Here is a 57,671-nt window from a genome sequence, read left to right on the forward strand (position 1 = left end):
CGCAGTCCCTAGGAGAATCGAACTCCTGTTTCAAGGATGAAAACCTTGCGTCCTAACCACTAGACGAAGGGACCTTAGTGCCTTGTAAGGCAATAAAGTTGTATGTGCAGTCCCTAGGAGAATCGAACTCCTGTTTCAAGGATGAAAACCTTGCGTCCTAACCACTAGACGAAGGGACCTTAGTGCTGCCTATTAAAGCGTGTTAACCTTTTTGGTTAATTTAGACTTTAAGTTAGCGGCTTTATTCTTGTGAATAATATTATTCTTAGCCAGCTTGTCAAGCATCGAAGTTACTTTTGGAAGTAATTCCATCGCTGCTTCTTTTTCAGATGTTTCTCTCAATGCTTTCACAGCATTACGCGCAGTTTTTGCATAGTAACGGTTGTGAAGTCTTCTCTTCTGTATCTGACGAATTCGCTTTTTTGCTGATTGATGATTTGCCATCGTTCTACAATTAAAAATTGTTAATCTTCTTATCTTTGCAGTCCCTAGGAGAATCGAACTCCTGTTTCAAGGATGAAAACCTTGCGTCCTAACCACTAGACGAAGGGACCTTATTTGCTATTGGACTTGTGTATTTGTCTCAAATGCGGATGCAAAGATATAGCAAATTCATACCCTTCCAAATTTTTTCACAAAAAAACATTCAAAAAAAATGCGCATTTTCGCCGTATCTGGCTTCTAGTATTTGTATGATAGTGATTTAAGCGATTCAAAAAAATTAAACAAGACATTTAGCTCTTATTTAATTTGCACAGCTTTCTATAAATGTTTTATATTTGCAGCAGTGAAAAGTGGAAGGATTTGGCTGATTGCAACCACGTAAAAAAAGTGCTAAAACGCGTATTTCGTTCGTACCTCCTCTTTTCACATATCATTATAGTATTAACACGGGCCTGTAAAATGAGCTTTACAGACTTTTATTTTTAAGGATATGGGATATTTATTTACATCAGAATCAGTTTCTGAAGGACACCCCGATAAGGTGGCCGACCAAATCTCCGACGCTTTACTGGATAACTTCTTGGCCTTCGATCCGGATTCAAAGGTGGCATGTGAGACTTTAGTTACCACAGGTCAGGTGGTGCTGGCCGGCGAGGTGCACTCCAAACACTATGTGGATGTGCAGGAGGTAGCACGCCGTGTTATTAATCGTATTGGTTACACCAAGAGTGAGTATCGTTTCGATGGCGATTCATGTGGTGTTTTCTCAGCCATTCATGAGCAGTCGTCTGATATTAATCAGGGCGTTGATCGTGCTGATAAGATGGATCAGGGAGCCGGCGACCAGGGCATGATGTTTGGTTATGCTTCTAAGGAAACTGATGATTACATGCCTATCTCACTCGAGTTGTCGCATCGTTTGCTCATCGAAATGGCCAATATTCGTCGTGAGGGCAAGGTGATGACCTATCTGCGACCTGATTCCAAGAGTCAGGTGACCATTGAGTATGGCGAAGATAAGCAACCCAAGCGAGTGCATACCATTGTGGTATCAACACAGCACGATGAGTTTGATGCCGATGAGCCTATGCTTGCCAAAATTAAGGAAGATGTGCGAAAGGTATTGATTCCTCGTACTATTGCGCAGTTGCCACAACGTGTTCAGGATTTATTTGATGACGACTATATATTACATGTTAACCCAACGGGTAAGTTTGTGATTGGTGGTCCGCATGGTGATACGGGCTTAACGGGTCGTAAAATTATTGTGGATACCTATGGTGGTAAGGGAGCCCATGGTGGCGGTGCTTTTTCGGGTAAAGACCCCAGTAAAGTGGATCGATCGGCTGCTTATGCTGCCCGACATATTGCGAAGAATATGGTGGCCGCCGGACTGGCCGATGAGGTGCTTGTGCAGTTATCGTATGCCATAGGGGTGGCAAAACCCGTGGGTGTGTTTGTGGATACTTATGGTACTGCCAAGGTAAAGTTAAGTGATGGTGAAATTGCTGCTAAAATTGCCGAAGTTTTCGATCTGCGACCCGCAGCCATTGAGGCGCGCCTGAAGCTGCGTTACCCCATGTATGAAGAAACAGCGGCATACGGACACATGGGACGCACGCCGCGTACGGTTACTAAAACATTCGAATCGCCATATTTTGGTGCTAAAGAATTGGAAGTTGAGCTTTTTACGTGGGAAAAACTGGATTATGTAGACGTAATTAAAGAAGCCTTTGGACTATAATCGTCGTACACAATATTAAAAAAGCCTTAGCGTATGAGTTTTTATAACTTATCGCTAAGGTTTTTTCTTTACATGCTAACTTGTCTCTTTACCTTAATGGTCTCTGTTTTATAGATGACTACTGTTTGAAATAGGCAATAGTAGATTTTAGTCGCTCTGCTAACTGCATAAGATGTTCGGAGTTGTTGGTGAAGATGGAGGCAGAGCCTGAGTTCTGTTGCGTCACCTCGTTCAGCTCCTGAATCGCACGGTTAACCTGCTCGGCTCCGCTTTGCTGCTCCAGGCTCGAAGCGGTTATCTCTTGCACCAGGCGGGCTGTTTTTTCTATTTCCGGTAAGGTATTGGCCAGTTGCTGACCTGCCTTTTCTGCAGTGCTTACGCCTTGCTGTGTCAAACCGATAATTTCGTTAGCGGCCAGTTGCGATCGCTCAGCTAATTTTTTCACCTCGGCAGCAACCACCGCAAAACCCCGTCCTTGCTCACCGGCCCGCGCTGCCTCTACCGCTGCGTTGAGCGCCAGTATGTTAGTTTGCTTTGCTATCTCTTCTATAATGTTAATTTTTGCCGATATCTCCTGTATTGAAGTAGTGGTGTCCTTCGAGCTCTCAAAGTTATCGCGTATGTCCTTGGCTGACGAAAGGGCAATCTCCTCTGTTAGCCTTGCGTTCTGACTGTTTTGCTGGATAGTGGCCACCATTTCTTCCATTGAGGAGGAGATTTCTTCTGATGAGGCAGCCTGGTTGGCCGCTCCGCTTGATAACTGATTGGATGAAGCGGCCAGTTCGCGACTGGCTCCATCAATGGCTTCAGCCCCTTGTCTTATATCATGTATAATCTGCTTTAGTTTGTTGCTCATATCCTTCAGGGCGCGCCCCAGGTCACCCGTTTCGTCTTGCTGATCTGTATCGGTATTAATTAATGTGTTTAGGTTTCCGTCGGCTATGTCACGGGCTATTTCAGCACTACGCACAATGGGATGAACAATTTTGCCGGCTGTTATATATACTATGACATAGAGTATGGTAAGGCCGATAATGCCAATGATCAGACTCTGATAAAATATAGTGTTCGCCTTTTTCAGAATGACTTGTTTGGGCACTTCAATACCCAGCGTCCATTTTTTTTCAATGCCTGTAAACTGAACAGGTGCATAGGAGGCATAGTAATTTGTGTTATTGGACGTGTTATAATATTCGAAGCCATGGTTGTTGCCAGTGAAACTAGATCGCAGGGCAGCTTTGAACTTACCCTTCTCTCCATTAATTACTTCTCCAAGTTTCTTCGAAACCAGGTTGCCGTTACTATGGGCCACGATGCTTGTGTCGCGCGATAGTAAATAGGATACTGCGCCTTTGTAAGGATGGATGTTAGCAATGATTTTAGACATGTTGCTAAGGCTTATATCGACACCCACTACGCCCAGAAATTGTCCTTTTTCACCTTGTAAAGGAGCGGTGATGGAGGTCATCAGTATGCCCTTGAGTTCTTTCGTTACCTCATCATAGTAGGGGTTCCATATATCCGCTTTGTTATAAGCACGTGCCTGATAATATAAACCGGTCAGATTTTCGTTGTTCATCTCCACCTTCTCCGAGCTTTGTTTTAGCTGTCCGTTTAGGCGAAACACAACATTGCGTTGTCGTCCGTTGCGGAAGCCATAATTGGCATCAAGGGCCTTTAACTCCCATATTTGCCAGGTTGAGAGTAGCTCCGGGCTATTGTTGCACCATTGGTAAAGCAGTTCGTTGTATACATCATCGCGGTAGGCGGCATCCATCGACAAATAGCTATTATAATTATCACGCATGGTGTTGGTAGCCGTAATTACCTGGTTGATTTCATCCTGAATTAAATTGCAGGATGCCCGCAGGTTGGCATCAATGATGTTTTTGGAGTCTTGGAGGGCACTTGTCTTAAGCTGAAAACTTATAAAAGTGAGCGTGATGCCATAGATAAGGGTAAAAGATGCTAGTGTATAAAGTAGTAGTTTACTTTTAAGGCGTAGGTTGAATGATTTTTTCACAGTGCATTAGTTTAGGTCCTTGTATCTTAATACAATCTTACGCATAATGCTGTGAAAAGTTTAATAAATCCCAATCTATTTTAACATATGTAAACAAAAAAATGCCCGATTGAAGGTCGGACATTTATCTGATCGTAAAGTGTTGTAGTTATTTTGTAACGTGCACTTTAAAGTTTAGTTCAAAGTCATCGTATATCATTTTATCTCCCAGGTTTTCAAAAAACTTACCCGAGCCGTAGCGAACATCATATTTGGTACGATCCACTACCAGTTTTCCGGTAAAGCTGTGGCCTTCTTTTATTACATCAAACGCAATGGGGTGAGTTTTCCCTTTGATGCTTAATTCACCCTTAACATTGTATTTCGAGTCTTTGCCGCTTACTTTCGTAATTTTAAGATGGCTTGTGGGGTGTTTATCAACACCAAAAAAATCATCGGACTTTAGGTGACCCACTAATTTCGCATTGTAGTCTTTGTTTTCAATATCAGTGCAAGTAATACTAGTCATATCGACTGTAAATTCACCTCCTACCAGTTGGTTGTTTTTCATTTTGAGGGAGCCCGACTTAAAGGAGATGTAACCTGTATGCTCGCCGGTTACTTTTTTGCCCAGCCAGGTAATTGTACTCGATTTTGTATCTAACTGTTTAACCTGAGCCTTTGAAAAGGGCACAATCAAAAAGAAGGTGGCGATAAGTAATGATACTTTTCTCATGGTGATTGTTTTTATACGTTATAATTCTGTTTGAAAGAAAACGTTAGGTGTTCAACAAAGGTTCATTGGGCCTTGTTAAAACTTTGTTAACAGGCAGTCAAAAGTGTAATACAGATGTTCAGGTAAGCCATAAAAGTGATGCGTATTACTTATTTTTAGCCTTTGTAAAGCAAAATAAAATCAATACAATGAACAAGTTTCGAACGATTATCTACGGCGTACTGGCAAGTGTATTTTTTAGTTGTGCGGCCGACGGAGATAAGGCTGATCCGCTGCTCGATTATGTCGATCCTTTTATCGGTACCGGTTTTCACGGGCACACTTTTCCGGGCGCCACGCTGCCTTTCGGTATGGTGCAGCTCAGCCCCGATACGCACCTCTATGGGTGGGATGCCAGCAGTGGTTATCACTACGAGGACTCACTGATCTATGCCTTTAGCCATACGCACTTGAGTGGAACTGGCATTGGCGACCTGGGTGATGTGGCATTGATGCCTTATTCAGGTGACTTGGGGCAGACCCCTGTTGCCACTTTTGATAAGGCCAGCGAGGAGGCTTCACCGGGATATTATACCGTTCATCTGCGTAACTACGATGTGGCGGTGGAGTTAACCACCACCTTACGGGTGGGCATGCACCGTTATCAGTTTGGTAAGAGTGATGAACGCAATGTGATGTTGAACCTAAGTCATGTGCTGCAATCCAACTGGGGCAATGCTATTACCGCCAATCGCTGCACAATTATTGATGCACAAACCATTGAGGGCGTGCAGCGTTCAACGGGTTGGGCGCATGATCATCTGGTGGCCTATCGCATTGAGTTTTCTGAGCCTGTTGTGAAGCGCAAAGTGCTGGTTGATGGTAAAGAAACTGAGCAGTCCATAATTGACTCTAAAGACGCACAACTACACTTCTCATTCGCACAGAGTGATGAGCCGCTGGTGGTGAAAGTGGCTATTTCGGCGGTTGATCCTGAAGGAGCTGAGAAGAATATGAAGCAGGAACTGCCGGGCTGGGATTTCGATGGAACGCTAAGTTCAGCACAGAATGAGTGGCGCAATCAGCTTCGTCAGATGACCATTGAGACGAATGATGAAACGATAAAAACGAATTTTTATACGGCACTTTACCATTCTATGATGGCGCCCTTTATCTGGCAAGATGTGGATGGTCGATACCGTGGCATGGATAAGCAAATTCATCAGGCGGCCGAAGGAGAGGTTAACTACACTGTATTCTCCTTGTGGGATACTTTCCGTGCTTTTCACCCCCTCATGACCATTATTAATCCTGAGAAAGCTAGTATCTGGAGTGAGGCGCTAGTGCAAAAATACCGCGAGGGAGGCGTATTGCCCAAATGGCCTTTAGTAAGTAACTACACCGGTACCATGGTAGGGTATCCCGCTGTGTCGGTGCTGGCTGATGCTGTAGCCAAGGGGCTTGCCCCAAACGACCTTGATGCATGGCTGGAAGCAGCTGTTCAGTCGGCCACCTGGCGGCCTGATATTGTGGAGCGTTTCAAAGGTACGCGTGAGGCTGCTGTAATGCCCCGCCATATTTATTTTAAGGAAACCCTGGGTTGGGTGCCCAGCGATTCGGTAGCTGAAGCTGTTTCCTATGGTTTGGAGATGGCCTACTACGACTGGTGTGTGGCACAAATCGCTACGGCGGCTGGTAATACGGCAGTGGCCAATGAGTTCAAGAACAAGGCGGCTTACTTCAAGCACTATTTCGATGCCAAATCGGGATTAATGCGGGGTAAGAATTACGATGGCAGCTGGGTAACACCTTTCCGCCCTCGCTATTCGAGTCATGAGAAGAGTGATTACGTGGAGGGGAATGCCTGGCAGTGGAGCTTCTTCACACCCCATGCCAATGATGAGCTGATTGAGTTGTATGGCTCAGCCGATCGCTTCGAGGCCATGCTCGATACCCTCTTTACTACCGACTCTACCATCGAAGGTGAAGATGCCTCGGGCGATATTACTGGTCTCATTGGTCAGTATGCCCATGGAAACGAGCCAAGCCACCACATGGCCTATCTGTATAATTGGACAGGAGCGCCGCATAAAGTCAATGAGCGCCTGGATCAGATCATGCGTCAGTTTTATCTGCCTGAGCCTGCCGGTATCATCGGTAACGAGGATTGTGGACAGATGTCGGCCTGGTATGTGATGAGTGCATTGGGCTTCTATCAGGTGTGTCCGGGGGATCCTACTTATACTACCGGGCGCCCAATGGTTGATAAGGCTACCATACGCGTTGGGGAGGGGCAGTTGCAAATTATCGCCCATAATAACAGCGCTGAAAATATGTATGTTGAAAAGATATTACTGAATGGCAGGCAGCTTGAAAAACCCTTCTTTACCCACGAGCAGTTGATGGACGGAGGTACGCTGGAGTTTTTTATGAGCAATAAAAAATAGGTAAAATAAGATTTCGTGCATCTTTGTGCGATAAAAAATACGGATGAGCCGGTGCTACCGCAGTATGACAACTGTGCAGCTTCGGCTCATCTTTGTTTATGCCTTCGGTATATTTTTTTGAGTAATGCCGAATGGGAGTATGTAAGTTATCCTAATTGCCTGATTATATTGTTGTTTTTAAGGATTATAGGAAGAGGTGTAATTTGATTACGTGGGTGCTATTAACTATTTTCGGTGCAGTCAAACCTAAGTCTATGAAACACCTGTTCACTCTTTTCGTACTGTTAATTTGTTTTTTCACAACCCTACAGGCACAGGAGGTGCCCCATCACATTAGTAATGGCGCTATCTACGAATTTATTGATGAGCTGGCCAATAAAGGCCTGGTTACGCTTAATACAACCATCAAGCCCTACTCGCGCCGCACCATTGCTCTTGCTCTAAAGCAGGCCGATGGTCACCCGGAGTTAAGCAAACGGCAGCAGCAGGAAGTGACTTTTTACCGGAAGGATTTTAATAAGGAACTTTTGGTGGGGAAGGACTTTGATAAGCGTTTTGATGTTTTCTATCACAGCGATTCCTTATTTAAGATCACCATTAATCCCATTCTTGGGGGGCAGTTTTTTAATAATGGCGATAAAACGGTGTATCATCGATGGGGTGGTGCTGAGTTTTATGGTTCGGTGGGTAAGCATCTGGCTATTTATGGTAGCCTGCGCGATAATCATGAGTCGCGTTATCTAGGTGGGCCTGAATACATCAGCAAACGTCCCGGTGCCGTTTATAAGGGCGATGACCTTAACAAAGACTATTCCGAGGCGAGGGGCGGCATTGTCTATTCGTGGAAATGGGGCAGTCTTGGCCTGCATAAGGATAATCCGGTATGGGGGAGTGGTTACAGCGATGCGGTAATACTTAGCGGGCGGGCACCGTCTTACGGCTACCTGTCATTTAAAATGCAACCGGTGGAGTGGTTTGAGTTTAACTATATGCATGGATGGCTGGTGAGTGAGGTGGTAGACTCATCGCGTACCTACAGGGTATATAATGGCGATCGTGAGGTGTATGCCAATAAGTTTATTGCGGCCAATATGTTTACGGTAAAGCCCTGGAAGAAGCTGAATATCTCTTTTGGCAACTCTATTATCTATGGCGATACAGACTTTAACCCAGCTTATCTGGTGCCTTTCCTGTTCTTTAAGTCGGTAGATCATACCTATAACTCATGGGATAACTGGGTGGGGCACAATGCGCAAATGTTTATCGACATTAGCAGCCGGCAAATTAAGGGATTGCATCTCTACACTTCTTTTTTTATAGATGAAATAGCCATTTCCGATATGTTTAATCCGGCTACTCACTCCAACGATTTTGCTTTTAAGGTAGGAGCCAAGTCCAATGATTTGCTGCCCAATCTAATGCTTAATGCCGAATATACCTTAGTACGTCCGCTCACCTACGAGCATTTCATTCCCACGGTGGATTTCGAGAGTAACTTGTACGGATTGGGGACTTACATGGGCGGTAATGCTGCCGAGCTGTTTTTGTCCTGTGCTTATGCGCCCATTCGCGGCTTGCGCCTTCAACTCGATTATACACATTTGAAAAAAGGGAAGGATTATCAGCAAATATTCGATGACGGAGAGGTGGCCTTACATCCTGAAATTAATCCGGATCAGGAGGAGATTCGTCGCGGTCTTCCCTTTATGAATGAAGTGCGCTATAAGAATGCAAGCATTACTTTTAAGGCGGCTTATCAAATTATTAATGACGGATTTATCTTTGTGGAGGCTACCCGTAATAGCTTTGATGGGCCCGACAAAGAGATTTATTCCAATCCTTACTACCTGAGCGGCGATAATATATTATCCTTCGGTATGAACTTTGGATTCTGATATTTTTGTTAATTTAACAGGCTTGAAAATGGTAATATGGAACAAATAAGAATGGTGGATCTTAAGGCTCAGTATAATCGACTTAAGCCTGCGATCGATACGGCCATGGAGGAGGTGCTGGAGCAAACTGCATTTATTAACGGGCCTGCGGTAAAAACATTTCAGTCTAACCTGGAAAGTTATCTGGGTGTAAGGCATGTAATACCCTGCGGAAATGGTACCGATGCTTTGCAGGTGGCGCTGATGGCCATGGATTTGCAGGAAGGAGATGAGGTGATCACCTCCACCTTTACCTTTATTGCCACGGTAGAAGTAATTGCCCTTCTCAAGCTAAAGCCTGTACTGGTAGATGTTGACCCAAATACTTTTACGCTGCTGCCCGAGGCTGTGGAGGCTGCTATTACTAAGCGGACAAAAGTAATTTTACCGGTGCATTTGTTTGGTCAGGGGGCCGATATGAACCGCTTGATGGATATTGCGCAACAGCATGGAATTAAGGTAGTGGAAGACACCGCGCAGGCCATAGGAAGTAACTATCGCCTTGGTGACAAATCACTGCGCCTGGGTACGATAGGCGATGTGGGATGCACTTCTTTTTTTCCCTCTAAAAATCTGGGTTGTTTTGGCGATGGCGGTGCCTGTTTTACCAATAATGATGCCTTGGCAGCTCGTATGCGCATGATTGTGAATCATGGATCAGAAAAAAAATACTATCATAAAGTAATCGGAGTCAATTCGCGTCTTGACACTCTGCAGGCCGCCGTCCTGAACGAGAAACTCAAACATTTGGATGATTTTAATGCCCGTCGATGCAAGGCTGCTGACTTCTATGATGGTATCCTTCGTGGACACGCTGAGTTGCAAGTGCCCTGTCGTATTGCCGAATCCGAGCATACCTTTCATCAGTACACGCTGCGGATAAAGGATGGCCGACGCGATGCTTTGCAGGCCTACCTTAAGGATAAAGGAATTCCTTCAATGATTTATTATCCTGTGCCTTTGCATCGTCAGGAAGCCTTTATACCGTATATGGAAAATACAACTATGCTGCCCAATGCTGATTTATTAAGTACAGAGGTGTTATCTTTGCCCATGCACACAGAGCTGAGCCACGAACAATTAAGTTATATAACCGATGCCATCCTGGCATTTTTTGAATAGATTATGAGTGAAATCGATTATTATGCTCACGAAACAGCGGTGATAGATGATGATTGTGTCATCCATAAAGGGGTGAAGATCTGGCATTTTTCACATATTATGACAGGTTCTGTTATTGGCGAAAACTGCAATCTCGGACAAAACGTGGTGGTGTCGCCAGGGGTTACCTTGGGTAAAAATGTAAAGGTGCAAAACAATGTTTCTATTTATACAGGTGTTATCTGTGAAGACGATGTGTTTCTTGGGCCATCCATGGTTTTTACTAACGTGGTGAACCCGCGAAGCGCCGTTAACCGCCGCAATGAGTACCTGAAAACGATAGTGGAAAAAGGTGCTACCATTGGAGCCAATGCTACAATTGTTTGTGGACACAATATTGGTAGATATGCTTTTATTGGTGCCGGAGCGGTCGTTACAAAAACCGTTGTGCCTTATGCGCTGGTGGTGGGTAATCCCTCACGTCAGATAGGTTGGATTAGCGAGTTGGGTCATCGTTTGGAATTTGATTCAGCCGGTATTGCGGTGTGCCCTGAAGGAAACGACAAATATAGATTAGAGAACAACAAGGTAGAGAAGATAAGGGATTAATGATTTCAAAAGCAACAATACAATTTGCCATAATTGGTATGGGGCACATTGGTAAGCGCCATGCCGAGATGATAAAGCGAAATGAAGCGGCCGAACTGGTGGCCGTATGCGATATATTAACGGCTGATGAGGTGGGCTGGCAGGGAACGGTTCCTTTTTACAAGGATATGGAGACCCTGCTTGAGCAGCATCCCGAGGTGGATGTGATTAATATTTGCACGCCCAATGGTTTGCACGCCCAACAGGCTATTCAGGCGCTGGAGGCGCGTAAGCACATTGTGGTGGAAAAGCCCATGGCACTTAATAAGGCTGATGCCGAAAAGGTGATCTTCAAAGCGCTTCAGGTATCGCGACAGGTATTTGCTGTGATGCAAAACCGTTATTCGCCACCTAGTGTATGGTTGAAGCAGATTGTGGATGAAAAACGTTTGGGTGACATATTTATGGTGCAGCTAAACTGTTACTGGAACCGCGATGACCGCTACTACAAAAAAGGGAATTGGCATGGCGATAAAGAGCTGGATGGCGGTACTTTATTTACCCAGTTTTCGCATTTTGTGGATATTATGTATTGGCTTTTTGGCGATATTGCCAATATTAAAGGACAGTTCAAGGATTTTAGTCACCAGCATTCCACCGATTTTGAAGACAGTGGCTTTGTTTCCTTTGACTTTGTTAACGGTGGCATGGGTAGTCTTAATTATAGTACTTCTGTTTGGAATCAGAACCTGGAAAGCAGCATCACCATTATTGGTAGTAAGGGCACTGTTAAGGTGTCGGGTCAGTATATGAACGAGGTGGTGGAGTGCCATATCGAAAATTATGAAATGCCAACACTCGAAGCTTCCAATCCGCCCAACGATTATGGACCCTACAAGGGATCGGCAGCTAATCATCACTATGTAATTGACAATGTGGTAAGCGTGCTCAAAGGCGATGGAAGTATTACCACCAATGCCCTGGAAGGGCTGAAGGTGGTTGAGATGATTGAACGTATATACAAACACAAACCCTCCGGATTATAAATTCACACCAACTATGTTAGAACAGTTATTAGCAAAAGAAAAGAAGCTTTCTGTGATTGGCCTGGGCTATGTGGGCCTGCCTATTGCATTGGAGTTTGCACGTAAGATGTCAGTCATTGGCTTTGATATTAAAGATGAGCGCGTTGAGCAGATGCGCAATGGTATTGATCCAAGTAAAGAGTTGGATGCTTCGGCCTTCGAGGGCTGCGATATTACCTTCACCAGCAAGGCTGAAGATTTAAAAGCGGCCAACTTTCATGTGGTGGCGGTTCCTACGCCCATCAATGAGCATAATCTGCCTGACTTGCGTCCGCTGTTGAGTGCGACACGGGCTGTGGGTAAGATTCTGAAGAAGGGCGATTATGTGGTGTTTGAATCAACTGTTTATCCGGGTTGCACCGAAGACGACTGTGTGCCCATCTTGGAAGCCGAATCGGGTTTGAAGTTCAATATTGATTTTAAAGTGGGTTTTAGCCCCGAGCGCATCAACCCCGGCGATAAAGAACACACACTGACCAAGATATTGAAGATCGTATCCGGTAGCGATGCGGAATCCGCGCAAGTGATTGAAGCAGTGTATGCAAGTATCATAACGGCAGGAATCCACAAGGCGAGCTCCATTAAAGTGGCCGAAGCGGCTAAGATTATTGAGAATACGCAGCGTGACGTGAACATCGCTCTGATGAATGAGTTATCGCTTATTTTCGATCGTATGGACATCAATACTTTTGAAGTGCTTGAGGCGGCCGGTACCAAGTGGAACTTTCTGCGTTTCTTCCCCGGCCTGGTAGGAGGACATTGTATTGGTGTTGATCCTTATTACCTCACTTATAAGGCCAATGAGTTGGGTTATCATTCTAAGATTATTACGGGCGGGCGTTTTATCAATGACTCCATGGGTGGTTACATTGCGAAAACGACCGTAAAGAAAATGATTTCCAATGGTAATAAAATAAACGGAGCCCGGGTGCTTATTATGGGTGCCACCTTTAAAGAAAATGTGAGTGATATTCGCAACTCCAAAGTGGCTGATGTGGTTAAGGAATTAAAGTCCTTTAGTGTGGATGTGGATGTGATTGATCCGCATGCTTCATCGGAAGAGGTGATGCATGAATATGGTTACGGTTTAATTGATACCGTAAATGATAAATATAATGCCGTAATTGTTGCGGTTAATCACGATGAGTATGTGAAGCTTGATGAGGCCTACTTTAAATCCATTATGGTTGATGAGGGAGTTTTTGTTGATGTGAAAGGCATCTATCGTAATAAGATAAAGGATCTTACTTATTGGAGTCTCTAGTGATTTTGTAAGTATAAGGCATAAAAAACGGTGTATCGAAAATTTTTGATACACCGTTTTTGGGTTTTGTAGCCAGCATTCCAACGGTAGGCTGTGCGTTTTGTTTAGCGGTTAATTTCATAATAGTATTCTTTAGTTCCGGAAACCAATGATACAAAATAATTACCTCTGGGTAGGTCTTTTAGGTCGAACATACCTGAGTAAGTAGTTTCTGATGATAAATTCGCATTGTATAGTTCAGCTCCTATTTTATCAGTGATGCTAATGGATAAGTCTTTGTTGTCAAAGTTATTGTGGCTTACGTAAAGCTTATCTTCTGCAACCCTGAAAAAGATCAGATCTGATTGCTCCATCACTTTCGTATTGGCCGATTGGATTAGTTCTTTGTTGGCAATGGTGAAAACATCGGAAGAGGTCCCGTTTTTGCCCGTCAGTTCAATGGTGTAATCGCCATCGTCCAAAGAGGTGAGGTCAAAAACTTTCTGAAATGGGGTGGCTGCTTTAATCTGCGAACTTGAATATAGGAGTTGGCCTTCTTCATCGAAAATTTTCACACGATAGGCTTCTGATAAGTCGTAGCGTGCTGTAATAATTGCATAGTTGGTTTTTAAATAAGAATCGATAACAATGGTACCTTTTCCAAATACTCCGGTACTCAATAGGGTCAATGCTGCAATTGGCAAAATCCTCCTTAATACATTTGCTTTTGTCATAGTAAAATTTGTTTAATTGTTAATAATTTTATGCTGCACCCTTTTGTTTGTGGGGTACGCTACAAAAATAGCTTGTTTTACTACAACTATATGTTAATATAAGGAGGTTGTATTGTTAATTATTCGAAATGTAATTTTTTACTTACCAGCAGGAGAGGTGTTGTCGCTTTTGTTACTAAAAAATTGATTTTTTAGTTTGGATTAGAAGGAGGGTCTTGGTTCAAGACCTTGATTCTTAAGGGGTGAAAAGCGTGTCTTTCGATATGTTTCATACCTGAAAGTCGTTTTTAGTTAGGAGGAAGATAACGGAAAAGAGAGGGGGAGAAGCCTAAATTGGGCAGTGTTCAGTAAAACTGTGTTAAAAAGGTGTAATTAATCCATTAGGAAATTTCAGATTGTTACCTTGTGGTTAATTTCAATAACAGATTATAATTTGCATTTCGGAGGAATCGCAACCCTGTACTTGCATTCGTCAATCAATTTTGTTCAAATATTTATCGGATGACTGAATTATTGAGCTTTTATTCAGTCACCCGATAAGTTACACTTTTACAAGGATCCGCCTGGTTAGGCTTCTGCTATAGTCGTACGTGATAATTTAAGCACGGTTGGGTGCACAAGGCGCTGATAGTCCTTATAGGTCATTTGAATTAACTCGGCATGGTTACAGGCATTGAAAGCGATGGTGGTGTCCTTGCTTAGTTTTTCGGCAACAAATACATCCATGTTGTACAAATTACCAAAGGGTGGTTGGGCACCTACCTCGCAGTCCACAAAGGCGTTTTTAAATTCTGATTCAGTGGCCAGTCGCACTTGGTCAGTGCCTGTGGCCCGCTTCAGTTCATTCAGGTCAACCTGGTACGAGGCCGGTAGAACTACCATGCACAAGCGGCCGTTTACTTTTACCATTACGGTTTTAGCAATTTCTTTGCCCGAAATGTGTGCATAAGCTGCTGTTTTCTGGGCAGTGTAGGCTCTGGAGTGAACAATGCGTTTATAATTGATATGCTCCAGATCTAAAAATTTCTCTAATCGTGTCAGTGGCATAATTTTCCCTCCAATTTATCGGTTTATAAGTATTGCCTTTACAAAATAGCGCTTACATAAGTTACTACAAAAGGACTGTGCTGTAAAGGGGATTGGCGTATTAAAATTTCGCTTACAGTAAGCTGCCTGGTTTTTAATGAGGCATCTTTGTTTTCAACTTATTTTATGCCAATTTTGTGGCACAAAACACTGTACGAATGGGAAAAGGAAAAGAGCTAAGCACCGAGGAACTGCATTTTTTAGGCATCAAGGTGGTTTATAAGGATATGGTTGATAAAGGCTATAAGGTATTGAATGTGCGTAAGGAGTTGGACGTAAATCCACAGATACTTGCTACGAAGGATGGCAAGCGTTACTTTGTTGTTGTGCGTACCGACCGCTTCCCCGAAATGGGACTGATGCTGCCTCACATTGCCGCCGAGGTGATGAAACATGGGCATAAGCATCAGGCAATATGTTATTTTGCCAGTGTGGGTATTGCCAATGCTAATGGGCAAACCGATGAGGAAATGGCAAAGCCCGAGAAAGATGGCGAATATTATATTAACTACAAGGGGCTTGAGTTATTTCCTGGATATTAATGGTTTATGCTTAATAAGATAAAAGGCTTTTACCAAAAGAATCGGTCAATGATATTAATGGGGCTGTTCTTTTTGGTGCTTATGCAGATATGCAGTCGGGGAGGACAAGTGGAACGAAGCCTTCCGGTGCACGATAATAACCAGTCTGATGTGGTAGCTGAGGATACTTTGCTGCGTCCTTTGGATGAGTTGTATTATGAAGAGTTGGCCAAAGAAGGAAAAAAACGTAATCCGGAAACGATCAACCTGCTGATATTAATTATGCTGGTTCTGCTGGTTTTTGTTGCTACCAAGCGAGGATGGCTCAATAAGCTAAGCCCATCTTTTGTATGGTTAGGCTTAAGTGTTAAACGCAACAAAACAAGCAAGGCGCGCATAGCCACCATTTTAATTCGCAACCACACCAAGGAGAGTCTTACCTTTTTGCCACCCGTTATGGTTTTTAGTGCTCCTTTCAAAAAGGTTCGTAAATTTCGGATAAAGGGCGGTGATGGCTCTCATGTCTTTCCACTAACACTGATGCCGGGAACCGAGCATCGTTTGCGTATCGACATAGATGGTTTACGGCAGAAGGCTAACATTCATAAATCATGTCGATGGATGCGTGTAGAGGTAAACGCTGGCTTAAAAGATTATGCTTCCCTATGGCGTTATTTGTTTTAAAGCAGTGTTAATTGTGGTAAAACTGTACTGTTTGAATAGCGGGATATAAGAAATGAGATTAAATTAGCATTCATGAAATATTTACTATTGATTATTTTGCCCTTGGCTATACTGAGCTGTTCAAAGCCGCAAAAAGCTGCCTATCTCACGCTAAAGCCGGATGGCCCTGTTTCCGGGGTGCTCCATTTATACAGGCTAAATAATCACTACGACTTGTTCGACAGTGCTGTGGCTGTATCCAATGCCGGTCATTATCAATTTGTGAAAGACTCAGTGCCTTTTGGTATTTACGAGTTACGACTTGATAATAAGGCCTTGGCTACCTTAATTATCGAAGATGGTATGCCCTTTAGTATCAGCGGTCGTTTCGTGGGGGAGAATCCTGATTTGACGGTAAGTGGCAATGCTCATACGAATGCTTTATGGCAATGTGAACAGGTGGCCGATGAACTGGGGTACGCAATAAGTAGTATTGTCAAAGATGTGCCGGATTCTGTCAAAATAGCTGATTTCTACAGTGTGCGCGATTCAGTTTACACGAGCATTAATGCAGCTGTGTCTCAGCATGCCAAAGAAATAAAGCAAATTCATAAAAATCACCAGAATAGTTTAATGTCGCTGGCTCTTGTTCAGCTAAAAGCTGGCAATCATTATGTGTTTAACCCCGATGCAGAGATGGAATTCATTGATGAAGTGCGTAATCAATTGATGGCTGCTTATGGGGCTTATGCTCCCGTGCGCGCCTTCAGTCAAAGGGTGGATTCACTGATGAACCGGCAGCTGTTTAACGCCATCAGTAAAGAGGGGCGTACCTTACCAACCATGGTGGTACCCGATGCCTGGCAGAAAAATGTACAGCTTGATAGCTTAATTGATAAACCAACTCTATTGGTATTATGGGATTCAGGGCAGGCAGCCTCAAGGGCTATCACAAGTCGACTGATGCGTTGGAGCTGGCGCTATCGCCAACAGGGGCTTCAGATCATAATGATTTCTTTTGATACAGATCGGGCAGCCTGGCTGAAGGCCATTAAGGAAGATCAGTTAGCACTTTTGCACCTTTCAGACCTACAAGGGGTCGGGTCGTCGGTGCTGAAACAGCTGGGACTTACTTCAGTGCCCACCTTGCTGCTGCTTGATGAAAATAAGGTGGTTGTTAAGCGCTGTGGCGACCTGGAGGAGTTAACTGTCGGAATGCAAAAGTTATTGAAGTAAAGCTCGTGCGGGCTGTGTTGTATGGCATTTTTTGCAAGTAAGCGGCATAAAAAAATTAATCCTATATTTGAACTCTCTGGAAGGGTATGGTGCGAAAAGTCAAAGAACGGGCGAGTCGCATTTGACTCCATAAACTTGTAGCTTTTTTGGCAGTCGTAGGCCAGATGGGATGCAGCGGATAAGAACTAACTAATCAATTGATACGAAAATATGAAACAGGGATTGTTTTTAATACTTATTATCCTATTGACCACCGCGTGCAACAACACGGATAAATACAAAATATCAGGACATATCGAAGGCGGCAAAGGTAAGACGCTTTATCTTCAACAGCGGGGGCTAAGTAGTACAGTAACCATAGATTCAGTAAAACTTAAGAGTGGTGATTTTGAATTTAAGCAAGAAAGATTGAGCGAACCCGGCTTTCTGGTGCTTGCGCTGAGTGAGAACAATTTTATAACCTTACTGGCCGATACTACCGAGCATATTATTGTAGAGGCAGATGCGAAAAACCTTGAAACAAGTTATCAGATCAGAAATTCAATTGGCTCGGTTTATATTCAAATGTTTAATAAGCGTGTGAGGGCTTTGAATAAAGAACTTAATGCGCTGGTGGCACAGTATAAGGCTACTGAAGATAAGGCCGAAAGGATCGCCCTGGAGAGGGAATATCAGGAGCGCTTGAACGAACACAAAGATTTTGTGGGGGAATTTATTATGAAGAATCCGCGTTCTTTCGCCGGATATTATGCCTTGTTTCAAACACTGGATGATAATTCGGCTGTAATGGATGTGTATGATAAAAAAGACCAGGTTTATTTCTCTACTTTGGCGACCAGTCTTAATCTTTATTATCCAGAATCGGATAGGGCCAGCCATCTTTATAACTATGTACTGGGAGCTAAAGCCCGGCAGCAGCGGCAGAAGTTCACCGAAGAGTTACTGGCATCGCATACCGCCGAAAGTGGCTATGTTGATATCATGGCCCCTAACCTGGAGGGTGACACCATAAAGCTATCTTCGCTGGAGGGTAAAACGATTATTCTAAATTTCTGGGCCTCGTGGGATGAAAAATCCATTGCAGCAAACCGTCACCTGAAAAAGATGTATGCCAAGTATAAAAACCAGGGATTGGCCGTTTATGCCGTTTCACTCGATAAGAGCAAGGTGCTTTGGGAGAATGCCATTGAAAAAGAGGGTTATGAGTGGGTGAATGTAAGCGATTTGCAATATACCAATTCTTATCCTGCGCGAATGTATAATATTCGTCAGGTGCCCGCCAATTATATCATTAGCCCCAAAGGCGAAATTATTGGGAAAGATTTATTTGGCAATCGTTTGAGCGATAAGTTAAAAGAGCTGTTTTAATGTTATAAAATTGTAGCAGAGACCGCAATCATTGCCTTGATTGCGGTTTTTTGTTGTTCATATATTGCGATAACTATCAAGGTGATAATAGGTGGCTCGAAGGTTTCGACTGTTCTATTTGATTGTTCAACAGTGATTTGCTGTATATGAATTGTTAGGAGTTACTTCATTTTTCTAATATATTTGTCCGTTGATTAAAAAAAACTCGTACTTGGAAACGACCAAAAAAATTTATTTCGCATCCGATGTTCACTTGGGAGCACCGGGCATTAAAGATCATCGCGTTCATGAAAAACGCTTTGTTCAGTGGCTGGATTCGATACGCCACGATGCTGCCGAAATTTATCTAATGGGAGATATCTTTGATTTTTGGTTTGAGTACAAGCGTGCTGTTCCCAGGGGTTTTACAAGGTTTCTGGGTATGCTATCATCCATTACCGATAGTGGTATACCCGTGCATTTTTTTACCGGCAATCACGATATTTGGGTCTTTGATTACCTCGAACGCGAGTGTGGCGTTTTGGTTTATCGTAAGCCCTGTGTTAAAATGCTTAATGGGAAAAAAGTGTTTTTGGCGCATGGTGATGGTCTGGGATCTTACGATCGTCGCTATAACTTGTTAAAGAAGGTTTTTACCAATCCTTTGGCGCAGTGGCTATTTGGCTGGGTGCACCCCAATCTTGGTATCGGATTGGCTGACTTTTGGTCGGGTAAAAGTAGGGCTAAGAACAATAAGGTATATGGCAACCGCTACCTTGGCGATGACAAGGAGTATGCGGTACTATATGCCAAGGAGTATTTAAAGAAAGAAAATATCGATTACTTTATTTTCGGACATCGCCATCTGGCGCGAACGGTCAGTGTGGGGCCGCAGTGTCAGCTTGTTTTCCTGGGTGACTGGATTCATCAGTTTACCTACGGGGTGTTTGATGGTGATGCCCTGGAGCTGAAGTACTTCGAAACGGATCAATAGTTTGATATTAGAAAAACCATTACAATGAATTCAAAGGCTGAGATTTATGCGGTGGCTACCGGCACGGGAAGCTACGTGCCTCCTGTGGTTAAAGCCAATGCTGATTTTATCAAGAATACCTTTTATAATGAGGATGGTACGGTGATAGCGGCAGAAGGGCAGGATATTGTTGAAAAATTTGAACAGATAACCGACATCGCCGAACGGCGTTGTGCCGATAAAAATCATGTAACCTCCGATCTGGCTACCTTCGCAGCCCGTGAAGCACTCGATGATGCCGGCTTCGATAAGGAAAAGCTTGATTATATTATCGTAGCACATAATCTTGGCGATATGCGCCATGGTTCTATCTATCCGGATATATTGCCAACGCTGGCATCGAGGGTGAAGAAAAAGCTGGATATTAAAAATCCAAAATGTATAGCTTACGACATTACCTTTGGTTGCCCCGGATGGACGCAGGCCATGATACAGGCAAATTACTACATCAAATCGGGTGATGCCAAGAGTGCACTGGTGATCGGTGCCGACACTTTAAGTCGTGCCATGGAGCCTCACGATCGTGATTCTATGATTTTTGCCGATGGAGCTGGTGCGGCCTTGCTAGAAGCCCGCGAGAGTGAAGTGCCGGTAGGTATACTTAAGCACGCCGTGCAGACCGATACCGATGAGCACATTGATTTACTGCGCATGGATGATCCATATAATGCTGCTGTTAAAGGTGAAAATCTATTTCTGAAGATGTATGGGCGCCGCTTGTATAATTATGCTTTAACCAATGTGCCTCAGGTGGCCAAAGAGTGTCTTGATAGAAACAGGATGGTGCTTGGCGATGTGAAAAAGGTGCTGATTCACCAGGCTAATGCCAAAATGGATGAGGCCATTCTAAAACGAATCTTTCGCTTATATGGCGAAAAAAAGGTGGATTTGAGTGTGATGCCTATGACCATACGTGAATTGGGTAATAGTAGTGTGGCAACTGTACCTACATTGTTCGATCTTATTCGCAAGGGTAAATTATCCGATCATGTACTTGAAAGTAGAGATAATGTGATGATGACTTCCGTGGGTGCCGGCATGAATATCAATGCCTTTATGTACAAGATGCCTTAATTAGATATAGAATAAGTACTTGAAAATAAAACGGGCAGTCCACAGTGGACTGCCCGTTTCTATTATTATTAATCTTCTTGAATTAGAAGAATTCCTCCGTTATTGGCATTTCTTCTTCTTCGGTCTCAATTTCGCCTTCGCCAGGATTAGTGGTCGACTCGCCACAGTCGATATTAATATTGAAGTTAAGTGGCTCTTCAAATTCATCCTCAAGGGTGATGTCGAGCTCCTCATCGGCATAAACATCTTGCATATAGAGGGCAAAGATTGGCAATGCCATGTTGGCACCCTGTCCAAGGCCAATTCCATCAAAGTGGATATCGCGGTCTTCGCCACCAACCCATACTCCGGTAACCAGTTGTGGTGTAACGCCCATAAACCAGCCGTCGGAGTGATTCTGTGTGGTGCCTGTTTTACCACCAATCTGGCCAAATAATTGATACCTGAAGCGCAGTCGGCGTCCAGTTCCCTGGTTTACAACTCCCTGCAGCAGGTTGAGCATCAGAAAGGCGGTTGTCTCGCTGATGGCCTCTCTTTTTTGTGGGTGAAAATCGCTGATTACATTGCCGTAACGATCCTCAATGCGGGTTACAATCATGGGGTCGATGTGTACCCCTTTGTTGGCGAAGGTACAATAGCTGCTGGTCATCTCCATCAGTCCAAAATCTGGCGTGCCCAAACACAAAGCCGGTACGGCATCCATGGGGCTTTTGATCCCCAGCTCGTGAATGGTGTTGGCCACGGCTTGCGGGTTAAACTGTTTCATCACCCAGGCAGTAATATTATTGTTGGAGTTGGCAAGTCCCCACTTCAGCGTTACCATCTCGCCTGCCCGTTTGCTGCCGCTGTTGCGCGGTGTCCATGTTTTTCCGCTACCCAAATAGAAGGTTTGTGCGATGTTGGGTACTAAGTCGCAAGGTGTAAAACCCTCCTGCATGGCCAGGGTGTATACAAAGGGCTTGATGGTGGAGCCCACCTGTCGCTTGCCTTTTCCTGCCATGTCGTACATAAAATGCTTGAAATTAGGGCCGCCCACGTAGGCTTTCACATGTCCCGACAGGGGATCAATAGAGATCATGCCGGCACGCAGGAAAAATTTATAGTGGTGAATGGAGTCCAGTGGGGTCATCATAGTGTCGCGTTCGCCCTTCCAGGTAAAAACCTTCATGTCGTAGGGTGTATTAAAAACACGCATAATGCTGTCCATGTCGGCACCATTGCGTCGCAAGTCGCGGTATCGATCCGTGTTTTTAATGGAGCGTTCAATAATGCTTTCGTAGTCTTCCTGCGACAAATCCTTGGTAAACGGAGCCCGCGGGCGTCCCTTCTTCTCGGTGAAGAATTTGGGCTGTAGGTCTTCCTTTAAGTGCGTTTTAACAGCTTTTTCAGCATATTGCTGCAGGCGGGCATCCAGGGTTGTGTATATCTTCAGGCCGTCTTTGTAGATGTCGTAGCGGCTTCCATCAGGGCGATAGTTTTTATGAATCCATCCGTACAGGGGATCATCTTCCCAGCGGGCACTGTCTTCCAGAAATCGTTGCTCCATCCACGAGGGGTAGTTTGAGCGCTGGGGCTCATCAGCGGTGAGTGTTAAGCGCAGGTATTCTCGGAAGTATGGCGCTGGACCTTCTTTGTGGTCAGCACGATTAAATTCCAACTGAAGGGGAATGCTGGAAATGGAGTCGTACTCAGCTTTTGTGAGATATTGTGCCTTGTACATCTGTTTGAGAACCACATTGCGCCGCTCTTGTGTTAACTCGGGCCGACGCACCGGATTGTACAGCGCCGGATTTTTCAGCATACCAATAATAACAGCTGCTTGTTCCACTTTAATGGAGTCGGTTCCGGTATTGAAAAAGGTTTGAGCAGCACTTTTAATACCATAGGCATCATAAATAAATTCAGCCTTGTTAAGGTACATGGTTAATATCTCTTCCTTGGTGTAGCTGCGTTCAAGCTTAACCGCAATAACCCACTCTTTCAGTTTCTGAAATGCACGTTCCAGGGTGCTTGAGGCACGGCCGTGGAAAAGTAACTTGGCCAGCTGCTGGGTAATGGTACTACCACCGCCCGAACTCTGATCCTGCATAATGATGGTGCGGAAGATAACGCGTGCCAAGCCCCGGGCATCGATGCCCGAGTGATCGTGAAAACGAACATCCTCGGTAGCAATCAGGGCGTTAATGATGTTGGGTGATAACTCTTCGTAAAGGCTGTAGCTGCGGTTTTCGCGAAAGTAGTTGCCCAGCAGCTGATGGTCGCTGGATAGTACTTCGGTAGCCAGATTGCTTTTGGGATTTTCAAGCTCTTCAAAAGAGGGCATAAAGCCCAACATGCCACTGGAGATGAGCGCAAACAGTGTAAATACCGCGGCGATGCCCCCAATCACAAGCATCCAAAACACACGGATTCTTTTTTTGTATTTCGATTTTGTATCGTTCATATTATTTCCGAAGTTTAATGTTTATGAAGATGGCGCTAAATAAGTTCTTGTATTTTAATTTATTCATATTGGCGCTGCTGTGTAATAAGAATTTGCTAAGCAGTAATTAAAAAAGTATGGTTCGAATGCAAGGACAGCGTCCTTGGGGTTTCTTTTAACGATTAATAATTTGGCGTAAAAATAGTAAAATTTGACGGATGGAAGGTGGCTAAGGTTTGCGTAAAGCATTTTCATTTTTTAACATTGTGCCGATTTTAACTACTTTTGCGAGCTCAAACATAAAGAGGCGTTTGTAAGACAATTGAGAGATGGGTAAAAAAACAACGGTTACAGAAGAGAATCTGGTGATTGTGGAGTCACCGGCAAAAGCAAAAACAATTGAAAAGTTTTTGGGAAAAGACTTTTTGGTGAAGTCCAGCTATGGGCATATTCGCGACTTATCCAAAAGTGATTTTGGGGTCGATATAAATAATAACTATCAGCCGGATTATATTATCTCATCTGATAAAAAAGACGTTGTTAAGGAATTAAAGCAGCTGGCAAAGAAAGCCAAGATGGTATGGCTCGCCTCCGATGAGGACCGCGAGGGAGAGGCCATTGCCTGGCATTTGTATGAGACGCTTGAGTTGAAGGAAGAAAATACCCGAAGAATTGTCTTTCATGAGATTACAAAGGATGCCATTCAGCGCGCTGTGGAGAATCCCCGTAAGATTGATGTGAACCTTGTAAATGCCCAACAGGCCCGCCGTGTACTCGATCGCCTTGTGGGTTTTGAGCTTTCTCCTGTGCTGTGGCGTAAAGTAAAGCCTTCCTTGTCGGCCGGGCGTGTCCAGTCAGTGGCTGTGCGCTTGATTGTGGAGCGCGAGCGGGAAGTGTTCGCGTTTAAGCCGGTATCATCTTATCGTGTAACTGCGGTATTTGAGGTAACCGACGAAAAGGGACGTGTAAAAGAGCTCAAAGCCGAATTGGGACGTCGTTTTAAAACACTGGATGAGACAAAAGCTTTTGTAGAGCAGTGCGCCGACGCTCGTTTCCTGGTGTCTCAGGTTGAAAAGAAGCCAACCAAGAAAACACCGGCCGCTCCCTTTACCACTTCTACTCTGCAGCAAGAGGCATCGCGTAAGCTGGGATACTCCGTATCTCAAACCATGTCCATTGCGCAAAAGCTGTATGAGGCAGGTAAAATCACCTATATGCGTACCGACTCGGTGAACCTTTCTGACCTGGCTTTAAATATGGCTTCGGCACAGATTACCGAAAAGATGGGTGCCGAATATGTTAAGATTAGAAAGTACAAGACCAAGGCCAAAGGTGCACAAGAGGCGCACGAGGCCATTCGTCCAACTTATTTAGATAAAGAAACAGTGGCCGGCTCGGCGCAGGAAAAACGTCTGTATGAATTAATATGGAAGCGAACCATTGCCTCGCAAATGAGCGATGCCCAGTTGGAAAAAACCATTATACATATCGATGCCGGCGATACCGGGGAGAAGTTCAATGCCACCGGTGAAATCATCAAGTTCGATGGTTTCTTAAAAGTATACATCGAGTCGACCGATAATGATAACGAGCAGGATGATCGCGAGAGCGTTCTATTACCGCCCATCAGCAAGGGCGAGGAGTTGAGTATGCTGAATGTGGAAGCCCGGCAGCGTTGGAGTCAGAAGCCTGCCCGTTATACGGAAGCAAGCCTTGTGCGTAAGCTCGAAGAGCTGGGTATTGGTCGTCCATCTACCTATGCACCTACCATTTCAACCATTCAGAACCGAGGCTATGTTGAGAAGGAAGATCGTGATGGTACCGAACGCGTTTATCAACATCTGTGGCTGGAAAAAGGTAAGCCACTTGTTGCGGGTGAAAAGACGGAAATAACAGGTGCCGAACGTAGTAAACTCTTCCCAACGGACATCGGTATGGTGGTTAACGATTTCCTGGTGAAGTATTTTGAAAATATTGTGTCTTACGATTTTACGGCCAAGGTAGAGAAGGAATTTGATGATGTGGCTATGGGTAACACAGAGTGGACACAATCCATCGATGAGTTTTATAAACCTTTTCATGTAAGGGTGGAAGAGACCCTGGAGCAATCCGAGAAGAGTACCGGTGAACGTATTCTGGGTAATGATCCGACAACAGGCAAGCCGGTATCGGTGCGCATTGGTCGTTTTGGTCCCCTGGCACAAATTGGTGTTTCCTCCGATGAAGAGGATGCTGAGAAGCCTCGTTTTGCCTCATTACGCAAGGGACAGCATCTGGAAACAATAACCCTTGAGGAAGCCCTTGATTTATTTAAATTGCCCCGTACACTGGGTGAGTTCGAAGATAAAGTGGTGGTGATTGGCATTGGTCGTTTTGGTCCTTATATTCGCCACGATGGTAAGTTTGTGTCCTTAAAAAAAGGCGAGGATGATCCGCTGGAGATCGATTTGGAAACTGCTATTGAACGCATTAAAACAAAGCGCGAAGAGGATCTGAAAAAGATTATTAAGTGCTTTGATGAAGAACCCGAGTTGCAAATATTAAACGGGCGTTGGGGGCCGTTTATCAAATATCAGAAAAAGAATTTCAAAATTCCGAAGGATAAAAATGCGGAAGAATTATCTTTGGATGATTGTAAGGCGCTGATTGCTGCTGATAGCAAGTCATCAGCGAAGAAATCAACAAAAAAAGCGCCCGCAAAAAAGGCAGCGGCGAAGAAGACAACAGCAACAACAAAAACCAAAAAAACAACGGCAAGCAAAAAGACGACCACCACTAAGAAACCCAAATAATCTAACCTGTGACTGAAGACCTGATACACTATTTTGATCGACCTAATTATACACTTTTATCAGCATTTGAAGGACTTGATGAGGAGCGTTTAGTGCATCAGCTCATTTGCTACCAGGATCAAAAGGTGGTGGATTGGAGTAATGTGGATGTGGCCGTAATTGGTATTGCCGATGCACGTAACTCTTTGAACAAGGGGTGTGCACAAGCTCCCGATGCGGTACGGAGGCATCTCTACGGTCTTCGCGCACTTTCCAAGTTGCTTTCAATCATTGATTTGGGCAATATCCGTGGTAAAACCATCGATGATCGTTATGCAGCCCTGCAGGGCGTGGTGACTGAACTGCTTGAAAAAGATATCGCCATCATTGTGTTGGGCGGCAGTCAGGATTATACCTTGCCCGTGGCAAAGGCTGTTCGAAAGGCTCAAAAGGCATACAATTTAGCTTTAGTTGATAGTAAAATTGATTGGCTGGCTCCCGATGTTGATTATTCGGCGGCCAGCTTTTTGGGTTATTTGTGTACCAATCCCGAATCAGCACCGGCCGATCTATATGCCATCGGTCTTCAAAATTATTTGTGCAGTGCCAGCCAGGAATCGCACCTGCGTAAGCTGGCATATGAAACCATACGCCTTGGGCAGATACGGCAACATGGGCATCGCTATGTTGAGCCGTTTATGCGCGATGCCGATGTAATAAGCGTGGATATGACCGTGGTGCGTCAGTGCGATCAACCGGCACGGCCTACGCCCATGCCTAACGGTCTTACCGGTGAGGAGTTGTGTCAATTGTTGTGGTATGCCGGGCAGAGTGATCGTATGAAGGTATTTGGTGTTTTTGAGTTGGATAAAGTATTGGATATCAATGATCAAGGTGTTGTTTTAGAGGCGCAGGCTATTTGGCATATACTAGAAGGAGTTGCTTTACGTTATAAAGATTACCCGGTGAAAGATTTGGAGCAGTACAGGCAATTTATTGTCTATCTGGATGATTATGAACTGGAGATTAAGTTTTATAATAATATAGATAATGATCGATGGTGGGTAGAAATACCCCGCGGAGAGGGTGACAAAGACGTTATAGCATGCGGACGCAGCGATTTTGAAACGGCATCGGCCAATGAAATACCGGAAAAATGGTTCCGTTATTTTCAAAAAAAGCACTTGTAAATCAGCATAAAAACCGGCTTTTAGAATTTATAAGTTTTAAAATTGAAACCTTTATTGTGAAATAAGAGTATATATCCCCAGCATTTGGTCAGCTGGAAAAAACGAAAAAGAAAGGACTAAGGTTCATAATGTTATACCAGCTTTTTAGATGCATGGCTAGGAGAATAGTATTTTTTCTGTTACTTTGCGTTGCTTCTCAGGCATGGGGGCAGCAGTATCCGCAGTTTAGTCAGAATATGTTTAATCAACTGACTGTCAATCCGGGATACGCAGGAGCCAATGAGATGGTTAATCTTACGCTTGGTAACAGACAGCAGTGGATGGGCGGTTTTAAAGCCAATGATGGTTCATCCATGGCACCAAGTACAACGGTATTTGGGGCAGATACAGAAGTTAACTTACTGGGATGGGAAAGCGGAGTTGGTTTATCCCTTATGAACGACGAGATTGGTGCATTTACCACCTTGTATATGTCGGCTATATATGCCAAACGCTGGGAGACAGATTATGGTAAGCTCGGTGTCGGACTCTCCTTCGGTCTCATTAATCAAAGTATTAATGGGGGTATTTTATCGACCATGCCCGGCGGGGGAGATTTGATGGGTGTTGATTGGGACAAGGAAGAAGGGCCATTTCCCGATGATGCAGGTACTGCTTTTGATATGGGGCTGGGTGCCTTTCTGGAACACAAAGATTATTATCTGGGTATTTCCGTGGCGCACCTTAACCGGCCCAAGCCGAAATTTAAGGAGACATATACCATTTATCTCGATCGAACGGTGTTTATCACAGGTGGCTATCATATCCCTTTAAAGAAACCACCAATCGTGCTGATTCCTTCTGTGTTTTTGAAAACAAATATGTCAAGTGTACAGGTTGATTTTAATATCAACGGGGTGCTAAAAGATAAATATTGGGGCGGATTAACCTACCGGTTACAGGACGCAATTGTGTTGCTCGGTGGTGTAGAACTCAACAATGGATTGCGCATCGGCTATAGTTACGATGTTAGTGTTTCCAGGTTGAACGATGCAAAAAGTGGTTCCCATGAAATAATGCTTGGCTACCGTTTCGATTTGAGTCTTGAAAAAAGAAAGAAACAGTATAAAAGCGTAAGATATTTATAAGCGAATAAGAACGAATAAGTAAAAGAGTAATTCAGATATTAAGGCTATTATGAAGAAAATACTTGCCATCAGTGTCATTTTTATCACCATCTTAACTGGATGCGGACAATCCAGTGGTGGAGAATTAGTGGGCGTTCATCGCCAGGCCTCATTCTACGAACCCGATCCCTACGGTATGCTTTTTATTCCGCAGGGTAGCTTCAATATGGGCCCCAATGATATGGACATTGCCAACACAATGACCTCTCAGTCAAAGACTGTTTCGGTTCGTTCGTTCTGGATGGACGAAACGGAAATAACCAATGGCGAATATCGCCAGTTTGTATATTGGGTGAGAGACTCCATTGCGCGTCGTCTGCTGGGTGATCAGTTTGAAGAGTTTTTGATTACCGAAGATTACCTGGGTAACGAAATAGATCCGCCATTTATCCAATGGGATGAGCCAATCGAATGGGATAATGAGGAGTTTGCCGAAATTCTGGATGAAATGTTCTTACCGGAAAACGAGCGTTTTTTCCGCCGTAAAGAGATTGATACCCGCAAGTTAACCTACGAATACGAATGGGTAGACCTTTTGCAAGCTGCCAAACGTAGCAATCGTTATAACTTCGAAACCAAGCAATACGAAGGTGTTGTGTATGATCAGAATGGTGAGGAAAGAGAAATTAAAGACCGTTCGGCTTTCATCATGAAAGATGCAGTGAATGTTTACCCTGATACCTTATGCTGGATTGCCGATTTTACCTATTCGTTTAACGAGCCTTGGACAGAAAAATATTTTTGGCACCCTGGTTTCGACGAGTATCCGGTAGTGGGCGTTAACTGGAAGCAGGCAAGTGCTTTCTGTATCTGGCGTACACAACTGTTGAATAACTATCTGAACTCAAAAGGCGAACCCGTAGTAAACAACTATCGTCTGCCCACCGAGGCTGAATGGGAATATGCAGCGCGTGGTGGTCTGGAACATGCAATGTACCCATGGGGTGGTATGTATACCCGCAACGATAAGGGTTGTTTCCTGGCCAACTTTAAGCCTTTACGCGGTCGTTACGGCGATGATGGTGGTATGACAACAATGTCCGTAGGGTCATACGCGCCAAACGACTACGGTTTATTCGATATGTCGGGTAACGTGGCCGAATGGACCTCGAGCGCCTATGATGAGTCGGCTTACACTTTTACGCATGATTTTAACCCAACCTATAAATACAATGCCCTGCCGGATGATCCGCACGTAATGAAGCGAAAAGTATTACGGGGTGGTTCCTGGAAAGACGTTGGTTACTTCCTGCAAAACGGAACACGTACCTACGAATATCAGGATTCATCGAAATCGTTTATCGGATTCCGTTGTGTAAGGGATGTGATTGGCGACTAACAAAGAGAATTGGGAATTAGGGATGTAATTGGGGGATTGAGCCTAATCAATTTTTGGACGGTTAATTGAAAAAAAGAAGTCATTATGAGTATTTCGGAATTTGTTGAAAGCCCTGCCTATAAAAACGTAATGGGCAAAGTATATGGTTTGGGTGCTGCGGTGGTTATCCTGGGTGCGCTCTGGAAAATTCTTCACCTGCCCGGTGCTTCTATTATGCTGATCGCTGGTTTGGGTACTGAGGCCATTATTTTTGCGCTTTCTGCTTTTGAAAAACCCCACGAGATGCCCGATTGGGGGCTTGTATTTCCCGAGTTACACGGTCTTGAACCACGTGAGCAAAGCAACCATGGTGGAGGCGGTGGAGGAGGAAGCGAACTGGCAGCCCTGGTACAGGCTGGTAGTCTCGATGCCAAAGACCTTGAGAAACTAACCGACGGTATTAAGAAATTATCGAATACGTCGTCACAGCTATCCGATCTGAGTGATGCTTCTCTGGCTACCAACGCTTATGTTGAAAGCATGAAGTCGGCCGGTAATGCCGTGGGGCAGTTTGCCAGTCAACAGGCCTCTATGGCACAAAGCAGCCAAGCCTTAGCCGATGTGTACGCCAGCTCAGGACAGAATCTGAAATCACACTTTGAAGCGCTGTCAGCTAATAATAGCAATTATAGCGATAAGTTAAGTGAGGTAACCAAAAATCTGTCTGCCATCAATTCGGCTTATGAGTTGCAGTTACAAGGGGTCAATAGTCAAGTGCAGGCCTCACAGGCACTAACACAAGGTTTATCTGAAATATCTAATCAGTTTCAGCAGTCCGCAGGCGATGCCAAGGTGTATCGCGATCAGGTGGCGCAGCTGAGTAAATCGGTATCAGAGCTAAATGCCATCTATGGTAATATGCTTAGTGCTATGAATATGGGAAGTAAATAATCAGGAAGATCATTAATAACTGCTAAAAGAAGAAGAATATGAGTGGCGGAAATTGTCCCGAAACCCCCAGGCAGAAAATGATTGGAATGATGTATCTGTTCCTTACGGCGATGCTTGCATTGAACGTTTCGGGAGAGTTACTTCTGGCCTTTCAACTGGTTGATGAAAGTATTCAGGAAAGTATTAAAACAACAGATATTAAGAATCAGCAGCTCTTGAATCATTTCGAGACCGCTGAATTGGCTAACGCGGCAAAGGTGAAACCTGTAAGAAAGCAGGTGAATGATATTTATGCCAATGCCGATGCCTTGTACAATCATATTGATTCGCTAAAGCGCATGATGGTGGCCATAGTAGATCCGGAAGGATCGCTGGAAGAAGGATATAAGGGCTCTGATAACCAGGATGTAGCAGCACAGGTTATGATTGCCGAGCAGGGGGGGGCAAGAAGTACGGAACTTAAAACAAAGATCGGCGAGTACAAAGAGGCCTTACTCCAATACGTGGATGCAGAAGATACTGTATTGGTAGATGCAATTACCGATGCGCTTTCTACTGAAGCCAAGAAACCAAGTAAAAAAGGCCAGGTGCAGCCTTCGTGGGAGAGTCAGAAATTTGAGAGTTTGCCCTTGTCGGCTTCCTTTGCACTGTTGAGCAGTATACAAAGCAATGTGCGTAATACACAGGCTGATGTGACCAATTATCTGCTCAATAGTATTGACGAAGGATCCTTCAAGTTCAATAAAGTAGAATCTCTTGTTATACCCCGTTCCGATGTGGTGATTCAAGGGGGTGAGTATCGTGCCGAATTATTGTTGGCAGCAACGGATACTCTTCAGCTACCCGATTATGACATTCAAGGACATAAGGTTGTACGTCAGAGTAATGGACGGGGTGTGTTAACCATAGCCGCCAATTCACTGGGTCAGAAGGAGTGGAAAGGTATAATTACGATGAAAGGACCTGATGGTCAGCCACGGAGATATCCGGTAACGCATCAATACGAGGTGATACAACCTAATGTGGTAATATCGCCTACCAAGATGAATGTGTTCTATGAAGCACTAGAAAATCCGGTGGAGATATCGGTTCCCGGTATCTCCAGCAGTCAGCTTAAGGTGACATTTGGTAACTGTACTTATCGCAAGCAGGGCGACGTTTATTGGGTGAAGCCCAAGGCCGGATTTGCCGGCGGTAAAGCACTTGTAACGGTGTCTGCACAAATTAATGGTAATACACGCCGCCTGGGAAGTCAGGAGTTCCGTATTAAGCCACTACCTCTTCCTTATGCAACCTTTGCCGGTAAGCGTGATGGAAAAGTGCGAAAGAGTTTATTGATTAACCAAAGCGGTATTTTTGCCGAGATGGGACCCGACTTCGATTTTGAGTTGGAATATACCGTTACACAGTTTAGTATTGCCACTGTGAAGGGTGGATTCTTCCAAAGTGCGCTGTCGAAAAGTAATCTGCTTACAAAGGAACAGATTGAGCTGATTAAAGGAACCAGTCGTGGTTCTAAAATAAACATAGAAGAAATAAAAGCGATTGGCCCCGATGGCCGTAACCGTAAGTTATCGCCAATCGTGCTAACTGTTGACTAGGAAAATAAATAAAAGACGATGAAAAGATTATTCTTTATCCTGATTGTATTGGTAGGTTTTTGCGCAGCGGATATGCAAGCACAAGAATTAAATACCGAGCTGTACACTAAAGATCATGTGCCCAATCGACGCCCAATACCTTATGTGCACGTGAGGGAGGCCGATGTGTTGTGGGCCAAAAAGATATGGCGTGTTATCGATCTTCGCGAGAAGATGAACCTGCCAATGTATTACCCAACCACACAGATGGATGGCCGTTACTCGCTGATCGACCTATTGGTGTATGGAATTAAATACGAGGGGCTTACTGCCTATTCAGCTAAGAATCAGGACGAGTTTCAGGTGCCTTTATCAGTTGATCAGGTGATGCGCGAGTTAGGTGCTGTATCCGATACACAGCAGGTGCGTAATGCCGAAACCGGTTTGTATGAAGATAAGGTAATCGCGGCTGAGGTGCGATCAACGGAGATTAAGCAAATCATGTTGAAAGAAATTTGGTTCTTCGATCGTAAATACTCTCGCATGGATGTCCGCATCATTGGCATGTGCCCCATTCGCGAATATGTAGCTAGTGAAAATGGAGAAGGAGAGGTAAGAAAATCGCAAACCTTTTGGATTTACTTCCCCGAAGTGCGCAATCTGTTAGCCCGTCATGAGGTTTTCAACCCGCTTAATGACTCGCAGCGTCGTACCTTCGACGACATCTTTATAAAGCGTTATTTTGGTAGCTATATCTACAAAGAGGCCAATGTATATAACAACCGCCGTATTGAGGATTATACCGCCGGTATGGAGGCCATGATGGAGTCAGAGCGTATCAAACAGGAAATTTTCGAGATGGAACACGATATGTGGGAATTCTAATGAAAGGATAAAGTCTAGTCTAAATTTAATATAGAAAGGGAACCGCAAGGTTCCCTTTTTTGTTGCAGTTTATTTCGGATCTTAGGTATTTGCGGATCAAGCGCCAAGGCTGTTTCTAAGCAAGAATCATGCATAATCCGGGCAAGAGGACCTGACATATTTCGTAGCTTCGGATAGCCTTCCATTCTCCCTAATCTATTGTATTAATTGGGCTGAACGTGTATAGGAACCCTAAGTTTCACCGGGGGCCGCAGATGCCTTTATTAGGTATAAAAAAAGGATCGCAGCAAAGCCCGCGATCCCCAATATGATTCGTCGGATTATTGACTAGTTTTTTACCAGTGTGCCTATATTTTCACCCTTCAATACCTTTAGCAGGTTTCCTTTTGTGTCCATATCAAAAACTACAATATCCAGGTTATTTTCTTTACACATCGTAGTGGCCGTTAAATCCATAATTTTCAAGCCTCGCTCATACACTTCGTCAAAGGTGATCTCGTCAAATTTGGTAGCCCTTGGATCCTTCTCTGGGTCGGCAGTATAAATGCCATCCACGCGTGTGCCTTTTAGCATTACATCTGCCTCTATTTCAATGCCACGCAGCGATGAACCCGTATCCGTGGTGAAGTAAGGGTTACCGGTGCCACCTGATAGTATTACTACTTCGCCGGCCTCAAGGGCGGCCACAGCCTTTGGTTTGTCGTAGTATTCGCCCACAGGCTCCATGCGTATGGCCGTTAATACACGCGTTTTAACCGACATGGCCTGTAATGCCGACTGAAGTGCCAAACCATTAATTACGGTGGCCAACATGCCCATCTGGTCGCCTTTATAGCGATCAAAACCTTTAGACGCACCACTTAACCCTCTGAAGATATTACCGCCGCCAATAACAATGCCCACTTGCACTCCCAATTCCACAGCTTCTTTAATTTGGGTAGCGTAATCATTTAGGCGCTCCGGGTCGATGCCGTAGCCTTGCTCGCCCATAAGTGACTCGCCACTGAGCTTTAATAGTATTCTTTTATATTTCATTACCTACTGATATTTTATAGCAACCAAAGATAAGAAATGATTTATAGTCATGCTGAAACGATGGTGCATTTATCAGAACCGATTTCCGCCGCACTATTGCAGCATATCATCGATCAGTTCCTTCACATTGCTACCATCCCAGCGCGCGGCACCTTGTTTTTTCATTATCATTTGCCCTTCGGCCGATATTAAAAAGGAGGCGGGTATGCTGCGTGAGGTAAACACTTCGGGCTGTCGACTGCGCAATACGTAAATAGGAAATGTATAACCCTTTTTGTCGATAAAATCGCGCAGTATAGTCTTGGATTCCTGACTCACCAACACAAAAGCCATCGAATCTTTGTAGTCATCATACAAACGCTGGATAGAGGGCATTTCAGCTATGCAGGGTGGGCACCAGGTAGCCCAGAAGTTTAAGAAAATCACCTGGCCTTTTAAGGTGGAGAAGTCAAGTAGGTTGCCATCTAAATCCTCCAGCTGCCAATGATAGTCATTATTGCTTAAATAGGTAAGTTCTTTACTTTCACGGGGCTGAAACATGCTATAGCGTATGATAGTTGATGACACGATTTTGCGTGATGTGGGAATCAACATGGCAATGACTAAAAGCGTAAACAATAAGTCGAAGACAATGCCCATCACCGTCTTTTTTCTACGATATTTATACCACTGTTCTGCCCAAAATCCTTTTTTCATACCTATCTGTATTGATTTTTCATTAAAAACAAAGCACGGCTTCACTTGTTTAGAACGTGGCCGCGGCTGCAAAAGTACGAAAAAGAAGTGGTCTGCTTATTGTGTTTTATAACAGGCTATTGATGCATTTTATTAAGCATGTATGTCCCTTTATTACCGGGGCTATTTTGTTGTTGTATTGTTCATTAAATGAGTCTAATAATGAATACTTTTCGTCAAATTCAGAAAATTGAATATTTTTGGACGAATTTTTGACTGTTGAAAGCGATTTTATGGAGTTTCGTAATTAGGCAGGCAAGTTTAAAAAACCATTATGAAGAAGAATGGATATTTAAGTTATGTAGAAGAAGCACTCGTTCAGCACCAGAGCCTTAAGGCTTTTAGTGATTTTAAGGGCGAGACCATTTCTTATGCTCAGGTGGGTGAGCGCATTGTGGGCTTGCACCAATTGTATCGGGAATTGGGTATTCAGAAAGGAGACAAGGTAGCTGTGATAGGTCGCAATATGACTAGCTGGGCCGTTGTTTACCTGGGCACTATCACCTATGGTGCCGTTATTGTTCCAATATTGCCCGATTTTAATTCCAGCGATATACATCACATTGTTAATCATTCGGAGTCAAAACTATTATTTGCCACCGATCTGTTATTTGATAAGCTGGATGAGACCAAGATGTCAGATCTGCTAGGTATTGTATCCATCAATCAGTTCATAACATTGGTAGATAATACCAAGGGACGTCTCGCCAAAGCAGTGGAAAAGTATCAGCCCATGTTTAAGGGTGATGGAACAAAGTTTAATGTTGACGACCTTCAGTTTCCTGCCATTGGCGCTGAAGAAGTGATGGTACTATCCTATACATCAGGCACATCGGGTTTTTCAAAGGGTGTGCTTTTGCCACACCGCAGCATTTGGTCGAACATCAAGTATGCACGTGAGCATCTGACCCTGAATCCCGAAGAACGGGTTGTATCCTTTTTACCCCTGGCACATGCCTATGGCTGTTTGTTTGAGTTTTTATGGCCCTTTACGCGGGGTTGCCATATTACCTTCTTAACACGCACGCCATCGCCGCAGATTATAACGGAGGCTTTTCGTCATGTGAAGCCCCACCTTATTCTCTCGGTGCCGCTCATTCTTGAGAAGATATTCAAAAAGCGTGTACAGCCTCAACTGGAAGAGCCTAAAGTTAAGGCTTTGTTGAAAATACCCGGACTGAATAAAGTAATATATAACAAAATAAGGAAGAAGCTGACCGATGTATTCGGGGGTGAGTTCCGGGAGATAATTATTGGAGGCGCTGCTCTCAATAAGGAGGTGGAGGTGTTTTTGCGCAAGATTAATTTTCCCTTTACCATTGGTTACGGCATGACAGAGTGTGGACCCTTAATAAGCTATGCATCATGGACTGAATCGAGACCGTTCTCTGCCGGCACACTGGTGGATCGCATGGCTGTTAAAATCGACTCATCAGATCCGTTTAACGAAGTGGGTGAGATACTGGTAAAGGGCGATAATACGCTGCTGGGCTATTATAAAAACCAAGAGGCCAGCGATGAGATTATCGACAAGGATGGTTGGCTCCACACCGGCGACCTGGGTGTTATTGACACCGACAATTTTATTTACATCAAAGGGCGCAGTAAAAATATGCTCCTGGGACCATCCGGACAGAACATTTACCCTGAGGAGATCGAAGCGACCATTAATTCATTAAACTACGTTCAGGAATGCCTGGTACGTGACAATGATGGTAAGCTCGAAGCCTTGATCTATCCTGATTATGAGGCTACTGATGCCGAGAAGCTCAATCGTTCGCAAATTGAAAAGAAGGTTCAGGAGGTAAAGGCGCAAGCTAATAAAGTCCTTCCTGCATATATGAACATTCAAAAAGTAACAATATTTCCCGAAGAGTTTGAAAAGACGCCTAAGAAGAGTATTAAACGTTATAAGTACACAAAGTAGTTGTTTTACTATCCAAGTGCATTTAAGCCATCTGTTAGCAGGTGGCTTTTTTAATTTCCAATATTGACAAAAAAGACAAAAAGGTCTATTATGCATGAACTTTAACACCACCATAATGTTTAAAGAATAGGTAATTTAATTAAACACTAATCCTTCCTGTTTTGAAAGCAAAAAAGAAAATTATCATTTTAGGTGCCGGCTTCTCATCCCTGGCCGCTGCCAGTTATCTGGCCAAAGCGGGATATGCCGTTACGGTGCTGGAGAAAAATAATAGTATTGGTGGGCGGGCACAGCAGCTTAAACGCGACGGTTTTACTTTCGACATGGGACCTACTTTTTATTGGATGCCCGATGTGTTTGAAAAATTTTTTGCTGATTTTGAGTGTAATGTAAATGACTACTATCGGCTCTTGCGTCTCGATCCATCTTATAGTGTATGTTTTGGCGCAGATGATTTTTTTACACTCAATGCCGATAAAAATGCCATATTAAATGCTTTCGAAGCCGAAGAGTCGGGTAGTGGCGAAAGGCTTAAGCGCTTTCTGGATAAGGCTAAAAATAACTACGATATTGCGGTGAAAGATCTGGTTTATCGCCCCGGTGAATGCATCAGCGAAATCATTACTCCCGCCACCATCAAACGTTTGGGTGCCTTTGCAAAAAGTATAAAACAGGATGTGGCCAAGTACGTGAAGTCGCCGCGCTTGCAGAAAATACTTGAGTTTCCGGTGCTTTTTCTGGGCGCCAAACCATCAACTACGCCTTCCTTCTATAATTTTATGAATTATGCCGATTTAATATTGGGCACCTGGCATCCCGAAGGGGGTATGTATGAGGTGGCGGCAGGCATGGAGCGTTTGGCACTAAGCCTGGGTGTTACCATAAAAACGGGTAGCGCGGCCAGTGAGATATGTATTGAGAAAGGTGTCGTTAGGGCCGTGCGTTGTGGCGACACCAGTTATCCCTGTGATATATTGTTGAGTGGTGCGGATTATCATCACACTGAACAGTTGATGCCGGCGCAATACAGGCAGTATTCCGAAGCTTACTGGCAGAAGAAAACTTTCGCACCGTCGGCTCTGCTTTTTTATGTGGGCTTTGATAAACAACTGGAAGGCCTGGCGCACCACACCTTATTTTTTGATGTGGATTTTGAAACGCACGCTTCGGCCATATACGATGCACCTGAATATCCGGATGAGCCTCTATTCTATGCCAGTTTTCCATCTAAATCGGATACCGGCGTAGCCCCCGAAGGTATGGAGGCCGGTATTTTTCTCATTCCATTGGCACCGGGGCTCGAGGATAATGAAGACATCCGTGAGCGATATTTCGAAATAATATTGGAGCGATTGGAGAAAACCACCAAACAAAATGTGCGGCCTCATGTTCTGTTTAAAGAGTCCTTTAGTGTAAATAATTTTGTATCAACTTATAACTCATACAAAGGAAACGCCTATGGACTGGCCAATACCTTACTGCAAACGCATGTATTGAGACCTAAGTTAAGAAGCCGAAAGGTGAGTAATATGTTTTTCACCGGACAGTTGACCGTGCCGGGTCCGGGAGTGCCGCCCTCACTCATTTCAGGTAAGATAGTGAGTGAACTAATTGTAAAACACCATGCACCATGAAACATCTATTTGATTCATCCAGTTATAGCTGCAGCCGTTTAGTAACACGGGCCTATAGTACCTCTTTTTCCAAGGCCATAACCTTGTTGGCACCGCCGGTGCGCCCGGCCATCTATGCCATATATGGTTTTGTACGCTACGCCGATGAAATTGTGGATACTTTTGATGGTTTTAATCAACGGGAATTGCTACTCGAATTTGAAGAGAATTACGAGAAGGCATTGAAGCGTCGCATTAGTATGAATCCCATCTTGAATGCTTTTCAGGAAGTGGTACATCGTTATTGTTTGTACGAGCTGGTAGAATCTTTTATGAAGAGTATGAAGATGGATCTGTATAAAACCGAGTATAATACGGCAAAAGAATATGCCGATTATATTTATGGATCGGCCGATGTGGTGGGGCTTATGTGTCTAAAGGTGTTCGTTAAAGGGGATGAGAAGCGATACGAGGAGCTCCGGCCTGCAGCTATGCGATTAGGCTCTGCCTTTCAGAAGGTTAATTTCCTGCGCGACTATAAAGATGACATGCAGGGACTTGGACGTTCCTATTTCCCCAACCTGAAGAATCATTACCTTGATAATGATACCAAGCAGGAGATCATTAAGGATATTGAGGCGGATTTTGAAGCCGCATATAAAGGCGTTGTGCGCTTACCCATGGAAGGTCGACTGGGTGTTTACCTGGCTTATCGTTATTACAAACGCCTTTTACAAGAGCTGAAAGCAGCAGATAGTAAGCGGATCAGGCAGGAGCGGATTCGTATTAATAACTTCTTAAAGCTAGAGATATTGGTGGAGTCGTACTTGCGCTATAAACTTAATGCCATCTGATGCGTGTCTTAAGCCTCATAATGTGCCTTATACCTGTCTTATCAGTGGCTGGTAATATCGATACTGTGCGGGAACAATTTCATGGTCTTCGCGATGCAGAAAGTCTGGATCGTTTCCTGAGCATGGTTAAGGATGTGGATGATGAAAGAGTGGTGCCCTACCGTGAGGCAGCCAATATGAAAAGGGCACGCTTTACTGCAAACCCTTTGCGTAAGATGAAGTATTTTAATGATGGTAAGGAAAAACTTGATCGTTACATTAGCGAACATCCTAAAAACATAGAAGGCTATTATGTGCGTTTCCTGGTGCAGTGCGAGGTGCCTGCCTTTTTGGGTTATAACAACCATAAAGCTAGCGATCGGGCTTTTGTTGAATCGCAACTGGACGCTTCCCTGCTACCTGATGACTACAAAGTTAAAATCAGACAAAATATACGTGAACTGTCACAAAAATAAACACTTATGATACTGATTTATATTTTCATTACCCTGGCTACCTTTGTTTTTATGGAAGGGGTTACCTGGTTTACCCATAAATACGTCATGCATGGTTTTTTATGGGTGCTGCACGAGGATCACCATCATCCTAAAAAAGGACAAGTGTTTCAGAAGAATGATAGCTTCTTCTTCATATTTGCCACGCCCAGTATTCTGCTGTTTTACTTTGGTATTCATCCAACCCTCAATTTGCTCTTTTTTGTGGGCTTAGGTATTTTGTTTTATGGCATGGCCTATTTTTTGGTTCATGATGTATTTATTCATCAACGCTTCACATGGTTATCCGATGTTTCAAATGCTTATTTTCGTGGATTGCGACGTGCGCATGGAAGTCATCACACCGGAGGTAAATGCTTTGGTATGTTGTGGGTGCCCTGGCGCTATATTCGTGAAGCCAGAGAGAACAGTTTAGATTTTAACTAGGCTTATGCAAGCATATACCTACCTATTTATTAACCTGGCGTGCATTAGCATTCCCTTCGTGGCCAGCTTTTATCCTAAACATGCTTTTGCAAAGGAATGGCCTTATTTTTTACCGGCCAACATTTTTGTGGCTTTGCTTTTTCTTGTCTGGGATTATCTGTTTACTAAAATGGGCATTTGGGGTTTCAACCCTGACTATCTTACAGGCCTGTACATTACCAATTTGCCATTGGAGGAGGTGTTGTTTTTTATCGCCATCCCTTATGCCTGTGTGTTTACCTATTTTGCACTTCTTTATTTAGTAAAGAAAAACCCGCTGAAACGCTTTCAGGCTGCCATCACCCTATCGCTTGCCTTACTGTTTTTGCTATCGGGCATCGGTTTTTTGGGGAAATGGTACACTTCTCTCACCTTTTTGCTTACAGGGGTCTATCTGCTTGTTGCCTTTTATCGTCGTAGCGATTTATCCTACGTTTACCTGGCATACCTACTCATTATGCCCTTTTTCTTTATTAGCAATGGACTACTCACCGGCACCTTTTTACAAGACCCTGTGGTGTGGTACAACGATGCTGAGAATTTAGGCATTCGCATGGGTACTATCCCTGTTGAAGACAGTGTGTACGGCTTCCTGCTGATAATGATGAATATTGATGTGTATGAGGGCTTGAAGAAGAAATTGAGTTTGAGAATTAATTATTAATCCAACTAGTTTTCTGATTCTATAAGTTGACTGTTGATGTATCTATTGTGCGGTTTGAGCCTTTTTCTCATTTGTGCATTTTGTTTTTTTAACTAAATTGAAAACAAATTCACGCAACCATTGCATTGTATACATTAAATCAAACCTAAGATGCCTAATTTTAATGTTTCTGTTATTGTAAGTACCTATAATCAGCCTCATTGGCTTGAGAAGGTTTTAAGAGGGTTGGCTTGTCAATCAATAAAGAAGTTTGAAATAGTTATTGCCGATGACGGCTCGGGGCCTGAAACCAAGGGTGTTATTGAGCGTTGTAGGAAAATCTTATCTCTCGACATTAAACATGTGTGGCATGATGATGATGGTTTTCGTAAGACGAAAATCTTAAATGAAGCGGTGAAGGTGTCTGGGGGAGACTACTTAATTTTTCTGGACGGAGATTGTATTCCTCGCCGTGATTTTGTAGAAACCCATTTGCGTAATTCCGCCAAGGGTTTTTTTCTTTCAGGTGGGGCATTTCGTTTGCCGATGTCTGTCAGTAAGGTAATTAGCGGAGATGATATTCAATCGGGTCGTATTTTTAAGATAAAATGGTTACTTAAAGCAGGTGTGCCTTTAAGTGTTAAGGCTTCTAAGTTGGTAGAATCTAGTTGGTTTACGCGATTTATGAATAAAGTCACCCCGGCCGGTGCAACTTGGAACGGTGGCAATTCATCTACCTGGCGTGAGTATATTTTTGCCTTAAATGGTTTTAATGAAGATATGCACTATGGGGCTGAAGATCGCGAATTTGGTTCGCGTCTGGGTAATTATGGAATAAGGGGAAAGCAGATTCGTTATTCGGCTATATGTCTGCATTTGGATCATGGACGTAGCTATATAAATAATTCACATCTCAAAGAAAATAAGGCTATTTGGAGGAAGAGCATAAAGGATAAGGTGCTGAAGACAGAGCGTGGTATTATTAAGGTGTAAATTATTTTATTCTTCTTCTTGTATTTAATGGCCACCTTAGATAAGCAGAATTTATAAGTGTCTGATGGTATACTAAGAAATCTCATTTTGATGGTTTTATTATCTTTGATGCATTATTAAATGTGATTATATGAGAGTCTGCTTTTGCAATACAAATAGGAGTTGGGGTGGTGGAGAAAAATGGCATATGGAGATGGCTATTGCTTTGGCTGATAAGCCTGATGTTCAGGTGTACTTTTTAATGTCAAGGCGTAGCGAAATTAATAAGCGACTTAAGAAGGGTAAGGTTCAAAAGTTATTTCTTGAAGTTAGCAAGTTCAGTTTTTTGAATCCGTTCAGATACCTTCAGCTGCAGGGTATATTCAAGAAGGATGATTTAGATGTAATAATCTTTAATGGCCCCAATGAGTTGAAGCTGCTAGCCCGACCGGCAAAGAAATGTGGAGTACGTAAAATTATTTATCGCAGGGGAAGTGATAAGAATATTAAGAATTCGTTTCTAAATAGATATTTACTTGAAAAGGTTGTTACTCACATTATTGCCAATTCCGAGGCTACGAAACGATCGCTACTGTTTACCGGTATTAACATTGCTAACAAAATTCAGGTTGTTAACAATGGCATTCAACCACCTTCTTCAGCACTAAAAGCACCTAACGCTTGTAGGACTATTATTGGGGCTATTGGAAGATTAGAGAAGGAGAAAGGTTTTGATTTATTAATTCAGGCTGCTAGAGTATTGAAAGACAGGGGAGTTGATTTTGAAATAAGAATTGCAGGAGAAGGTCGAGAACAATCCAGGTTAACCAATTTAATTGAGATAAGCGGTTTGCAAAAATATGTGATACTCACTGGCTTTCAAAGTGACATCTATCAATTTCTGTCTACTTGTCATATATTTGCTCTTTCATCGCGGTACGAGGGATTTGGTTATGTAACGGTGGAAGCAATGTTTACCGGTTTACCTGTGGTAGCTTTTATGACTAGTGCCGCTGTAGAAATTGTACAACCTGAAAAAACCGGAATATTGGCACAATCGTATGATATCGATGAATTTGCAGATGGGCTTCAAAAACTCATTGCTGACAATAACTATCGTATCAGATTGGGCAAGAACGGGCGAGAGCGGGCGTATCAATTTTACAGTTTTGAAAAATCTGTTGAAAGGATAACTAATATTATAAACTCATAATGCTGGTTCGCTGTTTTGTAAATAGTGTAGTATCTTCTAAATAAACTGGTTGCGAAAGAAAAATTTAACATCTTTAAGAATAAACTCTAATTGTTGTTTAAAACTTAATTTAGGACGAGTCTCCTTGGGAATAATTTTATGTATCCTGTGCCCAAGTATTCTAATCCAAGTGCGAGTAGGATTATCTCCCAGAGCATCAATAATAGAACCAATATCAATTACGTGCGCATTAACATTATGATCCCACATTCGCTTAGCAATTACATTGGAAGAACTTCCAACGGAAGGTATTACTACTTCAACGTTATGCATGTCCTTTTCAACTAATGGCCACCATTGGTCTATTTCTTCGTATGCATGTTTAAACGGTGTACGAATATAGTAATCGATTTTACCATATAATATTTCCGCTTGTTTCTTAGATACGCCACCGATAAACATCTTCTTTTTAGGGCGAACATTTTCTTCAAGAAAACGATTAATCAACTTTGGTTTATGCAGTGCTAGTACTTGGAAGACACAAGGGTTTTCATATATGGTTTTATGATGCAGACCTTCTGACAATAAAGTGTCTTCCATTTCTTTATCCCACGAAAATGACTTGTAAATACCTTTAGACCAATATCTGTCGTATGGGTAATTGATTGGTGCTGCAATGAGGTATTGTGAATTGGAAATTGTAAAAGATTCCTTTAGTTCATTAGTTAGTTTAGGATTAAATCTGTAATTGCGGTGATCCTTTTTCATTATTGCTAATATTTCCCCATCTCCAAATCTTGTAAAGTATAATTTTTTATTTCTTTTAAGGGCTAATGAAATATCGTTAAATGATTGATCAATTGACTTGGTTTCGATAGTATATTTTTTATTAGATAATTTTAGTAGATTATTAGTAAAATACTTTATTGTGTACATTGAAAGGGATATATTTTAGAAAATGATTTTAAAAAAAATTAAAGTATCTATTACAGAGATATAGACACCTTTGATAGTGTTCTATTCTATCTTATAGGTTACCTATTTAACTTGATTATTCCGTGGTTCGTCCAAGATATTTTGTTTTTAATATGAGTGTCTAATATTGCCATGTGCTTATTGTCTCTAGGCAATGTCTTATGGAATAAATGGTATTGGATGGCTAGGTGTTTTACGGATTTTATATTCATACCATGATTACGCCACCTGACTTCTAAATCAGTATCTTCACCAATAGCGGGTAAATCATAACGCTCGTCAAATCCGTTAATTTCAATTAGGTTTCTCTTTGGTAAAGAAAAATTTGAGCCAAGCACTCCTTTATCCTTCTTATTTATAAATCTTCGAATCAAATTATTTTTAAAATAAATCCCATTTTCTGCATGTTTTTCATTGCTTATAAGGGTTCTTATTAGACCCCAGCTTTCAAGATATCCTTTAACAATCATTGATGAAGTTAATTTGTGTGTTAGATCTTTTGATAAATTAACTCTTCTGCCTGCTAATATTGTATTGGATTCTCTATTTTCGTAGTGTTCTTTAACAAAGTGTTTATGTGGGATGCAATCTCCATCGTTAAATACCAAATAATGAGTCTTTGATATTGTGACTGCTTTATTGAGAATAATATTTTTTTGCCACCCCTCATCTGGATGCCATATATGTGTAATTGGGAATGGGTATTGAGACTTAAGCTTACTAATTTCGGCAATGACTTCTTCTTTTGATCCGTCATCTGCAATTATAACTTCAAAATCTTTCAAACTTTGTCTACAATATCCTGCTAATACTAGTTTTAGCCATTCAATTTTATTATAAAATGATAAGATAACAGATACTTTCATATATACCAGAATTAACGGACTATAGTATAATTTTTAAAGTTAAAAACTCCTTTAGGAAAGAACAGACGCTCAAGACACGTGAGGAATCGGTACTTAAAGAGTTCATGTTTATGGATGGCAGTGCGGTTTAAATGTTTGGAGTAATTTAATTCATTGCTCCAGTCAAATAAAGAGATGCGATCTTTCATTACAAAAGGATGTTTTTCATTAAATTCGGGTATGCGTTCCATGGCACCAAAATCAACTGATGAGATAAGTTCCATTTGCTCTTCTCTAAGGTTTTTGTCTTTGTAGCAACTCTGAAAATGGGATGTTTTTTTTGCCATCAGTTTGGGAGGGCGAACCCAACCGTAATGATAAACATCGGCATCCACTTGCATCACCTTAAGTTTGCGAGTGCCTTTTTTATCTAGGTATTTCTCTTTGGAAAAATCATTAATCACCCGGAAGCTTTGAGCATCGCGCCACGAATGGATATCGCGTTGATTGCGTACGATCCTAATTTCGTTTCGGTACCAGCCGTGATTACTGGTGAAGGCGTGATTATAATCGCCCCAAAAATGGATGTATCTGAACAGTAAACCTTCTACATCCGCCTGGTTCAAATATTTGTGACAGCCCTGCCGTATTGCATCATGATCTTTTTCATGAATTACTTCATCTGCCTGCAGATAAAACAACCAATCGCCGGTACAATGCGATTTAGCCACATCGGTTTGTTGCGCCAGTATGGAGCCATGCGGATATGTTTTAACATCCCATACTGTATTAACTACTTTTATTTTCGGACTGTTTATTTCCTCTATTAGTTGCCTGGTATTGTCCTCATCGTCACAATTACCCAATGCGATAATATATTCATCAACTAATGGCAAAATTGAGCGTATAGACTCTTGAATGGGATAATACAGTTTACCCGCATTCTTTACCATTGTAAAACCAGATATTTTCATTTATATTATTTTTCTAATGGTCACATGAAACTTACCACTTCAGTTATTTTCTGTTTGAGAAAAACTTTGTTGTGGTTCACTTGTGTCGTATAAGTATAAAGATTAGTGGGTTAGTATGTTTTTATAATAGTCGATCAGATCTTTGGTAACTTTTTCCTCTCTGAACTTAAGCGCCTGTTGTCTGCCTTTAATGGCCATGTCGCTTTGGAGCATTGAACTGCCTAATATTGATTTTATAAGCTGACCCAACTCTTCAGTGTCGCCATACTTTGCATAGCGAGCTGCTTCACCGCCTACTTCAGGGAAACAACTTCCTTTAGAGGTAATCACCGGCGTGCCTGAATTCATAGCTTCTAGTATGGGAATGCCAAATCCTTCAAAAATTGAGGGGTATGCAAATAGTGTGGCCATCTGATAGATAGCAGGTAATTCCGGAGTTTCTAAATTATGTAGAAAAATGGCCTTACTTTCGATATTATGATGCTTAATAAAGCGTTTAATATCATCGAGATATTTCGTCGGTCTTCCAATCGCAACCACTGGCATATCAATACCTTCTTGGACTAAGGCTTCAAAAATACCCAACAGGTTTTTTCTCGGTTCGATAGTGCCGACATAGAGGATATAGTTATCGGGTAGTTGATATTTACTTTTAATTTGTTTCTTGAGCGCATCTTCTGCCTTGTTGTAGTAGATGGGGTTACAGCCCTGATATATCACTTTTATCCGATCCGGATGGGTTCCGAAATAATGCACAATATCGTCTTTCGACTGTTGGCTAATAGCAATTACACCATTGGCCATGTTTAGTGCATGTTTATATTTTAACTTGAAGATGGTTCTGTAGGTTCTGTCGAATAGATGGGGGAAGCGAAGAAAAATCGCATCATGCATGGTAACAATCGATTTGACATTAGTTTTGGCAATGCCTACCGGAAGTTCGTGACTTAGGCCATGAAATATGTCAAGTCCTTGCTTTTTAATCTCTTTACTCATGCCATACGTGCGCCACATATCTGGCAGGGCTTTGTAGTAAGCAGATTGTGGTCTGATTACTTTGCAGTGCTGAAGGCCTCTAAAATAAGTCCCTTTGTCTTTTCTTGGTTTATACAATAGGTACTGATGTTCAGGGTGTAAGGTTGTTAAGGCTTCTATAAACCAGCGGCTGTAATTTCCTAAGCCGCTATTGTTAAAGAATGCGCGCTTAGCATCAAATCCAATCTTCATTTTAAAACAGGTGTTATTTCCAATTCTCTGATCGCCAGCAAAGGTAAAACAAATATTCAAGCAGGTTCAAACTTTTTCTCGTTTACGATTAAAAGACTATCTTCGTGCGAATTATGTAAATCTAGTTATCGATTCCTGTCGGTAATTTATTAAGCAGCAATCTTTTGATGAAAATACTATTTATTAATTCTATTGGTAAGCACAAGTGGGGAGGTGGCGAAAAATGGATGGTGCTTGCAGCGCAGGAATTAATGAAAAGAGGACATCATGTATTGATTGGTTGTCGTAAAAATTCTGTTCTGGAACACCGGGCCAAGTCCGGTAGCTTACCGGTTGTTAATTTCAGTGTGTACACCGATATCAGTTTGCTGGGAGGCATTCAAATAGCATCTGTCTTTAAAAAGGAGGCCATTGACATTATAGTAGCCTGCCAAAATAAGGATGTTCGCGTGGCCGGATGTATCTCAAAATTACTGAAGGGGCCTCTTGTCATCAGTCGCCAGGGTGTACAGTTGATGCGTAACACAAAAAAGTACAAATGGACTTTTAAGCCCTTTTGCGATGGTATTATTACCAATACACAGTCCATTAAAAAGGAGTATGACAGCTATGGCTGGTGGAGCGACGACTATGTGAAAGTAATTTATAATGGCATCCCCATTGGTCAGGCAACAAATACAGCTTTTGATCTGGAGGCAATTGGTATCAAGCGTCACGCCGGAACCAAAATCATATTATCCACCGGTCGCCTGGCAAAGCAAAAAGGCTTTGAGTATTTGATCGATGCTGCCAGCTATGTGCTTGGGCACACACCGGATACCCATTTTTTGATTGCCGGACAAGGTCGTTTGGAGCAAGCTTTAAAGCAGCAGATTGAAAGTGCCGGTTTGTCTAATCGTATTCACATGATTGGCTTTCAGAATAATGTGCCCGCCCTATTGCAGGTGGCCGATATTTTTGTTTTATCTTCTCTCTACGAGGGAATGCCCAATGCTTTAATGGAGGCTTTGGCGCACGGAACTCCGGCAGTGAGCACACGTGTGAATGGCGTAGAAGAGTTAATGAATGATCCCGACCACGGATGTATTGTTCCTCCGGGCGACAGCAAGGCATTGGCTCAGGGTATTCTCAAGCTTCTAGAATATGAGGATCTGGATGCGATTGGACTTAATGCGCAGGAGCATATGAAGCTTAACTTTTCGGTGGATACCATGGTGAACAGCCTGGAAGAACACTTGGAACAACTGATCGTAAAGCAAAGTAAATAAGAGGATTTTTACACTTCAACGCCTTTTTTACCTCACATATTCAATCATCTGCTTATTTTTGCAGGTCGAAAGTATAAGTTGTTGATTCGGTAAATATATCGTTAAGATGATAAAGCAGTATATTCAAAAATATTTCAGGTTATTTTTCTTCTGGATCTTATTATTCAGCGTATTAAAAGTTTTGTTTGTGCTGTTTAATGCAAGCTATATGCACGATGCCACAGTGGGTAGTATCTTAAAATCCTTTATGGTGGCAGTGCGCCTCGATAGTTCCTTTGCTGGCTACCTGATGGTTCTTGCTGTACTTACACAGTTGGTGGCTCTGCTTGTTACGCGTAAATTTTGTTTTCGCTGCATCGATTACTTGTCATACCCATTGATTGGTCTTATGATCATCTTTCTACTGGCCGATATCAACCTGTTCTCTTACTGGGGACGTCACATTGATTTGGAAGCATTAAGTTTTCTGCGTACGCCCCATCTTGTTATGGCCAACCTGAAATGGTACGAAGCAGTTCTTTTCGTTTTGATCAGTATCGGCATAGTGGCTGCTGGTATTAAAGCCTATAATCGCATGGTGGCAAGTGTGTTACCGGTATCATCCCAACGACTGTCCATGAGGCAGTGGGCAGTATCTTTTTTAGTGGTGCTCTTTTCGGCGGCTCTTCTGATTATTCCCATTCGTGGTAGTTTTGGTGTAGCCCCCATCAATACCGGGGTGGCCTATTTTTCATCTCATCGCTTTGCCAATCAAACGGCCATTAACCCGGCCTGGAACCTGGCGTATTCCATGAAGAAGATGGATGCCACAAAAATTGCCTATCACTTTATGCCCGATGAGAAGGCTGAAGTAATTTTTAAGGATATGATGAAGCCCGCAGGCGATTATCCGCGCCTGATAAAGGGTGAGCGTCCCAATGTGGTGGTTATCCTGTTGGAAAGCTTTGCTGCCCATGTGATAGGGTCGCTGGGGGGAGCTGACGTAACACCTAATTTCAACGATCTGGTGTCCCAAGGGGTATTGTTCAACAATATTTATGCTGCGGCCAACCGCTCCGATAAGGGATTGGTGGCGGCCATGGCGGGTTATCAGGTGCTGCCTTCCTATTCCATCATACGTTTTCCTGAGAAAACAGCCTCCCTGCCATTTTTACCCGCCAAACTGAAACAGGCCGGCTATAAGGAACTTTCTTATCTGTATGGTGGCGATATCAAGTTTAAAAATATGAATTCGTTTGTGAAGCAGGCTGGCTTTGAGGAGGTAATTACCATTGATGATTTTCCGGCCGCCTATCAGGGGGAAAAATGGGGTGTGCACGATGAATATGTGTTCGACCGCCTGTTGGATGAGATGGCCGAATCGGCATCGCCTTACTTCAAGTTTTTCTTTACGCTAAGCAGTCACGAGCCTTTTGTAGTGCCTATGGAACGTAAGTTTGACAACGATTATCACAACTCAGTGGCTTACACCGATGCCTGCCTGGGAGCTTTCTTTGATGCCGTGAAGGAGCGTGGTTTATGGGACAATACTTTATTTGTGTTATTGGCCGATCATGGTGTTCCCGGTCCTGAAAAGCTCAGCGGTGATGAACAGGCCTATTATCACATCCCGATGCTGTGGACGGGCGGTGCACTGGCTGTGCAGGATACGCTTATTGATAAGGTTGGATCGCAGACTGATATGGCTATGACACTACTTTCTCAACTAAATATAGAAGCCGGTGATATGCTTTTCAGCAAGAATATTCTGGATCAGCAAGGTAGTGGATTTGCCTTTTTTGCCTTGCCTGGCAATGGCATGGCACTGGTTGAAGGAGATAAATATCAGGCCTATAGCAATGGACTGAAGCGTTTTATTAAAATGGAAGGAGTGCATACGCCAGCTGATAGTTTAAAGGCCAAAGCGTACTTGCAAGTATTGTATAAGGATTCGAAAAACAGATAAGATGAGTCATCTGCATTTAACAAGAGGAGATTTTGAAATTATGGCACCCGTGGGCTCTTATGAGTCGCTGCAGGCAGCCATACAGGGAGGAGCCGATTCGATATATTTTGGTATTGAGCAGTTAAACATGCGCTCGCGATCGTCTCATAACTTTTCCAATGATGACCTGCGTCAGCTGGTTAAGATTGCCAACGAAAATAATATTCGAACTTACCTTACGGTGAATGTGGTGATCTTCAATGAAGAGCTGGAAACCATGCGCGAGATCATTGATGTGGCCAAAGAAGTAGGTGTTACGGCAGTGATAGCCTCTGATCAGGCAGCCATCAACTATGCACATAACAAGGGTGTGGAAGTGCACATTTCAACACAAGTAAATATTTCCAATGTCGAAACACTCAAGTTCTACAGTCATTTTGCCGATGTGGTGGTACTGGCACGTGAGCTTAATATGAATCAGGTGAAGGCCATTCATCAGGCCATTGTTGAAGAGGACATCAGAGGCCCTAAGGGCGAGTTGATACAGATTGAGATGTTTGCCCACGGTGCCTTGTGTATGGCTACCTCCGGTAAGTGTTATATCAGTCTTCATCAGCTAAACTCATCGGCTAACCGGGGCGCCTGTCTGCAACCCTGCCGCCGTGGTTATACCGTTACAGAAAAGGAATCGGGACGACAGATGGATCTGGAGAATGAGTATATTATGTCGCCCAAGGACTTAAAAACGATTCATTTTCTGAATAAGATGATGGATGCCGGTGTGCGTGTGTTCAAGATTGAGGGACGTGCCCGATCGGCCGAGTATGTGAAAACAGTATGTGAGTGTTACAACGAAGCCATTGAGGCAGTACTCGACGGCTCTTACGGGGATACTAAAATAAAAGCCTGGGATGCGCGTCTGTCGGAGGTGTTTAACCGTGGTTTTTGGGATGGTTATTACATGGGGCAGAAGTTGGGCGAATGGAGTCATAACTACGGCTCGCGGGCTACCAAGAAAAAGATTTACATTGGCAAAGGCATGAATTACTTTCCCAAGCTGCAGGTAGCTGAGTTCCTGATGGAGACGCAATCACTGAAAGCTGGTGATGAGATACTGATAACCGGTCCTACCACCGGCGTTATTCAGATGACAGTGCCTGAAATAAGGGTAGACCTTAAGTCGGTGGAAGAGACGGTGAAGGGGGAGCGCTTTAGTTTTAAGATTGCGCAAAAAATACGTCGTTCGGATAAACTCTATAAGTTGGTGCCGGTTAAAAACGATGACTTGCAATAGGCAAGAGGATAGATTGTTATTGATGAAATTGAAGATATAAAACGAGCATAAGGATGGAAGCACAGGGTAACTTGTTAAAGATGAAAAGCTGCATTGCGGAAGGTGTGGTTAATTATCAGCTGAAGCTGGGCGATGAGCTGATTGATATGAATGAGCTTATCGGAAAGTCCATTACCTTGCATTATCAGCAGCAGATTAACTGTGTGGCTTGTGGAAAGAAAACTTCAAAATCCTTTGCCCAGGGTTTCTGTTATAATTGTTTTCAGACGGCACCGCAGGCCGAGGAATGTGTTTTAAAACCCGAACTATGCCGTGCGCACCTGGGGGAGGCACGTGATATGAATTTTGCTCAGCAGCATTGCCTAATACCTCATTATGTATATCTGGCCCTTTCATCGGGTATTAAGGTGGGTATAACGCGGGAGACACAGGTGCCTACCCGTTGGATTGATCAGGGTGCGTCCAGTGCAGTGGTGATAGCGCGTGTGCCCAATCGTCATATTGCCGGTGTGATGGAGGTGGCGCTTAAAAATTATTATGCCGATAAAACCAATTGGCGCAGCATGCTCAAAAACGAGCAGGTTACCGATGTGGATATCGTGGCAGAGAAACACCGTGCTGTTGAATTATTGCCACTGGAGCTTCAGCAATATGCCGAGGCCGATGATCGTGTGTGGCAGCTGAACTATCCTGTGGAAGCCTATCCACAAAAGCCCCAGACCTTAAGCTTTGATAAGGCGGCAAAGGTTACGGGTACGCTTAAAGGTATAAAGGGACAGTATCTGCTGATGGATAATGATCGCGTGCTTAATATTCGCAAGCACAGTGGCTATCTTGTGCGTTTGAGTGTGGATTAATTTACTGGAGTACTATTTCATCAATAAATGTCCATGAAGGGTTGCCCTGGGCGCTGTGCCCTGGTGGTAGTAATCCTGCATTATAAACAGAAATCTTCACATAGCGTGCGCGAGTGTTCATTGGAAGATGCATTACCTGATGCGCTCTTATCGACTCATTAAACTGAGGTTGGTAGTCTTGTGCTGCTACCACCTGATAAGCGAGGCCGTCATTGGATGTTTTTATCTCCAGACGTGCTGGCGTGGCAATCCACATTGCCGGCTGCGACAGGCAGGATATATATACCTCACTGATGTTGCCGCGCTGAGGTAGTTCAAACAGAAAGTCGGTGTCGGTGCCGTTAAAACCGCACCAGGAGCCATCATTAAGCACATTGCTATTGCCAGGTCGACAATCAAACAAGGCTCTGTATCCCTCTGATTGGTATTTAGCGTCTGCCGCCGGTACCACATTTATCAGTTTTGCCTTTTGAGCTTTGCGTTTAATAAGTATGTGCTGACTGACGGGCGATGGAAACATACCCTCGGCAAAGGCTTTAATGCGCAGCGTAGCACTCTTTTTGAGGTAGAAAGGGCGTACATACTTTTGGGCAGTACTATCATCCGGAAGGGCTCCGTTCAGTGTGTAATAAATGACCGTTTCTGATCCTTGTGGGCGGATGTCAATAAGCAGGGAATCATAAAAACAGAGCTCGCCTGTATTCAGGAACGGTGTGCGCAGTCGTTGCATCAGTGTTTTCGACTCGCCCCGCGCATCACGTTGATTCATCCTGAATGAAAGCCGTGCCGTGATGGGATAATGATCGGAGATGAAAGTGCCATCCTTAATCACTTCGTGGGTGGTGAAGGATTCTGCATCGAAGAAACCATTGACAAAGATATGGTCGATGGCAATGGGTGTTGTTTGGGTGCTGAAGCCATTGAAGGTAGGTGTCATTGGGGCTTCAGTACCCACAGTTAGACTGCGGCTGTCGCTCAGCTGATCGTAATCCTCCCAGTTGTTAGTAAGGGAGGTAAACATGCGTTCGCTGGCCGGTGCATTAAAATCGCCTGTTAATATCACGGGTGCCGATTCGGCAATGGTTCTTATTTTGTGAAGCAGTAACACGGCACTCTCGTTGCGGGCATGGGCACTCACATGGCTGAAATGTGTGTTAAAAACATAGAAGATATAGCCGCTGTTGCGGTCTTTAAGCTGCAGCCAGGTAACGATGCGTGGCAGTGCAGCACCCCAACTCTTAGAGCCCGCCTGCTCGGGAGTTTCTGATAGCCAGAAATGGGAGGAGGCCAGTAGCTCATATTTATCTTTACGATAGAACACCGGCACATACTCACCTTTTTCCTTGCCATCATCCCTTCCGGCACCCACAGAGTTGTAGGCGCTCAAAAGGTGTTGAAGCTGCTCATACTGATGGTGTAATGCTTCCTGGAAGCCTATGATGTCAGGCGCTTGCTCTTTCAGGAAGGCAGCCACGAGAGGTTTGCGTTTTTCCCAGGCCTGAGCGCCATCATCCGGATTGTCGTAGCGTATATTGAAGCTCATCACCGATAGGCTGCGATCTTCATCAGTACACGACAGCATTAGTCCCGGGAGTATTATCAATAAAAGCAGGCTTCGTAGTTTCATTAGTGTTTATAATTTGGGTGTTGCTCCCAGTTTATATTTGATATGTCCCAGTTTAATCAGATCCTGATGCGTGATGAAATAGCGGTTGTAAGGCCTGTTATTCACCTCAATATCTTTGATGTAAATGTCGTTGGGCGACTTGCGATCGGCCTCAATAACAATCTTATCCTGTTGATACACGTCTTTATTCAGATGGATGGTTACCTTATCAAAAACGGGGCTTGACAGTGTGTAATTCATGTCGCCCGGGCATACAGGGTATATTCCCATCATACTGTAAATCAACCATGCCGATAAGGTACCGGTATCGTCATTGCCGGGCAGTCCGTCGGGTGCATTCTTGTAATAGCGGCGGATGCAATCGTGTACCTGCTTTTGTGTGCGCCACTCTTCGCCATCGGCATAGTTAAACAGATAGGGGTAGCCCATGTCGGGCTCGTTACTCATATCAAAAAGGCTGTCTCTAAAGCATTTATTAAGTTGATGAACAAACTTATGCTTGCCACCCATCAATCGTGTTAGACCCTTAATATCATGAGGCACGGCAAATGAATACTGCCACGATGTACCTTCGTGAAAACCATGCACGGGTTTGAAATTTTCGCCCTGCAGGGGATCAAAGCCTTCCATAAAAGAACCATCCTTCTCCAGGGGGCGTAAGAGCTTGTGGTCTTTGTCGAAGTATTTTTTATAACCCATGGAGCGCTGATAGGCTTTTTTATAAGTAGCTTTGTCGCCCATTTCGTTGGCCATCAGTGCCAGGTTATAGTCGGCCACATAAAGTTCCAGGGCTTGCGACACTGAGTTATCGTAGTCTTTCAGGAAGGGGATGTAGTGATTCTCCAGATAAAAGGCATTATCATGGCGAATGAAGTTGCCATCTGTAGTGTTGGCATGCTTCAGCATGGCTTCGTACGCTGTTTCCACATCAAAGTCGGTAAGTCCACGGCGGTAGGTGTCGGCAATCACAATAAGTGCCGGGTCGCCTTCCATTACGTGTGATTCGCGGCTGTAGATCTCCCATTTGGGTAACCATCCGCTTTCTTTATACATATCCACCATGCTACGCACCATATCCAGCTGCTTGTTGGGATAAAGAAGCGAAATCAAAGGGTGTACAGTGCGGTAGGTATCCCATAGCGAGAATACAGTATAGCGGTTTTGGTTATCCACCGACAGGATGGCATCCGATTCCATCGCGGGATATTGACCGTTCACATCCTGCAATACGTTGGGGTGCAGCAGTAAATGATACAGGGCAGTGTAGAACATGGTTTTGTCATCGTCACTGCCTCCTTCTACCTCAATCACCTTCAGGGCATCGTTCCATGTGTTAAAGGCTTGCTCTTTAATCTGCTCAAAGGACAGATTGGTTTGTTCGGCATCCAGGTTTTCGCGTGCATTCTCAATGCTCACGTAACTAACTCCCACCTGAACTTCTACCTGCTCTCCGGCCTCGGCATCAAATGAAAAGTAGGCGCCAATTTTTTCGCCCGACAGCTCTTTGTTGTATTTGGTATAGAGCTTATAAGTATCGCTCGTGGCGCTCCAGTTATGACGGGCTCCCGCCAGGCGTTGCTGAAATTTCCAGTAGCCGCTTTGCAGGGCATCACGCTTGATGCGTACCACAAAATAAACGGGCATTACAGCCTGTGGGTTGTAGCAAAAGGTACCCATCAATTTATAACCTTCAATTTCATTTTCAGAAACACGTTTGATATGTGCGCCTGACTCATTGGTAAGACCGTGACCTAAATCTACCAGTATGTTGGCTTTACCCTCGGGAAAGGTAAAACGGCTGATGCCTGATCGCATGGTAGCAGTAACCTCCGCATCGATGTTGTAGCGGTTTAATTTGGCTGAATAAAAGCCCGGGTAGGCCTTTTCATCGCTTAACGTGGTGCCATACTGATCCACATCCACATTGAGTTCACCACTGGTGGGCATTACCACAATGCTGCCCAGTTCAGGACATCCTACACCGCTCAGGTTAACATGAGTGAAACCGGTCATCCACTCGTTGTTATACACATAGGGGTTGCTGCACCAACTGTCGGTATTGGAGTATTCATTGCCCTTGTGCGGTGTAACATTAAAGGGCACTACGGATACCATGCCATGGGGCACGACAGCACCCGGATAAGTGGCCCCGTAATTGGTGGTGCCAATAAAGGGGTTTACATAGGTGGCAGGCGCTTGTGCACGCAGCACAGCAGCCGACAATACCACAAATAAAAAAGAGATAAATTTGTTCATAATCATTGCTTTGCATGCAATTTAAAGGTATAATCTTATTTCCTCAAACGCACCGGTTTTACTTAGAAAGCTGTAGCTATTTGACTATTAGCACGATGTTATGGATAAGTGCGAACCTGACAGAATGTGTTTACCCTTAGATTGTACATTTGTACTACAAAAATAGCCTAAGTTTGCAGAGTATTGTGGTGTGCCTTAAAATTTTGATGTACCATTTGCTACCCGCTTCATGTTTATGCACATTATTGTCTTATTCCACTCATTTTATTGCAGGCTGTACCGTGAAAAGAGGTCTTATGACTTCTCTTTCACAAGGCGGTTGCGCACACGCACAGCCAGGTTATACATTACGGGTGCCATAATCAGTGTAAGCACGGTTGATGTGCTTAAGCCAAATATGACGGTCCATGCCATGGGTGACCAGAAATCAGCATTATCGCCACCGAAGTAAATTTTCGGATCCAGCTCGGTGAATAAACCAAAGAAATCAAAGTTGAGGCCTATGGCCATGGGTATTAGTCCCAGTACAGTGGTGATGGCAGTTAGCAGTACAGGCCGTAAACGCGTTTTGCCGGCACGGATAACGCCCTCTAATTCTTCTTCACGGTTGAGGCGTCCATGCTTGCCCAGGCCTTTTTCATCTTTCATTTGGCCACGCACCAGGTCAATGTAATCAATCAGCACAATGCCGTTGTTCACTACTATACCGGCCAGTGAAACAATGCCCACGCCTGTCATTAGAATGATGAAGTCCATTTGAAAAGTACCCAGCCCCATGAACACCCCAATGGTACTTAGACCTACCGTGCCGATAATGATCAATGGTTTGGCCCCGGAGTTAAATTGTGTGATCAGGATCATGGCGATAAGGGCCAGGGCAAAGAGCAGTGCACCGGCCAAAAAATCAGAGGTCTCTTGCTGGCTTTCCTGCTCACCCGTCATTTTCCAGGTGTAGTTAGCCGGCATGGGGTAGTCCGATAGTACTTGCTTGATGCGGGCGTTGATGGCATTGGCATTATAGCCTTCCACCACATTTGAGCTAAGGGTGATCACGCGCGTATTGTCAATGCGAATAATCTTTTCGTAGGTAGAAGCATATTCGTAATCGGCAACGGCAGAAATGGGTATCAGGCTCACGTTACCGTTCTTGTCCACTTTCATCTTTTGGTTCATCAGGGTGGAAACATCGTAGCGGAAACGGTCCTGTAGGCGCA

Annotated in this window: 47 protein-coding genes and 3 tRNA genes (1 of these 50 only partly in view); 32 read left to right on the plus strand and 18 right to left on the minus strand. The window is 43.6% G+C overall.

Features of this window, described 5'->3' with window-relative positions:
* Window positions 1-2 precede the first annotated feature (2 nt).
* The 4 genes from ACRD7A_RS15240 to ACRD7A_RS15255 form a co-directional block, all read right to left on the minus strand.
* Window positions 3-74, minus strand: a tRNA-Glu gene (locus ACRD7A_RS15240).
* Between the two features lie 33 nt (window positions 75-107).
* Window positions 108-179 (minus strand) — tRNA-Glu (locus ACRD7A_RS15245).
* A 13-nt stretch (window positions 180-192) separates the two neighbouring features.
* Entirely contained in the window at window positions 193-444 is a 252-nt protein-coding gene (rpsT, locus tag ACRD7A_RS15250; RefSeq protein WP_430811993.1) for a 30S ribosomal protein S20, read from the minus strand.
* A gap of 38 nt (window positions 445-482) precedes the next feature.
* Window positions 483-554: transfer RNA gene (locus ACRD7A_RS15255), tRNA-Glu, on the minus strand.
* A 380-nt stretch (window positions 555-934) separates the two neighbouring features.
* Between ACRD7A_RS15255 and metK the strand changes: the two genes are divergently transcribed.
* The gene (metK, locus tag ACRD7A_RS15260; RefSeq protein ID WP_430811994.1) at window positions 935-2,188 is read left to right on the plus strand and encodes a methionine adenosyltransferase; all 1,254 of its coding nucleotides are present in this window, start codon (window positions 935-937) and stop codon (window positions 2,186-2,188) included.
* Window positions 2,189-2,306: 118 nt separating this feature from the next.
* Here metK and ACRD7A_RS15265 read toward each other — a convergent pair whose 3' ends face one another.
* Both ACRD7A_RS15265 and ACRD7A_RS15270 read right to left on the minus strand, forming a co-directional pair.
* Complete coding sequence (locus ACRD7A_RS15265; RefSeq protein WP_430811995.1) at window positions 2,307-4,211, minus strand: methyl-accepting chemotaxis protein; 1,905 nt, start codon at window positions 4,209-4,211, stop codon at window positions 2,307-2,309.
* 148 nt (window positions 4,212-4,359) lie between these two features.
* Window positions 4,360-4,926 carry a YceI family protein gene (locus ACRD7A_RS15270; RefSeq protein WP_430811996.1) on the minus strand — a complete coding sequence of 189 codons (567 nt, stop codon included), beginning with the start codon at window positions 4,924-4,926 and terminating at the stop codon, window positions 4,360-4,362.
* A gap of 188 nt (window positions 4,927-5,114) precedes the next feature.
* On the opposite strand from ACRD7A_RS15270, the gene ACRD7A_RS15275 reads away from it, so the two are divergent.
* The 6 genes from ACRD7A_RS15275 (at window position 5,115) to ACRD7A_RS15300 (ending at window position 13,324) form a co-directional block, all read left to right on the plus strand.
* Window positions 5,115-7,352 carry a GH92 family glycosyl hydrolase gene (locus tag ACRD7A_RS15275; RefSeq protein WP_430811997.1) on the plus strand — a complete coding sequence of 746 codons (2,238 nt, stop codon included), beginning with the start codon at window positions 5,115-5,117 and terminating at the stop codon, window positions 7,350-7,352.
* Window positions 7,353-7,606: 254 nt separating this feature from the next.
* Window positions 7,607-9,247, plus strand: a complete 1,641-nt coding sequence (locus tag ACRD7A_RS15280; protein ID WP_430811998.1) for a hypothetical protein — start codon at window positions 7,607-7,609, stop codon at window positions 9,245-9,247.
* Window positions 9,248-9,283: 36 nt separating this feature from the next.
* Window positions 9,284-10,408 carry a DegT/DnrJ/EryC1/StrS family aminotransferase gene (locus tag ACRD7A_RS15285; protein ID WP_430811999.1) on the plus strand — a complete coding sequence of 375 codons (1,125 nt, stop codon included), beginning with the start codon at window positions 9,284-9,286 and terminating at the stop codon, window positions 10,406-10,408.
* 3 nt (window positions 10,409-10,411) lie between these two features.
* The gene (locus ACRD7A_RS15290) at window positions 10,412-10,996 is read left to right on the plus strand and encodes an acyltransferase (RefSeq protein ID WP_430812000.1); all 585 of its coding nucleotides are present in this window, start codon (window positions 10,412-10,414) and stop codon (window positions 10,994-10,996) included.
* The gene (locus tag ACRD7A_RS15295; RefSeq protein ID WP_430812001.1) at window positions 10,996-12,021 is read left to right on the plus strand and encodes a Gfo/Idh/MocA family protein; all 1,026 of its coding nucleotides are present in this window, start codon (window positions 10,996-10,998) and stop codon (window positions 12,019-12,021) included. Before ACRD7A_RS15290 ends, ACRD7A_RS15295 begins: the two co-directional genes overlap by 1 nt.
* A gap of 13 nt (window positions 12,022-12,034) precedes the next feature.
* Window positions 12,035-13,324, plus strand: coding sequence for a nucleotide sugar dehydrogenase (locus ACRD7A_RS15300; RefSeq protein WP_430812002.1), 1,290 nt, complete (start codon window positions 12,035-12,037; stop codon window positions 13,322-13,324).
* Between the two features lie 104 nt (window positions 13,325-13,428).
* On the opposite strand, the gene ACRD7A_RS15305 is transcribed toward ACRD7A_RS15300, so the two are convergent.
* Both ACRD7A_RS15305 and ACRD7A_RS15310 read right to left on the minus strand, forming a co-directional pair.
* Window positions 13,429-14,037 (minus strand): T9SS type A sorting domain-containing protein, encoded by a 609-nt coding sequence (locus ACRD7A_RS15305; RefSeq protein WP_430812003.1) that lies wholly within the window; start codon window positions 14,035-14,037, stop codon window positions 13,429-13,431.
* Window positions 14,038-14,604: 567 nt separating this feature from the next.
* On the minus strand, window positions 14,605-15,084 hold the full coding sequence (locus ACRD7A_RS15310) for an aminoacyl-tRNA deacylase (RefSeq protein WP_430812004.1): 480 nt from the start codon (window positions 15,082-15,084) through the stop codon (window positions 14,605-14,607).
* Between the two features lie 197 nt (window positions 15,085-15,281).
* On the opposite strand from ACRD7A_RS15310, the gene ACRD7A_RS15315 reads away from it, so the two are divergent.
* The 6 genes from ACRD7A_RS15315 (at window position 15,282) to ACRD7A_RS15340 (ending at window position 20,997) form a co-directional block, all read left to right on the plus strand.
* Window positions 15,282-15,665, plus strand: a complete 384-nt coding sequence (locus ACRD7A_RS15315) for a DUF8840 domain-containing protein (RefSeq protein ID WP_430812005.1) — start codon at window positions 15,282-15,284, stop codon at window positions 15,663-15,665.
* A gap of 6 nt (window positions 15,666-15,671) precedes the next feature.
* The gene (locus tag ACRD7A_RS15320) at window positions 15,672-16,328 is read left to right on the plus strand and encodes a hypothetical protein (RefSeq protein WP_430812006.1); all 657 of its coding nucleotides are present in this window, start codon (window positions 15,672-15,674) and stop codon (window positions 16,326-16,328) included.
* A gap of 72 nt (window positions 16,329-16,400) precedes the next feature.
* The gene (locus tag ACRD7A_RS15325; RefSeq protein WP_430812007.1) at window positions 16,401-17,543 is read left to right on the plus strand and encodes a TlpA family protein disulfide reductase; all 1,143 of its coding nucleotides are present in this window, start codon (window positions 16,401-16,403) and stop codon (window positions 17,541-17,543) included.
* A 210-nt stretch (window positions 17,544-17,753) separates the two neighbouring features.
* Entirely contained in the window at window positions 17,754-18,911 is a 1,158-nt protein-coding gene (locus ACRD7A_RS15330; protein WP_430812008.1) for a redoxin domain-containing protein, read from the plus strand.
* Between the two features lie 211 nt (window positions 18,912-19,122).
* Window positions 19,123-19,884 (plus strand): UDP-2,3-diacylglucosamine diphosphatase, encoded by a 762-nt coding sequence (locus tag ACRD7A_RS15335; protein ID WP_430812009.1) that lies wholly within the window; start codon window positions 19,123-19,125, stop codon window positions 19,882-19,884.
* A 24-nt stretch (window positions 19,885-19,908) separates the two neighbouring features.
* On the plus strand, window positions 19,909-20,997 hold the full coding sequence (locus tag ACRD7A_RS15340) for a 3-oxoacyl-ACP synthase III family protein (RefSeq protein WP_430812010.1): 1,089 nt from the start codon (window positions 19,909-19,911) through the stop codon (window positions 20,995-20,997).
* An 82-nt stretch (window positions 20,998-21,079) separates the two neighbouring features.
* Here ACRD7A_RS15340 and ACRD7A_RS15345 read toward each other — a convergent pair whose 3' ends face one another.
* Window positions 21,080-23,440, minus strand: a complete 2,361-nt coding sequence (locus ACRD7A_RS15345) for a transglycosylase domain-containing protein (protein WP_430812011.1) — start codon at window positions 23,438-23,440, stop codon at window positions 21,080-21,082.
* Between the two features lie 308 nt (window positions 23,441-23,748).
* Here ACRD7A_RS15345 and topA point away from each other — a divergent pair, with 308 nt between their 5' ends.
* The 7 genes from topA (at window position 23,749) to porN (ending at window position 33,280) form a co-directional block, all read left to right on the plus strand.
* A complete protein-coding gene (gene topA, locus ACRD7A_RS15350; protein WP_430812012.1) occupies window positions 23,749-26,211 on the plus strand; it encodes a type I DNA topoisomerase in 2,463 nt (820 codons plus the stop codon).
* Window positions 26,212-26,219: 8 nt separating this feature from the next.
* Window positions 26,220-27,380, plus strand: coding sequence for an arginase family protein (locus tag ACRD7A_RS15355; protein WP_430812013.1), 1,161 nt, complete (start codon window positions 26,220-26,222; stop codon window positions 27,378-27,380).
* A gap of 152 nt (window positions 27,381-27,532) precedes the next feature.
* Entirely contained in the window at window positions 27,533-28,507 is a 975-nt protein-coding gene (locus tag ACRD7A_RS15360; protein WP_430812014.1) for a PorP/SprF family type IX secretion system membrane protein, read from the plus strand.
* A gap of 49 nt (window positions 28,508-28,556) precedes the next feature.
* The gene (gene porK, locus ACRD7A_RS15365) at window positions 28,557-29,885 is read left to right on the plus strand and encodes a T9SS ring complex lipoprotein PorK/GldK (RefSeq protein ID WP_430812015.1); all 1,329 of its coding nucleotides are present in this window, start codon (window positions 28,557-28,559) and stop codon (window positions 29,883-29,885) included.
* A gap of 84 nt (window positions 29,886-29,969) precedes the next feature.
* Window positions 29,970-30,815, plus strand: a complete 846-nt coding sequence (gene porL / locus ACRD7A_RS15370; RefSeq protein WP_430812016.1) for a type IX secretion system motor protein PorL/GldL — start codon at window positions 29,970-29,972, stop codon at window positions 30,813-30,815.
* 38 nt (window positions 30,816-30,853) lie between these two features.
* Window positions 30,854-32,416, plus strand: coding sequence for a type IX secretion system motor protein PorM/GldM (gene porM / locus ACRD7A_RS15375; RefSeq protein ID WP_430812017.1), 1,563 nt, complete (start codon window positions 30,854-30,856; stop codon window positions 32,414-32,416).
* A gap of 18 nt (window positions 32,417-32,434) precedes the next feature.
* Window positions 32,435-33,280, plus strand: a complete 846-nt coding sequence (gene porN / locus ACRD7A_RS15380) for a type IX secretion system ring subunit PorN/GldN (protein WP_430812018.1) — start codon at window positions 32,435-32,437, stop codon at window positions 33,278-33,280.
* Window positions 33,281-33,607: 327 nt separating this feature from the next.
* On the opposite strand, the gene pyrH is transcribed toward porN, so the two are convergent.
* Entirely contained in the window at window positions 33,608-34,315 is a 708-nt protein-coding gene (gene pyrH / locus ACRD7A_RS15385) for a UMP kinase (protein ID WP_430812019.1), read from the minus strand.
* A gap of 93 nt (window positions 34,316-34,408) precedes the next feature.
* Window positions 34,409-35,011 (minus strand): redoxin family protein, encoded by a 603-nt coding sequence (locus tag ACRD7A_RS15390; protein WP_430812020.1) that lies wholly within the window; start codon window positions 35,009-35,011, stop codon window positions 34,409-34,411.
* Between the two features lie 313 nt (window positions 35,012-35,324).
* On the opposite strand from ACRD7A_RS15390, the gene ACRD7A_RS15395 reads away from it, so the two are divergent.
* The 8 genes from ACRD7A_RS15395 to ACRD7A_RS15430 all read left to right on the plus strand — a co-directional run bounded on the left by ACRD7A_RS15395 (window position 35,325) and on the right by ACRD7A_RS15430 (window position 43,231).
* Window positions 35,325-36,977, plus strand: a complete 1,653-nt coding sequence (locus ACRD7A_RS15395) for an AMP-binding protein (RefSeq protein WP_430812021.1) — start codon at window positions 35,325-35,327, stop codon at window positions 36,975-36,977.
* 161 nt (window positions 36,978-37,138) lie between these two features.
* Window positions 37,139-38,611 (plus strand): phytoene desaturase family protein, encoded by a 1,473-nt coding sequence (locus ACRD7A_RS15400; RefSeq protein WP_430812022.1) that lies wholly within the window; start codon window positions 37,139-37,141, stop codon window positions 38,609-38,611.
* A complete protein-coding gene (locus tag ACRD7A_RS15405) occupies window positions 38,608-39,444 on the plus strand; it encodes a phytoene/squalene synthase family protein (protein WP_430812023.1) in 837 nt (278 codons plus the stop codon). Before ACRD7A_RS15400 ends, ACRD7A_RS15405 begins: the two co-directional genes overlap by 4 nt.
* Window positions 39,444-39,899 carry a hypothetical protein gene (locus tag ACRD7A_RS15410; RefSeq protein ID WP_430812024.1) on the plus strand — a complete coding sequence of 152 codons (456 nt, stop codon included), beginning with the start codon at window positions 39,444-39,446 and terminating at the stop codon, window positions 39,897-39,899. Before ACRD7A_RS15405 ends, ACRD7A_RS15410 begins: the two co-directional genes overlap by 1 nt.
* Window positions 39,900-39,905: 6 nt before the next feature.
* Entirely contained in the window at window positions 39,906-40,364 is a 459-nt protein-coding gene (locus tag ACRD7A_RS15415; protein WP_430812025.1) for a sterol desaturase family protein, read from the plus strand.
* A gap of 4 nt (window positions 40,365-40,368) precedes the next feature.
* Window positions 40,369-41,067: a lycopene cyclase domain-containing protein gene (locus tag ACRD7A_RS15420; protein ID WP_430812026.1), complete on the plus strand. Its 699-nt coding sequence runs from the start codon at window positions 40,369-40,371 to the stop codon at window positions 41,065-41,067.
* 150 nt (window positions 41,068-41,217) lie between these two features.
* Window positions 41,218-42,039 (plus strand): glycosyltransferase family 2 protein, encoded by an 822-nt coding sequence (locus ACRD7A_RS15425; RefSeq protein WP_430812027.1) that lies wholly within the window; start codon window positions 41,218-41,220, stop codon window positions 42,037-42,039.
* Between the two features lie 130 nt (window positions 42,040-42,169).
* Window positions 42,170-43,231: a glycosyltransferase gene (locus ACRD7A_RS15430; RefSeq protein WP_430812028.1), complete on the plus strand. Its 1,062-nt coding sequence runs from the start codon at window positions 42,170-42,172 to the stop codon at window positions 43,229-43,231.
* 36 nt (window positions 43,232-43,267) lie between these two features.
* On the opposite strand, the gene ACRD7A_RS15435 is transcribed toward ACRD7A_RS15430, so the two are convergent.
* The 4 genes from ACRD7A_RS15435 to ACRD7A_RS15450 form a co-directional block, all read right to left on the minus strand.
* Window positions 43,268-44,146 (minus strand): GT-D fold domain-containing glycosyltransferase, encoded by an 879-nt coding sequence (locus ACRD7A_RS15435; RefSeq protein WP_430812029.1) that lies wholly within the window; start codon window positions 44,144-44,146, stop codon window positions 43,268-43,270.
* Window positions 44,147-44,244: 98 nt separating this feature from the next.
* A complete protein-coding gene (locus tag ACRD7A_RS15440) occupies window positions 44,245-45,051 on the minus strand; it encodes a glycosyltransferase (protein ID WP_430812030.1) in 807 nt (268 codons plus the stop codon).
* Window positions 45,052-45,062: 11 nt separating this feature from the next.
* Window positions 45,063-46,004, minus strand: a complete 942-nt coding sequence (locus ACRD7A_RS15445; RefSeq protein ID WP_430812031.1) for a glycosyltransferase family protein — start codon at window positions 46,002-46,004, stop codon at window positions 45,063-45,065.
* Window positions 46,005-46,106: 102 nt separating this feature from the next.
* Window positions 46,107-47,231, minus strand: a complete 1,125-nt coding sequence (locus tag ACRD7A_RS15450) for a glycosyltransferase family 4 protein (protein ID WP_430812032.1) — start codon at window positions 47,229-47,231, stop codon at window positions 46,107-46,109.
* 167 nt (window positions 47,232-47,398) lie between these two features.
* On the opposite strand from ACRD7A_RS15450, the gene ACRD7A_RS15455 reads away from it, so the two are divergent.
* The 4 genes from ACRD7A_RS15455 (at window position 47,399) to ACRD7A_RS15470 (ending at window position 52,574) form a co-directional block, all read left to right on the plus strand.
* The gene (locus tag ACRD7A_RS15455; protein WP_430812033.1) at window positions 47,399-48,499 is read left to right on the plus strand and encodes a glycosyltransferase; all 1,101 of its coding nucleotides are present in this window, start codon (window positions 47,399-47,401) and stop codon (window positions 48,497-48,499) included.
* Between the two features lie 106 nt (window positions 48,500-48,605).
* A complete protein-coding gene (locus tag ACRD7A_RS15460) occupies window positions 48,606-50,444 on the plus strand; it encodes an LTA synthase family protein (protein WP_430812034.1) in 1,839 nt (612 codons plus the stop codon).
* A gap of 1 nt (window position 50,445) precedes the next feature.
* On the plus strand, window positions 50,446-51,717 hold the full coding sequence (locus ACRD7A_RS15465; RefSeq protein WP_430812035.1) for a peptidase U32 family protein: 1,272 nt from the start codon (window positions 50,446-50,448) through the stop codon (window positions 51,715-51,717).
* A gap of 53 nt (window positions 51,718-51,770) precedes the next feature.
* Window positions 51,771-52,574 (plus strand): DUF2797 domain-containing protein, encoded by an 804-nt coding sequence (locus ACRD7A_RS15470; RefSeq protein ID WP_430812036.1) that lies wholly within the window; start codon window positions 51,771-51,773, stop codon window positions 52,572-52,574.
* A gap of 1 nt (window position 52,575) precedes the next feature.
* On the opposite strand, the gene ACRD7A_RS15475 is transcribed toward ACRD7A_RS15470, so the two are convergent.
* The 3 genes from ACRD7A_RS15475 to ACRD7A_RS15485 form a co-directional block, all read right to left on the minus strand.
* Window positions 52,576-54,201, minus strand: a complete 1,626-nt coding sequence (locus ACRD7A_RS15475; protein ID WP_430812037.1) for an endonuclease/exonuclease/phosphatase family protein — start codon at window positions 54,199-54,201, stop codon at window positions 52,576-52,578.
* 6 nt (window positions 54,202-54,207) lie between these two features.
* Window positions 54,208-56,457 carry a GH92 family glycosyl hydrolase gene (locus tag ACRD7A_RS15480; protein ID WP_430812038.1) on the minus strand — a complete coding sequence of 750 codons (2,250 nt, stop codon included), beginning with the start codon at window positions 56,455-56,457 and terminating at the stop codon, window positions 54,208-54,210.
* Between the two features lie 294 nt (window positions 56,458-56,751).
* A protein-coding gene (locus ACRD7A_RS15485) for an efflux RND transporter permease subunit (RefSeq protein WP_430812039.1) crosses the window boundary here: on the minus strand, window positions 56,752-57,671 show its final stretch. Its footprint extends 2,488 nt past the window's final position; the window shows 920 of its 3,408 coding nt (coding positions 2,489-3,408); its start codon lies off the right edge, out of view — the gene reads right to left on this strand; it ends in the stop codon at window positions 56,752-56,754.

The sequence above is a fragment of the Carboxylicivirga longa genome (genome assembly GCF_050589825.1).
Classification (GTDB): Bacteria; Bacteroidota; Bacteroidia; order Bacteroidales; family Marinilabiliaceae; genus Carboxylicivirga; species Carboxylicivirga longa.

Bases quoted from the DNA above. Each gene is read 5' to 3' on its own strand.
- rpsT (WP_430811993.1), bottom strand. From the start codon at position 444: ATGGCAAATCATCAATCAGCAAAAAAGCGAATTCGTCAGATACAGAAG.
- metK (WP_430811994.1), top strand. From the start codon at position 935: ATGGGATATTTATTTACATCAGAATCAGTTTCTGAAGGACACCCCGAT.
- ACRD7A_RS15270 (WP_430811996.1), bottom strand. From the start codon at position 4,926: ATGAGAAAAGTATCATTACTTATCGCCACCTTCTTTTTGATTGTGCCC.
- ACRD7A_RS15275 (WP_430811997.1), top strand. From the start codon at position 5,115: ATGAACAAGTTTCGAACGATTATCTACGGCGTACTGGCAAGTGTATTT.
- ACRD7A_RS15280 (WP_430811998.1), top strand. From the start codon at position 7,607: ATGAAACACCTGTTCACTCTTTTCGTACTGTTAATTTGTTTTTTCACA.
- ACRD7A_RS15285 (WP_430811999.1), top strand. From the start codon at position 9,284: ATGGAACAAATAAGAATGGTGGATCTTAAGGCTCAGTATAATCGACTT.
- ACRD7A_RS15290 (WP_430812000.1), top strand. From the start codon at position 10,412: ATGAGTGAAATCGATTATTATGCTCACGAAACAGCGGTGATAGATGAT.
- ACRD7A_RS15295 (WP_430812001.1), top strand. From the start codon at position 10,996: ATGATTTCAAAAGCAACAATACAATTTGCCATAATTGGTATGGGGCAC.
- ACRD7A_RS15300 (WP_430812002.1), top strand. From the start codon at position 12,035: ATGTTAGAACAGTTATTAGCAAAAGAAAAGAAGCTTTCTGTGATTGGC.
- ACRD7A_RS15305 (WP_430812003.1), bottom strand. From the start codon at position 14,037: ATGACAAAAGCAAATGTATTAAGGAGGATTTTGCCAATTGCAGCATTG.
- ACRD7A_RS15310 (WP_430812004.1), bottom strand. From the start codon at position 15,084: ATGCCACTGACACGATTAGAGAAATTTTTAGATCTGGAGCATATCAAT.
- ACRD7A_RS15315 (WP_430812005.1), top strand. From the start codon at position 15,282: ATGGGAAAAGGAAAAGAGCTAAGCACCGAGGAACTGCATTTTTTAGGC.
- ACRD7A_RS15320 (WP_430812006.1), top strand. From the start codon at position 15,672: ATGCTTAATAAGATAAAAGGCTTTTACCAAAAGAATCGGTCAATGATA.
- ACRD7A_RS15325 (WP_430812007.1), top strand. From the start codon at position 16,401: ATGAAATATTTACTATTGATTATTTTGCCCTTGGCTATACTGAGCTGT.
- ACRD7A_RS15330 (WP_430812008.1), top strand. From the start codon at position 17,754: ATGAAACAGGGATTGTTTTTAATACTTATTATCCTATTGACCACCGCG.
- ACRD7A_RS15340 (WP_430812010.1), top strand. From the start codon at position 19,909: ATGAATTCAAAGGCTGAGATTTATGCGGTGGCTACCGGCACGGGAAGC.
- ACRD7A_RS15345 (WP_430812011.1), bottom strand. From the start codon at position 23,440: ATGAACGATACAAAATCGAAATACAAAAAAAGAATCCGTGTGTTTTGG.
- topA (WP_430812012.1), top strand. From the start codon at position 23,749: ATGGGTAAAAAAACAACGGTTACAGAAGAGAATCTGGTGATTGTGGAG.
- ACRD7A_RS15360 (WP_430812014.1), top strand. From the start codon at position 27,533: ATGGCTAGGAGAATAGTATTTTTTCTGTTACTTTGCGTTGCTTCTCAG.
- porK (WP_430812015.1), top strand. From the start codon at position 28,557: ATGAAGAAAATACTTGCCATCAGTGTCATTTTTATCACCATCTTAACT.
- porL (WP_430812016.1), top strand. From the start codon at position 29,970: ATGAGTATTTCGGAATTTGTTGAAAGCCCTGCCTATAAAAACGTAATG.
- porM (WP_430812017.1), top strand. From the start codon at position 30,854: ATGAGTGGCGGAAATTGTCCCGAAACCCCCAGGCAGAAAATGATTGGA.
- porN (WP_430812018.1), top strand. From the start codon at position 32,435: ATGAAAAGATTATTCTTTATCCTGATTGTATTGGTAGGTTTTTGCGCA.
- pyrH (WP_430812019.1), bottom strand. From the start codon at position 34,315: ATGAAATATAAAAGAATACTATTAAAGCTCAGTGGCGAGTCACTTATG.
- ACRD7A_RS15390 (WP_430812020.1), bottom strand. From the start codon at position 35,011: ATGAAAAAAGGATTTTGGGCAGAACAGTGGTATAAATATCGTAGAAAA.
- ACRD7A_RS15395 (WP_430812021.1), top strand. From the start codon at position 35,325: ATGAAGAAGAATGGATATTTAAGTTATGTAGAAGAAGCACTCGTTCAG.
- ACRD7A_RS15405 (WP_430812023.1), top strand. From the start codon at position 38,608: ATGAAACATCTATTTGATTCATCCAGTTATAGCTGCAGCCGTTTAGTA.
- ACRD7A_RS15410 (WP_430812024.1), top strand. From the start codon at position 39,444: ATGCGTGTCTTAAGCCTCATAATGTGCCTTATACCTGTCTTATCAGTG.
- ACRD7A_RS15415 (WP_430812025.1), top strand. From the start codon at position 39,906: ATGATACTGATTTATATTTTCATTACCCTGGCTACCTTTGTTTTTATG.
- ACRD7A_RS15420 (WP_430812026.1), top strand. From the start codon at position 40,369: ATGCAAGCATATACCTACCTATTTATTAACCTGGCGTGCATTAGCATT.
- ACRD7A_RS15425 (WP_430812027.1), top strand. From the start codon at position 41,218: ATGCCTAATTTTAATGTTTCTGTTATTGTAAGTACCTATAATCAGCCT.
- ACRD7A_RS15430 (WP_430812028.1), top strand. From the start codon at position 42,170: ATGAGAGTCTGCTTTTGCAATACAAATAGGAGTTGGGGTGGTGGAGAA.
- ACRD7A_RS15435 (WP_430812029.1), bottom strand. From the start codon at position 44,146: ATGTACACAATAAAGTATTTTACTAATAATCTACTAAAATTATCTAAT.
- ACRD7A_RS15440 (WP_430812030.1), bottom strand. From the start codon at position 45,051: ATGAAAGTATCTGTTATCTTATCATTTTATAATAAAATTGAATGGCTA.
- ACRD7A_RS15445 (WP_430812031.1), bottom strand. From the start codon at position 46,004: ATGAAAATATCTGGTTTTACAATGGTAAAGAATGCGGGTAAACTGTAT.
- ACRD7A_RS15450 (WP_430812032.1), bottom strand. From the start codon at position 47,231: ATGAAGATTGGATTTGATGCTAAGCGCGCATTCTTTAACAATAGCGGC.
- ACRD7A_RS15455 (WP_430812033.1), top strand. From the start codon at position 47,399: ATGAAAATACTATTTATTAATTCTATTGGTAAGCACAAGTGGGGAGGT.
- ACRD7A_RS15460 (WP_430812034.1), top strand. From the start codon at position 48,606: ATGATAAAGCAGTATATTCAAAAATATTTCAGGTTATTTTTCTTCTGG.
- ACRD7A_RS15465 (WP_430812035.1), top strand. From the start codon at position 50,446: ATGAGTCATCTGCATTTAACAAGAGGAGATTTTGAAATTATGGCACCC.
- ACRD7A_RS15470 (WP_430812036.1), top strand. From the start codon at position 51,771: ATGGAAGCACAGGGTAACTTGTTAAAGATGAAAAGCTGCATTGCGGAA.
- ACRD7A_RS15475 (WP_430812037.1), bottom strand. From the start codon at position 54,201: ATGAAACTACGAAGCCTGCTTTTATTGATAATACTCCCGGGACTAATG.
- ACRD7A_RS15480 (WP_430812038.1), bottom strand. From the start codon at position 56,457: ATGAACAAATTTATCTCTTTTTTATTTGTGGTATTGTCGGCTGCTGTG.